50 protein-coding genes (2 of these 50 cut by a window edge) are annotated in these 57,671 nt (G+C 62.5%); 26 read left to right on the plus strand and 24 right to left on the minus strand.

The window, feature by feature from the left end:
- On the minus strand, window positions 1-481 hold the 5' portion of the coding sequence (locus RCO31_RS12185; RefSeq protein WP_374991466.1) for an IclR family transcriptional regulator. The gene continues 320 nt to the left of window position 1, outside the view; the window shows 481 of its 801 coding nt (coding positions 1-481); its start codon is at window positions 479-481; its stop codon lies beyond the left edge, outside the window.
- A gap of 198 nt (window positions 482-679) precedes the next feature.
- Between RCO31_RS12185 and RCO31_RS12190 the strand changes: the two genes are divergently transcribed.
- From RCO31_RS12190 to RCO31_RS12215, 6 genes are all read left to right on the plus strand, one after another.
- Window positions 680-1,642, plus strand: coding sequence for a tripartite tricarboxylate transporter substrate binding protein (locus RCO31_RS12190; RefSeq protein WP_308968613.1), 963 nt, complete (start codon window positions 680-682; stop codon window positions 1,640-1,642).
- A gap of 37 nt (window positions 1,643-1,679) precedes the next feature.
- Window positions 1,680-2,297 (plus strand): flavin reductase family protein, encoded by a 618-nt coding sequence (locus tag RCO31_RS12195; protein WP_308968614.1) that lies wholly within the window; start codon window positions 1,680-1,682, stop codon window positions 2,295-2,297.
- A 69-nt stretch (window positions 2,298-2,366) separates the two neighbouring features.
- Window positions 2,367-3,227 (plus strand): fumarylacetoacetate hydrolase family protein, encoded by an 861-nt coding sequence (locus RCO31_RS12200; RefSeq protein ID WP_308968615.1) that lies wholly within the window; start codon window positions 2,367-2,369, stop codon window positions 3,225-3,227.
- Window positions 3,228-3,231: 4 nt separating this feature from the next.
- A complete protein-coding gene (gene hpaH / locus RCO31_RS12205; RefSeq protein WP_308968616.1) occupies window positions 3,232-4,035 on the plus strand; it encodes a 2-oxo-hept-4-ene-1,7-dioate hydratase in 804 nt (267 codons plus the stop codon).
- 12 nt (window positions 4,036-4,047) lie between these two features.
- A complete protein-coding gene (locus RCO31_RS12210) occupies window positions 4,048-4,440 on the plus strand; it encodes a RidA family protein (protein ID WP_308968617.1) in 393 nt (130 codons plus the stop codon).
- A gap of 13 nt (window positions 4,441-4,453) precedes the next feature.
- Complete coding sequence (locus tag RCO31_RS12215) at window positions 4,454-5,329, plus strand: amidohydrolase family protein (RefSeq protein WP_308968618.1); 876 nt, start codon at window positions 4,454-4,456, stop codon at window positions 5,327-5,329.
- Window positions 5,330-5,414: 85 nt separating this feature from the next.
- On the opposite strand, the gene leuD is transcribed toward RCO31_RS12215, so the two are convergent.
- The 3 genes from leuD to RCO31_RS12230 all read right to left on the minus strand — a co-directional run bounded on the left by leuD (window position 5,415) and on the right by RCO31_RS12230 (window position 8,402).
- A complete protein-coding gene (leuD, locus tag RCO31_RS12220; RefSeq protein ID WP_308968619.1) occupies window positions 5,415-6,017 on the minus strand; it encodes a 3-isopropylmalate dehydratase small subunit in 603 nt (200 codons plus the stop codon).
- Window positions 6,018-6,029: 12 nt separating this feature from the next.
- The gene (gene leuC, locus RCO31_RS12225) at window positions 6,030-7,406 is read right to left on the minus strand and encodes a 3-isopropylmalate dehydratase large subunit (RefSeq protein ID WP_308968700.1); all 1,377 of its coding nucleotides are present in this window, start codon (window positions 7,404-7,406) and stop codon (window positions 6,030-6,032) included.
- 87 nt (window positions 7,407-7,493) lie between these two features.
- Window positions 7,494-8,402, minus strand: coding sequence for an isocitrate lyase/PEP mutase family protein (locus tag RCO31_RS12230; RefSeq protein WP_308968620.1), 909 nt, complete (start codon window positions 8,400-8,402; stop codon window positions 7,494-7,496).
- Between the two features lie 96 nt (window positions 8,403-8,498).
- On the opposite strand from RCO31_RS12230, the gene RCO31_RS12235 reads away from it, so the two are divergent.
- Genes RCO31_RS12235 through RCO31_RS12255 form a run of 5 tightly spaced genes read left to right on the plus strand, consistent with a single transcriptional unit; the run spans window position 8,499 to window position 12,724 of the window.
- Window positions 8,499-9,482: an ABC transporter substrate-binding protein gene (locus RCO31_RS12235; RefSeq protein WP_308968621.1), complete on the plus strand. Its 984-nt coding sequence runs from the start codon at window positions 8,499-8,501 to the stop codon at window positions 9,480-9,482.
- A gap of 16 nt (window positions 9,483-9,498) precedes the next feature.
- Entirely contained in the window at window positions 9,499-10,329 is an 831-nt protein-coding gene (locus tag RCO31_RS12240; protein ID WP_308968622.1) for an ABC transporter ATP-binding protein, read from the plus strand.
- Window positions 10,329-11,081, plus strand: a complete 753-nt coding sequence (locus RCO31_RS12245; RefSeq protein WP_308968623.1) for an ABC transporter permease — start codon at window positions 10,329-10,331, stop codon at window positions 11,079-11,081. The genes RCO31_RS12240 and RCO31_RS12245 overlap by 1 nt, the downstream gene beginning before the upstream one ends.
- Window positions 11,078-11,845 carry an ABC transporter permease subunit gene (locus tag RCO31_RS12250; RefSeq protein ID WP_308968624.1) on the plus strand — a complete coding sequence of 256 codons (768 nt, stop codon included), beginning with the start codon at window positions 11,078-11,080 and terminating at the stop codon, window positions 11,843-11,845. Before RCO31_RS12245 ends, RCO31_RS12250 begins: the two co-directional genes overlap by 4 nt.
- A gap of 39 nt (window positions 11,846-11,884) precedes the next feature.
- Window positions 11,885-12,724, plus strand: coding sequence for a GntR family transcriptional regulator (locus tag RCO31_RS12255; RefSeq protein WP_308968625.1), 840 nt, complete (start codon window positions 11,885-11,887; stop codon window positions 12,722-12,724).
- 95 nt (window positions 12,725-12,819) lie between these two features.
- Here RCO31_RS12255 and RCO31_RS12260 read toward each other — a convergent pair whose 3' ends face one another.
- Window positions 12,820-13,785: a LysR family transcriptional regulator gene (locus tag RCO31_RS12260; protein WP_308968626.1), complete on the minus strand. Its 966-nt coding sequence runs from the start codon at window positions 13,783-13,785 to the stop codon at window positions 12,820-12,822.
- Window positions 13,786-13,900: 115 nt separating this feature from the next.
- On the opposite strand from RCO31_RS12260, the gene RCO31_RS12265 reads away from it, so the two are divergent.
- The 4 genes from RCO31_RS12265 (at window position 13,901) to RCO31_RS12280 (ending at window position 18,561) form a co-directional block, all read left to right on the plus strand.
- Window positions 13,901-14,515 (plus strand): NAD(P)H-dependent oxidoreductase, encoded by a 615-nt coding sequence (locus RCO31_RS12265; protein ID WP_308968627.1) that lies wholly within the window; start codon window positions 13,901-13,903, stop codon window positions 14,513-14,515.
- 62 nt (window positions 14,516-14,577) lie between these two features.
- Window positions 14,578-15,729 carry a DJ-1/PfpI family protein gene (locus RCO31_RS12270; protein WP_308968628.1) on the plus strand — a complete coding sequence of 384 codons (1,152 nt, stop codon included), beginning with the start codon at window positions 14,578-14,580 and terminating at the stop codon, window positions 15,727-15,729.
- A gap of 221 nt (window positions 15,730-15,950) precedes the next feature.
- A complete protein-coding gene (locus RCO31_RS12275; RefSeq protein ID WP_308968629.1) occupies window positions 15,951-17,192 on the plus strand; it encodes an aminotransferase class III-fold pyridoxal phosphate-dependent enzyme in 1,242 nt (413 codons plus the stop codon).
- 46 nt (window positions 17,193-17,238) lie between these two features.
- Window positions 17,239-18,561, plus strand: a complete 1,323-nt coding sequence (locus tag RCO31_RS12280) for a Xaa-Pro peptidase family protein (protein WP_308968630.1) — start codon at window positions 17,239-17,241, stop codon at window positions 18,559-18,561.
- A gap of 69 nt (window positions 18,562-18,630) precedes the next feature.
- On the opposite strand, the gene RCO31_RS12285 is transcribed toward RCO31_RS12280, so the two are convergent.
- The 6 genes from RCO31_RS12285 to RCO31_RS12310 all read right to left on the minus strand — a co-directional run bounded on the left by RCO31_RS12285 (window position 18,631) and on the right by RCO31_RS12310 (window position 25,209).
- On the minus strand, window positions 18,631-20,886 hold the full coding sequence (locus tag RCO31_RS12285) for a N,N-dimethylformamidase beta subunit family domain-containing protein (protein ID WP_308968631.1): 2,256 nt from the start codon (window positions 20,884-20,886) through the stop codon (window positions 18,631-18,633).
- Window positions 20,883-21,224: a hypothetical protein gene (locus RCO31_RS12290; RefSeq protein WP_308968632.1), complete on the minus strand. Its 342-nt coding sequence runs from the start codon at window positions 21,222-21,224 to the stop codon at window positions 20,883-20,885. The genes RCO31_RS12285 and RCO31_RS12290 overlap by 4 nt, the downstream gene beginning before the upstream one ends.
- 66 nt (window positions 21,225-21,290) lie before the next feature.
- Entirely contained in the window at window positions 21,291-22,373 is a 1,083-nt protein-coding gene (locus RCO31_RS12295) for an extracellular solute-binding protein (RefSeq protein WP_308968633.1), read from the minus strand.
- A 39-nt stretch (window positions 22,374-22,412) separates the two neighbouring features.
- Window positions 22,413-23,246 carry an ABC transporter permease gene (locus tag RCO31_RS12300; RefSeq protein WP_308968634.1) on the minus strand — a complete coding sequence of 278 codons (834 nt, stop codon included), beginning with the start codon at window positions 23,244-23,246 and terminating at the stop codon, window positions 22,413-22,415.
- A complete protein-coding gene (locus tag RCO31_RS12305; protein WP_308968635.1) occupies window positions 23,243-24,109 on the minus strand; it encodes an ABC transporter permease in 867 nt (288 codons plus the stop codon). The genes RCO31_RS12300 and RCO31_RS12305 overlap by 4 nt, the downstream gene beginning before the upstream one ends.
- The gene (locus tag RCO31_RS12310) at window positions 24,106-25,209 is read right to left on the minus strand and encodes an ABC transporter ATP-binding protein (protein WP_308968636.1); all 1,104 of its coding nucleotides are present in this window, start codon (window positions 25,207-25,209) and stop codon (window positions 24,106-24,108) included. Before RCO31_RS12310 ends, RCO31_RS12305 begins: the two co-directional genes overlap by 4 nt.
- A gap of 234 nt (window positions 25,210-25,443) precedes the next feature.
- On the opposite strand from RCO31_RS12310, the gene RCO31_RS12315 reads away from it, so the two are divergent.
- The 3 genes from RCO31_RS12315 to RCO31_RS12325 all read left to right on the plus strand — a co-directional run bounded on the left by RCO31_RS12315 (window position 25,444) and on the right by RCO31_RS12325 (window position 32,446).
- The gene (locus tag RCO31_RS12315; RefSeq protein WP_308968702.1) at window positions 25,444-26,121 is read left to right on the plus strand and encodes a GntR family transcriptional regulator; all 678 of its coding nucleotides are present in this window, start codon (window positions 25,444-25,446) and stop codon (window positions 26,119-26,121) included.
- A 172-nt stretch (window positions 26,122-26,293) separates the two neighbouring features.
- The gene (locus RCO31_RS12320) at window positions 26,294-29,251 is read left to right on the plus strand and encodes a family 16 glycosylhydrolase (RefSeq protein WP_308968639.1); all 2,958 of its coding nucleotides are present in this window, start codon (window positions 26,294-26,296) and stop codon (window positions 29,249-29,251) included.
- A 201-nt stretch (window positions 29,252-29,452) separates the two neighbouring features.
- Complete coding sequence (locus tag RCO31_RS12325) at window positions 29,453-32,446, plus strand: family 16 glycosylhydrolase (protein WP_308968640.1); 2,994 nt, start codon at window positions 29,453-29,455, stop codon at window positions 32,444-32,446.
- 107 nt (window positions 32,447-32,553) lie between these two features.
- Here the strand turns inward: RCO31_RS12325 and upp are convergent, their stop codons facing one another.
- The 4 genes from upp to RCO31_RS12345 all read right to left on the minus strand — a co-directional run bounded on the left by upp (window position 32,554) and on the right by RCO31_RS12345 (window position 37,501).
- A complete protein-coding gene (gene upp, locus RCO31_RS12330; RefSeq protein WP_308968642.1) occupies window positions 32,554-33,183 on the minus strand; it encodes a uracil phosphoribosyltransferase in 630 nt (209 codons plus the stop codon).
- A gap of 265 nt (window positions 33,184-33,448) precedes the next feature.
- A complete protein-coding gene (purB, locus tag RCO31_RS12335; RefSeq protein ID WP_308968643.1) occupies window positions 33,449-34,843 on the minus strand; it encodes an adenylosuccinate lyase in 1,395 nt (464 codons plus the stop codon).
- 137 nt (window positions 34,844-34,980) lie between these two features.
- Entirely contained in the window at window positions 34,981-36,225 is a 1,245-nt protein-coding gene (locus tag RCO31_RS12340; RefSeq protein ID WP_308968644.1) for a URC4/urg3 family protein, read from the minus strand.
- Window positions 36,226-36,250: 25 nt separating this feature from the next.
- On the minus strand, window positions 36,251-37,501 hold the full coding sequence (locus tag RCO31_RS12345; RefSeq protein ID WP_308968646.1) for a GTP cyclohydrolase II: 1,251 nt from the start codon (window positions 37,499-37,501) through the stop codon (window positions 36,251-36,253).
- 314 nt (window positions 37,502-37,815) lie between these two features.
- Here RCO31_RS12345 and RCO31_RS12350 point away from each other — a divergent pair, with 314 nt between their 5' ends.
- The 4 genes from RCO31_RS12350 to modA all read left to right on the plus strand — a co-directional run bounded on the left by RCO31_RS12350 (window position 37,816) and on the right by modA (window position 41,052).
- Window positions 37,816-38,745 carry an N-carbamoyl-D-amino-acid hydrolase gene (locus tag RCO31_RS12350; protein ID WP_308968649.1) on the plus strand — a complete coding sequence of 310 codons (930 nt, stop codon included), beginning with the start codon at window positions 37,816-37,818 and terminating at the stop codon, window positions 38,743-38,745.
- A gap of 420 nt (window positions 38,746-39,165) precedes the next feature.
- Window positions 39,166-39,375 carry a TOBE domain-containing protein gene (locus tag RCO31_RS12355; protein ID WP_308968650.1) on the plus strand — a complete coding sequence of 70 codons (210 nt, stop codon included), beginning with the start codon at window positions 39,166-39,168 and terminating at the stop codon, window positions 39,373-39,375.
- A gap of 196 nt (window positions 39,376-39,571) precedes the next feature.
- Window positions 39,572-40,063 (plus strand): tRNA (N6-threonylcarbamoyladenosine(37)-N6)-methyltransferase TrmO, encoded by a 492-nt coding sequence (tsaA, locus tag RCO31_RS12360; protein ID WP_308968652.1) that lies wholly within the window; start codon window positions 39,572-39,574, stop codon window positions 40,061-40,063.
- A gap of 203 nt (window positions 40,064-40,266) precedes the next feature.
- Entirely contained in the window at window positions 40,267-41,052 is a 786-nt protein-coding gene (gene modA / locus RCO31_RS12365) for a molybdate ABC transporter substrate-binding protein (RefSeq protein ID WP_308968653.1), read from the plus strand.
- 29 nt (window positions 41,053-41,081) lie between these two features.
- Here the strand turns inward: modA and RCO31_RS12370 are convergent, their stop codons facing one another.
- A complete protein-coding gene (locus RCO31_RS12370; RefSeq protein WP_308968654.1) occupies window positions 41,082-41,693 on the minus strand; it encodes a DUF2478 domain-containing protein in 612 nt (203 codons plus the stop codon).
- A 104-nt stretch (window positions 41,694-41,797) separates the two neighbouring features.
- Between RCO31_RS12370 and RCO31_RS12375 the strand changes: the two genes are divergently transcribed.
- Window positions 41,798-42,205: a hypothetical protein gene (locus tag RCO31_RS12375; protein ID WP_308968656.1), complete on the plus strand. Its 408-nt coding sequence runs from the start codon at window positions 41,798-41,800 to the stop codon at window positions 42,203-42,205.
- Window positions 42,206-42,230: 25 nt separating this feature from the next.
- On the opposite strand, the gene RCO31_RS12380 is transcribed toward RCO31_RS12375, so the two are convergent.
- From RCO31_RS12380 to RCO31_RS12390, 3 genes are all read right to left on the minus strand, one after another.
- Complete coding sequence (locus RCO31_RS12380; RefSeq protein ID WP_308968658.1) at window positions 42,231-42,596, minus strand: winged helix-turn-helix domain-containing protein; 366 nt, start codon at window positions 42,594-42,596, stop codon at window positions 42,231-42,233.
- Window positions 42,597-42,663: 67 nt separating this feature from the next.
- A complete protein-coding gene (locus tag RCO31_RS12385; RefSeq protein WP_308968704.1) occupies window positions 42,664-44,091 on the minus strand; it encodes an NAD-dependent succinate-semialdehyde dehydrogenase in 1,428 nt (475 codons plus the stop codon).
- An 18-nt stretch (window positions 44,092-44,109) separates the two neighbouring features.
- Complete coding sequence (locus tag RCO31_RS12390) at window positions 44,110-44,322, minus strand: hypothetical protein (RefSeq protein ID WP_308968659.1); 213 nt, start codon at window positions 44,320-44,322, stop codon at window positions 44,110-44,112.
- A 162-nt stretch (window positions 44,323-44,484) separates the two neighbouring features.
- On the opposite strand from RCO31_RS12390, the gene RCO31_RS12395 reads away from it, so the two are divergent.
- Window positions 44,485-45,972, plus strand: a complete 1,488-nt coding sequence (locus RCO31_RS12395) for an aldehyde dehydrogenase (RefSeq protein WP_308968661.1) — start codon at window positions 44,485-44,487, stop codon at window positions 45,970-45,972.
- An 85-nt stretch (window positions 45,973-46,057) separates the two neighbouring features.
- Window positions 46,058-46,879 (plus strand): substrate-binding domain-containing protein, encoded by an 822-nt coding sequence (locus RCO31_RS12400; RefSeq protein WP_308968662.1) that lies wholly within the window; start codon window positions 46,058-46,060, stop codon window positions 46,877-46,879.
- Window positions 46,880-46,965: 86 nt separating this feature from the next.
- Here the strand turns inward: RCO31_RS12400 and RCO31_RS12405 are convergent, their stop codons facing one another.
- From RCO31_RS12405 to RCO31_RS12425, 5 genes are all read right to left on the minus strand, one after another.
- Window positions 46,966-47,712 carry an SDR family NAD(P)-dependent oxidoreductase gene (locus tag RCO31_RS12405; RefSeq protein ID WP_308968663.1) on the minus strand — a complete coding sequence of 249 codons (747 nt, stop codon included), beginning with the start codon at window positions 47,710-47,712 and terminating at the stop codon, window positions 46,966-46,968.
- Window positions 47,713-47,724: 12 nt separating this feature from the next.
- Window positions 47,725-48,627, minus strand: a complete 903-nt coding sequence (locus tag RCO31_RS12410) for a polysaccharide deacetylase (protein ID WP_308968664.1) — start codon at window positions 48,625-48,627, stop codon at window positions 47,725-47,727.
- A gap of 40 nt (window positions 48,628-48,667) precedes the next feature.
- Complete coding sequence (locus RCO31_RS12415; RefSeq protein WP_308968666.1) at window positions 48,668-49,426, minus strand: SDR family NAD(P)-dependent oxidoreductase; 759 nt, start codon at window positions 49,424-49,426, stop codon at window positions 48,668-48,670.
- Window positions 49,427-49,523: 97 nt separating this feature from the next.
- On the minus strand, window positions 49,524-50,819 hold the full coding sequence (locus RCO31_RS12420) for an MFS transporter (protein ID WP_308968667.1): 1,296 nt from the start codon (window positions 50,817-50,819) through the stop codon (window positions 49,524-49,526).
- A 479-nt stretch (window positions 50,820-51,298) separates the two neighbouring features.
- Complete coding sequence (locus tag RCO31_RS12425) at window positions 51,299-56,977, minus strand: hypothetical protein (RefSeq protein ID WP_308968668.1); 5,679 nt, start codon at window positions 56,975-56,977, stop codon at window positions 51,299-51,301.
- A 357-nt stretch (window positions 56,978-57,334) separates the two neighbouring features.
- Here RCO31_RS12425 and RCO31_RS12430 point away from each other — a divergent pair, with 357 nt between their 5' ends.
- On the plus strand, window positions 57,335-57,671 hold the 5' portion of the coding sequence (locus RCO31_RS12430; protein ID WP_308968670.1) for an Hpt domain-containing protein. Its footprint extends 41 nt past the window's final position; only the first 337 of its 378 coding nucleotides appear in the window; the start codon lies at window positions 57,335-57,337; the stop codon falls past the right edge of the window.

Raw genomic sequence — 57,671 nt, forward strand, 5'->3', positions numbered from 1 at the left:
CGACGCCAGCACTGCTGACGCCCAGCGGTCGTCGAGCGCCGACCTCGATGGACAACACCTGGATGGGATAGGAGCCGATCCGGCGGTCGACACAGAGCGTGTCGTTGCCGGTGCGCACCGTCAGGAACAGCGTGTCACCGACCGCCCGCGATGTCCGGCTGAGAACGTCATCTGCCGCCGCAGCCAACGGGAAGCGCGTCGAACGCGCGAGCGCCAACTCGGGCACTTGTCGGCCGACCGCATAGCGTCCGGTCTTTTCGTTCCGCTCCACGATGCCTTCTTCGATCAGCACATGGACGAGACGGTGCACCGTGGGGCGAGTTAGTCCGGTCGCCTGAACGACTTCGGCGAGCGGCAATCCCGCCTCGCGGCCCGCCGCAAGGATGCGCAAGACCGCGAGCGCGCGCCGGATCGTCTGCGCGCCTTTCCGTGGCGGCTGAACTTTGTCATCTGACTTCATGGCCTGACGCCTTTTGCTCATATGGCCCATGGCTTCTCACTTGTTGCAGACGGCTTTGCCGTCCACAATGTGGACAAAAACCGCACAATTCGATCGACAGGTAAAGCCCCGGAATCGAATGATCGCGCCGCAGGTCGATGCACCAGCGGCGCGCAAAGCCGCTCGGTCGAACAAAAATGATGGATCTGCACCCGTCAAAAAAGGGTTGTGGGAGACATGATGAGATTTCTCGCCGTTGCAATCGCTGCGTTCGCCGCATTCGCCAGCCCGGCGGTAGCAGAGCAGTGGCCCACGCGGATCGTCCGGCTGATCGTGCCATACCCGGCCGGCGGAAATGTCGATAGCGCCGCACGTATTGTCGCGGACAAACTGCAGCAGCAGTTCGGCCAGCCATTCATCGTCGAGAACAAGCCGGGCGCCGGCGGGCTCGTTGCCGGCGAAGCGTTCGCGAAGGCGCCGAAGGACGGCTACACGCTGTTCATTGGCGCGAACGGCCCGGTGCTGTTCGCTCCGGAAATCAACAAGCGCGACGCCTATCAGTGGAAACGGGATTTCCTGCCGATCACGACCATCTCGATGACCCCGCTGGTGCTCGAGGTTCACCCGTCTGTAAAGGCCGGATCGTTGAAAGAGCTTTTCGAACTGGCGCGCCGGGAGCCGGGCAAGCTGACGATGGCGTCGCCGGGGCCGGGCACGACCAATCACCTGCTCAGCGAGCTGGCGCAGGCTGAACTCGGCCTGCAGTGGCTCACCGTTCAATACCGCGGCAACGCGCCTGCAACCAACGATCTGATTGGCGGGCACGTACAGTTCGCCTTTGATCAGCTATCCGTCGCACTGCCGCAGATCAAGGCCGGCACTGTGCGCGCGCTCGCCGTCACCAGCACTGCAAGGTTGCCGTCGCTGCCGGACGTGCCGACCTTCGCCGAACTCGGCTTCAAGAATTTTGATGCGCAGACCTTCACGGGCGTGTTCGCGCCGGCAGGGACGTCACCTGAAATCGTGAAGAAGCTCTACGACAGCCTGGCCGCGATTCTGAAAGATCCGGAAGTGGTCGAGAAGTTTGACGCGCTCGGCGCGCAGGCCGTTGCGATGACGCCCACGGAATTCAGCGCCTATCTCGAACGAGAGGACGCCAAGTGGATCCCCGTGGTCCGCAGGGCCAACATCAAGGCCGAGTGATCCCTTAAAGCGAGGCACGCACGGGACGGGGACGGGTATGCGCATAGATCCCTCAGATATGGGCGCCGAACAGGTTTACAGGCTGATCACCGGCGTCGTGGTGCCGCGTCCGATTGCCTGGGTCACCAGTCTTTCAGCGACGGGCGTACTCAACCTTGCGCCGTTCAGCGCCTTTACGTTCGTCTCGCCGAAGCCGCCAATGCTCGCAATCAGCGTCGGCCGCAAGGCTGGCGTCTATAAGGATACGGCTCACAACATTCTCGATACGAAGGAGTACGTCATTCACATCGCCGATGCGCCGCTGATGAACGCGGTGCACGAGAGCTCGGTGGAGCATCCGGCCGAGGTCAGCGAGGTCGAGCAGCTCAACCTCGAAACCGCACCCAGCGAGTGCATCAAGGTCCCGCGGCTGGTCGCGCCGCCGGTCGCGATGGAATGCCGGTTTCAGCAATGTTTTGAGTTCGGCGAGGCTCGCAGCCGGCTCATCGTCGGCGAAGTCGTGATGTTTCACATACGCGAAGGGCTCTACGGAAACGGCAAGATCGAAACCGAGGCGCTTGATCCGATCGCCCGCATTGCAGGTCCTCGCTATGCCCGGCTCGGCGAAATCGTGACGTTGCGGACGGTGTTCCAGACCCCGAAGTCGATCGAGTAGCGACCCCTGTGGACACCGAACGCCATCGCCATCACGCGGCGGCCTGAACATTCTTGAGGACCAAAGACGATGCGACTTCTGAGCTATCTTGTGGACGGCGAACCCCGCTATGGGGCAGTCACGGACGGCGGCGTTGTCGACCTGACGGCGCGGATCGGACGCGACTTTCCGGATCTGCAGGCTCTGATCGCACGTGACGGGCTTGCGGCCGGCCGGAAGGCAATCGCGGATCAAAAGCCGGATCATGCGCTGGAGCGACTGACGTTGCTGCCGCCGATTCTTGCCCCGGAAAAGCTCTGGTGCATCGGTGTGAACTACAAGGACCGCAACGCCGAATACAAGGACAACTCTGACTTGCCGAAATATCCGAGCCTGTTTGTCCGCAACATCGGATCGGTTGTCGGATCCGGACAGCCGATCGAAAAGCCGAAGGTGTCGGAGCAGCTCGATTACGAAGGTGAGCTTGTCATCGTAATAGGTAAGGAGGGACGCCACATTGCGCGCGAGCAGGCATGGTCGCACATTTTCGGAATGACGCTCTGCAACGAGGGCAGCGTCCGCGACTGGCTGCACCACGGCAAGTTCAACGTGACGCAGGGCAAGAATTTCGACCGCTCGGGCAGCATCGGGCCGTGGGTCGTGACGGCGGATGAATGCGATCCGAAGGGGCCGCACGATATCATCACCCGTGTGAACGGCGAGGTGCGTCAGCAGGACAGCACCGAGCGTTTGATGTTCCCGTTCGATGTCCTGATTGCCTATCTTTCGACGTTCGCGACGCTGAAAGCCGGAGACATGATCGTGACCGGCACGCCGACCGGCGCTGGCGCGCGTTTTGATCCGCCGCGCTGGCTGAAGCCGGGAGACGTCGTCGAGGTGGAATCGTCGCAAATCGGCGTGCTTCGCAACACGGTCGTTGCGGAAGGCTGACGGCATGCTCGACCAATCCACCATCAACCGTCTGGCAGAGCGGCTCGACGAGGCAGAACGGAGCAAACGGCTGATCGGGATGTTCACGCGTGAGCATCCTGGGATGACGATCGAGGACGCCTACGCGATCCAGCGATCCTGGACGCGTCTGCAGCTTGACCGCGGTCGTGTCATCCGCGGCCACAAGATCGGCCTGACCTCCAGGGCCATGCAAAGTGCTGTCGGTATCGACGAGCCGGACTACGGCGTCCTGTTCGCGGACATGTTCTATCCCGACGCGAGCACGGTGCCGTTCGACCGCTTTCACGCACCGCGCATCGAGGTCGAACTTGCCTTCGTGCTGAAGGCGCCGCTGCGCGGGCCGGACTGCTCGATCTTCGACGTCCTCAATGCAACCGATTACGTCACGCCCGCGCTTGAAATCCTCGAAACCCGCATGCACCGCGTCGATCCTGAGACCGGGCAGGCCCGCAAGGTCATGGACACGATTTCGGACAACGCCGCGAACGCCGCCCTGGTGGTAGGTGGCAGACCGTTCCGACCGCTCGAAGCCGATATGCGCTGGATCGGCGCGCTATTGTTCCGCAATGGCCAGATCGAGGAGACAGGGCTCGCTGCGGCCGTGCTCAATCATCCGGCGACGGGCATCGCCTGGCTTGCCAATCGCCTGACGCCCCACGACGAGCATCTCGCAGCCGGCGAGATCGTGCTGGCCGGTTCGTTCACCCGCCCGGTCGACATTCGCCGTGGTGATACATTCCATGCAGATTACGGAGCATTCGGCTCCGTATCCTGCCAATTCATCTGATCGAGGAGCGTCATGACGACTGCGGCGAGACGCAAAAGCATTCATATCGGCGGCTTCAAGCACGCCAATCCCATTCCGAACGCCTGCCGCATCGGCAATCTCGTGATGTCCGCGGTCATTCTCGGTCGCGATGCTGCCAGCGGCGGCATGCCGGAGAGCCTCGAGGCGCAGTGTGCCAACATGTTTGCGCATATGAAGGCCACTGTGGAAGCCGCGGGGGGGACCACCGACGACATCATCAAGATGACGGTGTGGCTCAAAGACCGCTCGCAGCGCGGGCCAGTGAATGTCGAATGGCTGAAGATGTTTCCGGACGAGCATTCACGTCCTGCGCGCCATTCGCTGCAGATGGATATGGAAGGCGGCGCGCTGGTGCAGTGCGATTTCACCGCCGTGATCGACTGAAAAGGATCTTCCCGTGCCGACTTATCTTCCGTTCGATCCCAATCCGCGTCGCCCTTCGAAACTGCCGCCGGCGGGGACCGTCGACAGTCAGTTTCACGTGCTCGGGTCGCTCGAGAAGTATCCCGTTCGTCCGGGCGCCGCCTACCAGATGCCGAGCGCGACCTGGGAGGCGGCGCTGCGGATGCACAAGACGCTCGGCATCGAGCGCGGCGTAATCGTGCAGACCACGACCTATGGCGCCGATCATGCGGTCGTGCTCGACGCTCTTGCGGCCATGGGACCGAACTACCGGGGTTGCGCCAATGCATTGGTGTTTGCCGAGGCCGACGATGCCTATCTGGTGAAGCTGCACGAGGCCGGGGTGAGGGGAGCACGCTTCAGCTTTCGCCAGGAACTCGGCGCCGTGCTTTCGGACAAGGATTTTGCACGTGCAATCGCGCGCATTCGCGAGCTTGGCTGGTACGCGAAAATCCAGCCGGAGAAGGACGGAATTGTCTCGAGCGTCGAGAAGTACCAGTCGCTTGATGTCCCGGTGCTGATCGATCACATGGCACGGCCGGATCCCGCGCGAGGCAAAGACGATCCCAACCTCCGCAAGATGCTGGAGCTGCTGTCGAAGGGCAATTTCTGGGTGATGCTGTCGCTCGGTGAGAAGACGTCCAAGGCAGGCCCGCCCTGGGATGACGTCATCCCGATTGCTCGCATCTATATCGAGGCCGCTCCCGATCGCTGCGTGTGGGCGAGCGACTGGCCGCATCCGGTTTCGGTGGTCCAGCCGCCCAATGATGCCGATCTGCTCGAGCTGATGTATCGTTACGCGCCCGATCAGGCGACGCTGGAGAACATCCTTGTTCGCAACCCTGCGAAGCTGTTCGGCTTTCCAGCGTAGTTCATGTCCTTGAACAACATGTTCTCTACCGGGCACGCCACAGGAAAAACGTGGCGTGTGCAGGAGAGCAGAGCAGTAATGGTGATCAGAGCCAGGGCAGCTCCTGCCGTTGAGCGGCCTCGAAGCGTTCGATCTCATTCCGGTAGGTGAGGGTCAGGTCGACGTCGTCGACGCCCTTCAGCAGGCAGTCCTTGCGGAACGGATCGATGTCGAAACGATCGGTTTGGCCGTCCGGGCCGGTGACGCTCTGTGTTGCCAGGTCGATCGAGATGGTCCGGCTGGGTGATTGATGCAGCATCTGCCGAATGGCGGCAACCCGCGCTTCGTCGAGCTTCACGGGAAGGGCGCCGTTCTGCAGGCAGTTGTTGAAGAAGATATCGCCGAAGCTCGGGGCAATGAAGGCGCGAAAACCATTGTCGAGCATCACCGTCACCGCGTTCTCGCGCGATGAGCCGCAACCGAAATTTCTGGCGGCGACGACGATCTTTGCGCCGGCAAACGCCGGTTTGTTCAAGATGAATTCGCCCCTGCTGCTGCCGTCAGGATTGAAGCGCAGATCGTGAAACATGGCATCGACCTGCGCCGCGCGCGGGCGGCCCAGGTATCGCGCCGGAATGATCTGATCGGTGTCGATGTTCGGCTGATCGAGTGGAACGGCCACGGCACTTAAGGAGGTGAAAGGGACCATTGCTCGTTGCTCCTAGGCCGTCAGACGGCGCACATCACTAAAGTGGCCGCAGATTGCCGCTGCTGCCGCCATTGCCGGACTCATCAGGTGTGTTCTGACGCCGCGCCCCTGCCGTCCGACGAAGTTGCGATTGGAGGTCGAAGCGATGCGCTGCCCGGGCTGACCAATATCGCCGTTCATGCCGACACACATTGAGCACCCCGGTTCACGCCATTCGAAACCGGCGTCCTGGAAAATCTTGTTGATGCCCTCGGCTTCGGCCTGTTGCTTGATGAGCCCCGAGCCGGCCACGACCCAGGAGGAAACGCGGGCCTTGCGCCCTTTGACGACGGATGCGGCCGCTCGCAGATCTTCGATCCGGCTGTTGGTGCACGAGCCAATGAACACGTGGTCAACAGCAAGCTCCTGCAGCGGCGTGCCTGGAACGAGCCCCATATAGTCGAGGGCGCGTCGCATGGCCTCCTTGCGCAGCGTATCGCTTTCCGATGCCGGATCAGGAATCCGCCCGGTGATGGGAAGCGCGTCTTCCGGGCTCGTGCCCCAGGTCACCATCGGCGCGATGTCCTCGGCCTTGAGCGTGACCTCGCGGTCGAAGGTTGCTTCCTCGTCGCTCCTCAGGGAGCGCCAGAATGCGACCGCCTTGTCCCAGTTTTCGCCCGCTGGGGCGAATGGCCTGCCTTGCAGATACGCGATCGTCGTGTCGTCCGGCGCGATCATTCCGGCGCGGGCGCCAGCCTCGATCGACATGTTGCAGACCGTCAGCCGTCCTTCGATGGAGAGGCTTCGAATGGCGCTGCCCGCGTATTCGACGACGTGGCCAACCGCGCCGGCCGCGCCGATCTTTGCGATGATCGCCAGGATCACGTCCTTGGCCGTAACGCCGCTGGCGAGCGAGCCCTCGACCGAAATCCGCATGGCCTTCGGCTTGCGCTGCCACAGGCATTGCGTGGCCATCACGTGAAAGACTTCGGAGGATCCGATGCCGAAGGCCAGCGCGCCGAGGGCGCCGTGCGTGGAGGTGTGAGAGTCGCCGCAGACCAATGTCAGGCCGGGCTGGGTCAATCCTTGCTCGGGTCCGACGACGTGAGCGATACCTTGGCGGATATCCCCCAGGCCGAACATCGTGACGTGAGCAGCGGCTGTGTTCCTTCGCATCTGCTCGAGGGTTTGCGCAAAATGAGGGTCGGTCTGTGGACCGGCCCGGCTTGGCACGTAATGATCCGGTGTTGCTGCCGCGCGATCCGACCTTCGCAAAGGAAGGCCGCGTTCGCGCAGCCTGGCAAAACCCGCTCCCGAGCCGTCATGCATCAGATGACGATCGATATAGATCAGCGCGTAGCCGTCATCCCGATCGACCACCACGTGCCGCCGCCAGATCTTTTCGAACATGCTTTGAGCAAGCAATTGGGCCTCCCGTGCAGGCAGATTCAGTGCTGTTGCCGACCTGTGTTCACGTTCGGAAGAACGGCCGGCAGACTATTCGGCTGCCGTTTGTCGAACGTCCGGCATTTGCCAGCGCTTTTCAAACGCCCAGATGTCCGGGAATCCCATCAGCTCGTGCAGGCTTTGCCCGGACGTTCGCGGCTCGTACATCGGCACGTCGATGTCCTTGGACGTGCCGTGCTGCTTCAGAAACAGATAAGCCCTGCGAGCGGCCTCGGCGACGGCGCCTAGGGCGATCCCGGGATAGATGGCGACGGCGAAGCCCATGTCCCTGAGCTGCTTTTCCGTCAGCAGGGGCGTGCGGCCGAACTGAACCATGTTGGCGAGGACGGGCTTGCTGATTGAACGGGCGATTTTTGCGAGCTCATCTTCGCTCTCGGGCGATTCGACAAAAATGATATCCGCGCCGGCCTCGGCGTAAGCTTCGCCGCGGCGCAGCGCTTCGTCCAGGCCGAGCGTCGTGCGCGCATCGGTTCGCGCGATGATCAATGTGTCCTCGCTGCGACGGCTATCCACCGCCACCTTGACCTTCAACACCATTTCTTCGGCAGGAATGACGCGGCGTCCCGGAGTGTGCCCGCACTTCTTCGGCATCTCCTGGTCCTCGATCTGGATGCCTTGAGCGCCGGCGGCTTCGTAGCCGCGGACCGTGTGCCGAACATTGATCAAGCCGCCATAGCCGGTGTCTGCGTCGGCGATGAGCGGCGTGCTCGTCCCTTCGCAAATAGTCCGCACGCGGGAGAGCATGTCCGAATAGGTCGCCAGTCCGGCGTCGGGCAGGCCGAGCGAAGAGGCGGTGACGCCATATCCCGTCATGTACAGCGCGTGGAAACCCATCTTATCCGCCAGTCGCGCGGTGATCATGTCGATCACACCTGGCGCTATCACGAGCTCTTTTCGCGCGATCACGCTGCGCAAGGATGCCTTCTTGGGGTCTGCCACGTCGTCGCTCCCTATTATCTTTTGACTAAGTCATTATAACATGATAACAACATGATGTCTAACAAAGATAAAAATACTGATGCGGGGAGGATTTAAATGGCGCATCGTACCTTCGCAGCCACGGTGCTTGCCGGGCTTGTCAGCATTTGCCCGGCGGCCGCTTCGGAAATCGTTGTCACGCATTGGTCTGCCCTGCTTTACGGCGCCCCCTACGCCGTGGCGCAGGAGAAGGGCTATTTCCAGGAAGAGGGGGTCAAGCTCGACGGCATCCTCTCGTCGAAGGGCGGCGGCACCAGCGTGCGCAACCTCATGGCCGGCGAAACGCTGTTTGCGGAGGTGGCGCTGCCTGCAGCCCTTGCCGCCATCAAGGAAGGCTTCCCGATAAAGATCATTTCCGGAGGGACGGAAGGCTCCGCCAGCTTCTGGGTCTCGCGCGAGAATGACAAGTTCGAGAAGCCCGCGGATCTCAAGGGCAAGAGATTTGCCTTCAGCCGTCCGAAGTCAGTCTCCGAGAGCGGAGTCCTTGCGGCGCTGAAATCGCACAACATCCCGCCCGATCAGGTCAAGATGGTTGCGGCCGGTGACATCGGCGCGGGGATCACCGCGCTTGAGCACAATCAGGTCGATGTGGCGACGCTGCCGGAGCCCATCTACTCCACGAAAACGAAGCAGGGCATGCGGTATCACAAGATGAACTGGTTCAGCGAGAAAGTCCCGCCGTCGACGCAAACGGTCGGAGTTGCGACGCTTGAGAACATACAGAAGCGTGACGCCGAGCTCAGAGCCGTCATCAGGGCGCGGCAGCGTGGGGTGGATTTCATCTATGCCAATCCGGAAGAGGCCTCGAAGCTGATTGCCAAGGCCTACAACATGTCTCCCGAGCTGATGCTGAGCGCGATGAAAGGAACGATGGAGCTGGCGCCGAAGTGGTGGAGCAGGGGTGAGCTGAACTACAGCAACATGAACAATGCTGCGGAAGGGCTCGCGTCGGTCGATCTGCTGAAGCTGCCTGTCGACTGGAAGGCCGTCGCGACCGAGAGCCTGCTTCCCGCCGATCTCCGCAAAGAAGCTGGCCGCTAGCATCGGATTGCCGTCGATGACAAACGAGCACGTATCATTTCGTGATGTCGAACAGGTGTTTCCTGCACGCGGCAAGCAGGATCCGGTGCATGCGCTTGGCCCGATCAGCTTTGCGATTCGCCCGGGCGAATTCTTCAGCGTCGTCGGTCCCTCCGGATGCGGCAAGTCGACCATGCTCGACGTCATGTCCGGATTGACGCGCCCGACCCGCGGGCAGGTGATTTTCGAGGGATCGCCGCTCGATGGCACCGTGCCGGACGGCATCGGCGTCGTCTTTCAGGAGGACGCCTCGTTCCCGTGGCTGACGGTGTGGGACAACGTGGCATTCGGACTGCGGCGGCGAGGGGTCGATGCCGCAGAGATCCGGCGCCGCGTCGACTATGCGTTGAGCTTCATGGGACTTGCTGCGTTCACCAAGGCCTATCCAAGCCAGCTTTCAGGAGGCATGCGGCAGCGTGTCTGCATTGCCCGCACACTGGTGATGCAGCCGCGCTTGATCCTGCTGGATGAGCCGTTCGGCGCACTCGATCAGCAGACCCGCCTGCTCATGGGTGATGAGCTGCTGCGGCTGTGGCGGGAAACCGGAGCGACGATCATGCTGATTACGCATGCTCTCGACGAGGCGAACCTGTTGTCCGATCGCATCGGGGTCATGAGCGCGCGCCCCGGCACCTTCATCTCGATCGTCGAGACCGGCTGGGCGAAGGATCGCGACTCGACGCTCGCCGAGCTGCCGGAGTTCGGCGCGGTCAGCTCGCGGCTGTGGGCGCTGTTGCGCTCAGAGTCGATGCGCGCCATGGGGCAACACGCCGCTAGCCGGTCGTCCTTAGCCGGCAAGGCGGCCTGATGGGCAAGGCGGGCCTTATTCGCATCGCGGTGATTCTGGCGGCTGTGCTTGCGCTTGAAATCGCCTGCCGAACCGGAGCGGTGCCGCCCTCGGCGGTCGTTCCGCCGAGCGCGATGCTGGCCTCCGTCTATGAAATTCTCACCACAGGTGAGATCGCCCATGATCTGCGCCTGACGCTGACGGCAGTTGTCATCGCGACGATCATTGCCATCGTCGGCGGATTTTTCGCCGGGCTCATCATTCATGGCCTGCCGCGGCTGAGGCGCACGCTCGCGCCGCTATTGGCGGCCTATTATGCCATCCCCCATCTGGCATTCTATCCGTTGCTGATCGTCGTCTTCGGACTAGGCTTGGGCCCCTTGATCGTGCTTGCGAGCCTGCTCGGCATCATGGCCATGATCATCGCGACACTTGATGGTCTTGATCACGTTCCGCGGGTGTTGCTTCGCACCGCGGCTGTCCTCCGGCTGAACCGGTGGAGCGAGATGATGCTCGTGCGATTGCCGGCGGCGTTTCCGCATCTCCTGTCGGGTATCAAGCTGGCATTTTCCTACGCCTTCATCGGTGTGGTCGCGGGCGAGTTCATCCTGTCGACCGCGGGCCTCGGACATGCGATCTCGTTTGCCTATGATAACTTCCAGAACCGCCGGATGTACGGACTGATTCTGATTGCGATCGGGCTAGTCACGCTGGTGAACACCACGCTTCTCGTTGGAGAACGCCGTTTGCTGACCCGACGGGGGATGCGATGAGATCCAATGAGGCTATTCAGCCGTCGGTGCTGCTCCGGTGGGGCGATGGTCTGCTGGTCCTGCTCGCCATCATTGCCAGCTGGCAGGCGCTGGCGTTGTGGGGTGGCAGCGACGTGATGACCACGCCGATCGAAACGGTCAGGCACGCCGTGCAGCTCACTGGACAATCGCGCTTCTGGCCGCACTTCCGGGAGACGGCGACCGCTTACAGCGTTGCGGCCATCGTCGCAGTTCTTGGCGGACTTTTGATGGGGATTGCCCTCGGAGCTCACCGGCTGACCGGCGAGGTGTTCGAGCCGATTTTTGTCGCGCTCTATTCGATACCTAAGGTAACGCTCTATCCGGTCGTCCTGCTGCTCTTCGGTCTTGGCATCGAGGCGAAGATTGCGTTTGGCGCGATGCACGGGATCATTCCGGTCACGATCTTCACGCTGAACGCGGTGCGTCAGGTCAATCGAACGTGGCTTCGCGCCGGCCGCGCGATGGGCCTCTCGCCCGCTCAATCCATTCTTCATATCGTCGTGCCGGCGACGATTCCCGAGATCGTGTCGGGCATCAGGATCGGGCTCTCGCTCGCCTTGCTTGGAACGATGCTGGGCGAATTGTTCGCCTCGAAGAGGGGGCTTGGATTCCTGCTGATGTCCGCTATCGACGTGCATGACGTGCGAACGATCATGGCCATCGCCTTGCTGATCAGCATATTCGCCTGGGCCATGAATGCGGCGATGCTGGCCATCGACCGGCGATTGCATCAGCGAATCTGACTGGTATATGGTCCGTTCGCCTCCTCTCAGAACCAGACGATGAAATCCAACTCTCCGACGCTTGTGCGCGAGCAAGGTCTGCCCCTGCATCACCAGGTCTACCTTACGTTGCGCGAATTGTTGCGATCGGGACGATACAAGCAGGGTGATCTGTTCCCGACGGAGGAGATGCTGTCAGCCGATTTCGGCGTTTCGCGCATTACCATCCGTCGCGCTCTGGACGCGCTGGCGCGCGACAGCCTCATCGAGCGGAGGCAGGGTCGCGGCACGTTCGTGGGTGATATTTCGGCGACGGCAGCTCCGCTGGGGCTGACGTTGACGCAGATCAATCGGCAGTCGAGCATCGTCGGCCAGACGACCGAAGCTCGCGTGGTCGAGTTTGACCAGGTGTTTCCGCCGGCGGAGATCGCCGATCTGTTCGGCATCGAACCGGGCGGAAAGATTCAGCGGGCCGTCCGCGTGCGCCTCAGAGAGGGGGTGCCGATCTTTCATCTCACCACGTTCGTTGCCGATCGGGTCGCAAGGACCTTCACGCGCAAGGATATGGAGAAGGAAGCACTCTTCGAGCTCATCAAGGCGGCAGGCGTGCAGCTTGCCAGCGGACATCAGATCGTCACCGCAACCTTGGCCGACCCGCTAGTGGCCCAGCGCCTCAACGTCATGATCGGCGAGCCGTTGGTGCGGATGATACGCATTCTGCGCGACGAGCAGGGTCATCCGATCGAGCATCTGGACATGCTCGCGTCCCCCGAACGCTTTCAGCTCCACTTTTCGCTCGAGAAGGACTCGATCACTTCCCTTCACGAAAGCATCGGGGGAGGTTGGATCTCGGCGAAGCGAACGAAATCGGCTGACCAGGGCGCGAAGAAGCGACGGTGACGGGCTCATCGACCGCCCGCGATCGAAGTCCAGGAACCTTATAAAAGCCTCGTGTCGTGAGCCAGCAGGCTTGCAGTCGCGTTGCCGCAGCCGTTCTACAGAGCGGACGCCATCCGACATTGCTCTGCGATGTGAATTGGATCGTCATTCGCGCGTTGCGGCGCGAGCTTGCCGCACTGCTTCAGGCGTTCGATGAGCCAGCGGCCGGCGGGACCCGGCGGAGCGGATACCGGATAGATCGCTGACATCGGCAAAAACAGGCCGTCCGGTGGAATGTCCTCGACCTGCAGGGATACGAGCCTGCCGTCGGCGATGTCTTTCTCGACTGCGTGCAACGGCATGCCGCCCCAGCCCAGCCCGTTCAGGAGAAAGGCTTGCTTGGCGAACAAGTCGGCCAGCCGCCATGTGAGAGGCGAGAGCACGCCGAATTCCCGTCCGGCTGTCAGATCGGATCGGTCGGTCAACACGAGCTGCACGTGCCGCGCGAGTTCGGCCTTGGGGATCACGCCCGAGAATTCGGCAAGCGGATGCTCGCGCGATGCGACCAGCCGGAATTCCACACTCGCGATTTTCTCGCTGGCGAATGACGGCGGTATCAGCGGCAGCGTTCCGATGACGCCGAGACTGGCGCGGCCATCGAGAATGGGTTGGCATACGCCACCAAGCGCCTCGACATAAAGCCTGAGCGGCGTCTGCGGAAACAAGTGCCGAAATTCCTTGGCAGCTTCGGTGATCGCCTGAATCGGAAAGCACACGTCGATGACCGCGGACAGTTCCGGCTCCAATCCCGCAGCCATTCCTTTTGCGCGCGATTTCAGCGCATCGACGCCGGACACCACGTTGCGCGCGTCGGCGAGCAGGATGGCGCCGGCCTGGGTGAGCTTCGGGTATCGGCCCGACCGGTCGAACAGCGGGACACCAATCTGGCTCTCGAGATTACTGACCAGATCGCTGACCACCGATTGGGCCCGGCGCAGCTTGCGGGCCGCGGCGGAGAAACTCCCTTCTTCGACGGCCGCGATGAAGGTACGCAGTTGATCGAGGGAAACGCCGTCCAGCATCGTGGAACCGATCTATCTGATTATCCGATGGATATCATCGAAATATAACGGCTATCCAGAAGCCTCGCAAACATTAGATCTCCCGCGCCGGTTCACCTTCTGGAGATCAAACCCGATGAAGCTTCTGCATATCGATTCAAGCATTCTTGGCCCGCACTCGGTCAGCCGCACCCTGTCCTCGGAGATCGTCGCGCGTGAGACCGCGCTTCATCCCGGCATCCAGGTCATCTACCGCGATCTTGCGAACGACAAGGCGCTGCATCTTTCGGGCGCGCATATGGCGGCCTGGCAGGGCGGTGCGGTCGAGGACAAGGTGCTGGGAGCAGATCTCGCCACTGGCAGCGCCTATCTCGACGAACTGTTCGCCGCTGACGTCATCGTCATCGGTGCGCCGATGTACAATTTCACCATCCCCTCGCAGCTCAAGGCCTGGATCGACCGCATCGTCGTCGCAGGCAAGACCTTCAAGTATACCGACGCTGGCGAAGTCAAGAGCCTGCTTCCGCCGAACAAGAAGGTCATCATCGCCTCGTCGCGCGGCAATGTGTACACGCCGGGCACGCCGGTCGCCGCGCTCGAACATCACGAGTCCTATCTGAAGAGCGTGCTCTCGTTCATCGGCCTCAACGACGTCACCGTTGTCCGCGCTGAAGGCGTTGCTTTCGGCCAGGAAGCCAAGGAAGCGGCGCTCGCGAAAGCGCGCGCGGACATCTTGCAACTTGCGAGCTGAAGCGATCTGCTTAAGCTCGGCACGGGCGGCGGGTGACGACGCTTTGGAGAGCAGCAGCCTTTATGAAACTCCGACTTGTCGTTTGCGGCCTGTTGGGCGTCGCAGTTCTCTCGCTGGCCGGCTTCGGTGCCTGGATCGCCATGCTTCCGCCGAAGCCGGCGGCGGCCGTCGCGCCACCGATCCCGCGCGATGAGGCCGCCGCAACGCTTGCGGCGCTGAAACCAGGTAAGCGCGCACGCCCGGTCATCGCGATCATCGGCATCAACAATGCCACCGAGGTCACCGACTATCTCATGCCAACCGGCATCTTGCGACGCGCCGACGTTGCCGATGTCGTCGCGGTGGCGACGAAGAACGGACCAGTCAAGCTCTATCCCGCGCTGACGGTGCAGCCGGATGCGACCGCCGCAGAGTTCGACGCACGCCATCCGGACGGTGCAGACTACGTGGTTGTGCCGGCGATGGAGCCGGAGAATGATCCGGCGGCACTTGAATGGATCCGTGCGCAGGCGGCCAAGGGCGCGACGATCATCAGCGTGTGCGCGGGCGCCAAGGTGGTGAGCGAAACCGGGTTGCTCGACGGAAAGCGGGCGACCACGCACTGGTATTATCTCGATGGCATGCTCGAGGCGCATCCCACGATCCGTTACGTCGCAAATCGCCGAATGGTCGTCGACGACCGGGTCGCGACGACCACGGGCATCACCGCCTCCATGCCGGCCATGCTCACGCTTATCGAGGCGATCGCCGGCAGGGAGAAGGCCGAGACGGTCGCGCGTGAGCTTGGTGTTACACACTGGGACGCGCGTCACGCCAGTGAAGCGTTTCGGTTCAACCGCCCGTTTGCGGTGACGGTTCTTGGCAATGTGCTCGCGTTTTGGAAGCGCGAGGAGTTCGGCATTAAGCTTATGCCCGGCATGGACGAGGTTTCGCTGGCGCTGGTGGCGGATGCGTGGTCGCGAACCTATCGATCAGAGGCGCTGACGTTCGCCGCAGCCGCTGATCCCATCACGACGCGGAACGGCGTTCGCATCATCCCTGATCGGGTTGCCGCGCGGTGGCCAGCGGATCAATTGCTTCAGGGAAATGATGATCAGCCGCCGGCACAAGCGCTGCATCACGCGCTTCAGCAGATCATGACCCGTTATGGAGCCCGGACCGCTGATGCCGTGGCGATGCAGCTCGAATACCCGTGGAACGGCTCATCGCGGTAATGCCACCTCGGGCGCCGCGATCGGCTGAAGCGGTCGAGTGACGCATCGAAAACCATTGAGTAAGCGAGCTTGAATTGAGCGTCGAGGAAGAGTCGCGAACGCTCTCCAAGCGCTTGCGAGATCTGCCTGGCTTGCAGTCGCTGCCCGGGATGCCCACGAGGAGAAGGCCAAACTTGCCGGTGAATCAGTATATGATATATCAAACTGGGCAGGAGGCGGACATGACGACGCCCGCGAACTCGTTAGATGCCGACCTTCGGGCGCGGGCAAGCCGCGTCGTTCCCGGCGGGATGTGGGGCCACCTGCATGCCAACCGGCTGCCCGAGGGCTATCCGCAGTTTTTCGCGCGGGCAGAAAACTGCCGGCTGTGGGATGTCGATGGCCGCTCGTATCTCGACTTCATGTGCAGCTGGGGACCGAACCTGCTTGGTCACCATCATCCGGAGGTGGAGGCCGCCGTCGCGCGTCAGGCTCGACTTGGCGATTGCATGAATGGACCGGCAGAGGTGATGGTCGAGCTCGCTGAGGGGCTCGTCGACACCATTGCCCACGCCGACTGGGCGCAGTTTCAGAAGAATGGCACGGATGCGACGACGACCTGCGTGACGATCGCGCGTGCCGCAACCGCGCGCCGCAAGCTGCTCGCGGCGCGCGGCGCCTATCATGGCGCGGTGCCATGGTGCTCGCCCTCGCTCCTTGGCGTGACCGCCGAGGATCGTGCGCACATCGAGCTCTACGAGTACAATGATCTTCACAGCCTGTGCGCGGCAGCCGAAAGGGCAGGCGACGATCTCGCGGGCGTCATTGTCTCGGCCTTCCGCCACGACCTTGGGCGCGATCAGGAGCTTCCCACGCGCGCTTTCGCGGAGGCTGTGCGCGCCGTCTGCGACGCAAAGGGTGCCGCGCTCATTCTGGACGAGGTTCGGGCCGGCTTCCGGCTCGATCTCGCCGGAAGCTGGGAGCATCTCGGCGTTCGTCCCGATCTTGCCGCCTGGAGCAAGGCGATTGCCAACGGATATCCGCTTGCCGTTGTGACAGGCCGCGAGTGGTTGAAGCAGGCCGCGGCGCAAGTCTTCGTCACCGGCTCGTTCTGGTGTGGCGCGGTGCCGATGGCGGCGGCTGCAGCGACGCTGACCGTGCTGCGCCGTGATGGGATCGTCGAGCATTTGGCGGCGATGGGACAGAAGCTGCGCGTCGGCATCGACAACCTCGCCGGACGTCACGGCGTCGGCCTGCGACAGACCGGGCCGGTGCAGATGCCGATGATCCTGTTCGACGATGATGCCGACTTCCGCAAGGGCGAGCTGTTCTGCCGGACCGCACTCGCGCAAGGCGTTTATTTCCACCCGCGTCACAACATGTTTCTCTGTTCCGCGCATGGTGAAGCCGAGATCGAGGAAGCGCTTGCGGCCGCCGATGCCGGGCTTGCTGCCGTTGCCGAGCTCGCGCCAGCCGCCGCCTGAAAACTGTGTCGAATAGCGCCGCGAGAGAGCGATCTCGTCGATGTAGATGGACCTTGTCGCCAACCTCGTCGCCGACTATGCCATGGCCGAGCGTGCCGCCAGGCAAGGCGGTCCAGCGCCGGTTCCGGCGCGGCAATTGAAAGGAAATATCATGACGGTTGGTGTCGGCGGATCGACGGCGGAGGCCGAACTCGCTGCCATGAGGAACATGCGCGGGGACGTACCGCCCATCGGTGTCGATGAGCGGCTGCGACGCATTGCCCGCGCCCAGGCGATCATGCAGGAGAAGGGTATCGACGCGCTCTATCTCGACGTTTCGTCGAGCATGACCTATTTCACCGGTTTGAAGTTCCGCCGCACCGAGCGCATGCACAGCGCTGTCCTGCCGGCCAAGGGCGATATCGTCTACATCTCACCGGCATTCGAGGTCGAGAAGCTGAAGACCATGCTCTCGTTCGGCGACAAGATCGCCGTCTGGGAAGAGGATGAAGATCCCACCGCGACCGTAACCGAGGCCGTGCGCGCACTCGGCTATCGAAGCGGCACGATCGCCATTGATGAAGCGACCCCGTTCTTCACGTTTGACGGACTGCGCCGCGCGGGCAACGCCTACACCTTCATCAACGCGATCGACGTGACCGCCGGTTGTCGCATGATCAAGTCCGAGCACGAGCTGGCGTTGATGCAGACAGCCAAGAACATCACGCTCGAAGCACATAAGGCCGCTGCGCGTATCATGCGCGAAGGCATCACCACCACCGAGGTGCAGGCATTCCTCACCGCGGCGCACCGCAAACTCGGTTCTGAAGGCGATCCGCCTTTCAACGCGGTGCTGTTCGGCGAGGCGTCGGCCTATCCGCACGGTGTGCCCTATCCGCAGACGCTCAAGGACGGCGACATGATCCTGATCGATACAGGAGCGCCGATCGATGGCTATCTCTCCGACATCACGCGCTCCTACGTTTTCGGCGAGCCGACCCGACGTCAGCGCGAGGTCTGGAATCTGGAGAAGGCGGCCCAGGCCGCAGGCTTCGCCGCCGCCAAACCCGGCAACCGCTGTGAGGACATCGACGCGGCCGCGCGCGGAGTCATTGCCGGAGGAGGTTTCGGGCCAGGTTATGCGACGCCCGGCCTGCCGCACCGGACCGGTCACGGCGTCGGCCTGGATGTCCACGAGTGGCCTTATCTCGTGAAGGGCGACAAGACCGTGTTGAGGCCCGGCATGACGTTTTCAAACGAGCCGACCATCTGCATTTATGGCGAATTCGGCGTGCGTCTTGAAGATCACATGGTCATCACCGAAACCGGCGCCCGCTGGTTTACCGAGCCAGCCCATTCAGTCGACGATCCCTTCGGCCTCGAGAAATAATATCGCGGGCATGGACAGGTATCGCATCCTCCTTGATTCAGGCGTCCGCTGCGGCGCCTGGGTTTCTTCTCAGTTGTCGAAGCCTGAGAACGGCGCCGGGTCGAGGAAGCGGCGCAGGACATTGCCGGTCACGCGACTGACGGAATTCTCGTAAGCCTTGCAGGAGAGGGCGCAAGCCCAGGCGATCGAACCGGTCGCAAACACCGCTCCTCCCGCAGCTGTCGGAAAGAAGACGAGGTCAGCGCGCACCATCGCGTTCTGGTCGCCCATCGCGCCGCGATGCAGTGTCCGCAATTCCTCCACGGTCGGTACGCCGCCATAGTCCAGTTGATCCGCTGTGGCGAGGCGCAGCAGGTATGGCGGCGAGCCGAGCGTGGTTTCGACGCGGTCGACCTCGAGGCCGGCGGCGCCATCGCCGCGCAGTCCGAAATCGCCGAGTGGCTTCGCCAGATCGATCTCCTTGATCAGCCAGGCGACGCGCGGATCGTGAGCGTCCGCCAGCCATTGATAGGGATAGGAGCGTGTGAACACCTGCGCATCGAAGCCGACACCGACAAGCCGCTGCGGCGGGCGCCCGTTCGAGCGCCAGAGTCCGGAAGGTTCACCGGTGAACGACAGCCCGTTCTCGCCTGCCTCGCCTTCCCAGGTGCGCAAGCCGTTCATGCCGCGCCGGATCTCCATCTGGTGCGGCTTGGTCGGGTGGAACCCGATCCGCCAGTAGAAGCCATTGCCGCCGAGATAGATGTGTCGGCCCCCGCCACGCTGATAGGTATCGAAGGCCTCGAGCATGTTGCGGCTGAAATACTCCGGGTGTGAGCCGTTGATGACGCAGGCGTACGAGCTCAGAAGTTGCGCGCCGTGGCGGTCGATGTCGCAATCAGTGATCACGTCGTAGTCGAAGCCATTGTGCTCCAGCCAATCGATGATGTGGGTGTCGTTGACGTAATTGAAGGTGTTGCCGAGCGGACGCATGTTGAGGATCGGTCGCTTGGCGGTCGAGTAACACCAGCCGCTGCCGTCGCTGTGGGTGTCGTAGGTCGATAGTCCCAGTTCGCGATGTTCCTGCAGGTAGACGTCGTCGCGCGACAGCGCGATCACGCCCTCGAGCATCGCCTCGGCATGGACCTGGTCAAGCCTGAGCGCGCTATTGGCGTAGGCGAGAAAAGTCGCCGTGCTGGCGACAAGCGCCAGCCGGCACTTTGCCTGGCCGAGGGGCGCCCGAACGAAGAACGAGACATAGCTTTCGACCGGATCATCGCTGCCGTCACGGGCGGTCAGGCACAGCGCATAAAATCCGCTGCGCCAGTTTGTCGGTACGGTCATGGCGACGTCCGGCGACCAGTCGCAATCGGCCATGTCGTCGCTGTGGAAATGGATCGCGCCGTAGAACTCGGGCTTCTCGGTCCACTGCACTGCAGAGCCGTCCCAATTCGCACCGGTCATGGCCCGCATCGGCAACTGGCGCAGCCGGCCGTCGAGGCGATTGGTGGAAAGGTCGCGGACGACATCGCTGGATATCTCCGCCGAGAAGTCCCAGGCCCCGATCAGGGCGGGGTCGGCCGCTGACGGCCTGGTCGCCTCGCAGGCGAGCCGCAGCGCGGCCTCACCAAACGCGGCGCCGTACAACCTTGGTCGGTCGATCTTGCCGTCGAAATGTGCAGCGGTGAGCGGAGCGGGACCTGCCTCGCGCGCATGCGCTGCGAAGACGAGCGCGGTTTCGGTTGGCCAAGCGAGGCCGGCGGGTCCTGTCGTCTGGTAAGCGCCGCTGGTGTCGCGCCCCGCCTGAGCGTCGAGGCTGCGCTGAACGAGCGTCAACGCGCCGGTCGCGCCATCATAGCTCGCCGCGACGAAGATCCATTCGCGTTCGATCAGCGGACGCGCCGCGCGCAAGCTCGCGGCTCCTGCTGCCCCCGCAATTTCGAAGAGCAAATGACCTTCGGCATCGAGTCCCAGACGCCAGCCCCTGCCGAGATCCTCGCGCCACCGCGACAGGATCGTCTGTGGCCCGGCAAGTGGCGCGGTCGGCCAGAGGAAGCAGCCGGTCGAAAAACTCGGGCCCGACAGGATCGGCGCGTCTGGTATGATCGCCGCGGATCCTGGATGAATCGACTGATGGCGCAGCGCGACTCTGCCGTCGATCCGCGTTTGAAGTCTCGTCGTCTTCAAGCCGGGTCCGGCAGGATCCGGATCGCCGCAACGCACGCGGACGATCCGCGCCTCAGCCTCTGTCAGCGTCGCGCTGGAAAGATGAAAGGCGATCGTCTCACCGGGCGAGACCACGAGCGGCCAAGCGTAGCCGAGAACGGAAGTGGTGTCTTTCATCATGCAGGTATTCCATCGTCGAGCCGCTGTCCGGTCAGCGCTTCCCAGCGCATGGCGAACACGGCCCATTCTGCGGCGGCGAGGCTGGTGAAGATGCGGTTCGGAAAGGTTTCGACCGGCGCGCCGCGGCGGCCCGGCAATCGGCCCAGCATCCAGCGACGATTGGGCTCGAGCACGATCACGACATAGCGCTTGCCGACGCCCGTCCAGCGCATGCGGTGAAGCAGCTTGCGGAGATCGTCGCTATGCGGACCTCGGGGGTTCGCACGCATTTCCTCGACGAGATCCTGTCGGGTCGGATCGATCGGCCAGTGCGCCGCTTCCGGATAGTTCACGAGCATTCGAGACACCTCGGCGATGCGGCCGGCGCGATTGCATTGCAGGCCGGCGGGAAGGCGAAGACGCGCTCACTTCGTCAGCCAGCTGACCCAGCGCTCGCGCAGCGGATTGCGGTTCGCGGCGACCCATTCGTAATCGGCGATGACCAGCTTGGACCAGTTGTCGGGCCATGAGGGGCGGTAACGGCGTTCCTCGACCGGGACGAGGTCGGACGCCTCGCGATTGTTGGAATCGAACGAAACCTTCTCGCTGAAGGCGACATGCTCCTTGGCATTCTGCACGAAGAAGTCGAGAAACTTGACGCCGTTCTGTGTATTTGGACCGCCCTTGAGCACGGCCCAGTTGCCGACATCACGGATCGCCTGATTCCAGGTGAAGTCGAACTCGCTACTCTTGGCGAGCGGCACCGCGCGACTGGAATAGACCATGGTCATCACGGCGTCGCCGCCGCGCATGATCTGCATGGCGTTGTCGCCGCTCTTCCACCAGGCGGCCACATGCGGCTTGATCGTGTCGAGCTTCTTGTAGGCGCGATCCACGTCCATCGGAAACGCCTTGTCGGGTGGGACGCCGTCGGCGAGCAGCGCCGCGAGCGGCACCCACCATTCGCGATCGCCCGTGTCCGGCAGGGAGCGCGCGCCGGGAAACGCCTTCACGTCGAAAAAGTCGGCCCAGGATTGTGGCCCACCTTGCGGAAATGCCTTCTTGCTCCAGGTCAGGGCCATGCCGCCGGCAGTACGGATAATGCCGTGCGAAAAGCAGGACTTCGGCAGCGCGCTGGCAACGATGCCGGGCATGCCGGCGCAATCGAGCGGCTGCAGGAGGTCAGCGTGCTGTATCAGGTCCGGCGGTGTCGCGGTGACGACGTCGAAAAGGACATTGCCGCTGCGCTGGCCGGCGCGCGCCCGTGCCCACTGGTCAGGCAGTTCGATCGGCACCGCGCGCACCCTGACGCCGCTCTCCGCTTCAAAGCGCTTGTAGAAATGTTCCTGTAAACTGCGTTCCATCAGTCCGCCGGTGGTCGCGATGACGACTTCCTTGGACTGAGCTGCGGCGCGTCCGCCGATGGCGAGGGTCGCGGCGCCGAGCGCGCCGGCAACGAAACGTCGACGGGTTGTTTCAAGGCGCCGTCCGGTAGGGTCAAGGCTCATCGCGAGGGCTCCCTCTATGTTGTCCTCATAAAGACTGGATCATGCGCCGTCGGCGGTCGTGCGCCGTTCCATTCTGTTGCTGACGATATGGCTGGCGATGAGCGCGACGATGGTGACCAGCGTGAGCATGGTCGCGACGGCGGCCAGTGTCGGCGAAATGTTGTAGTCGATGTCTTCGAACATCTTGCGCGGCAGCGTCTTGCGATCGAGGTCGGAGATGAAGAACGATACCACGGCCTCGTCGAAGGAGATGATGAAGGCGAACAGAGCCGCAGAGATCACGCCAGGCGCGATGATGGGCAGCGTGACATGGCGGAAGGCCCTGAACGGACTTGCGCCGCATGAGAGCGCCGCGCGCTCCAGATCGGGATCGAAGCGGTACAAGGCCGCCAGCACGGTGAAGACGACGAAGGGCAGCGCCAGGATCGTATGCGCCATCGCAAAGCCGATGAGCGTGCCGGTCAGCCGCAGCTGTTCAAACACGAGGAACATGGCAACGGCGAGCGCAACATGCGGCACGATGACCGGCCCGATCACCAGGAGCTCGATCAGCCCCTTGCCCGGAAGCCGGCCCCGCGCCAGGGCCAGCGCGAGCATTGTGCCGATCGCGGTCGCGCTCATCGTTGCAATCACGCCGGCTTCGATGCTGAACAGGGTCGCGTTGATCCAATCCTGATCGCTGAAATACGCAGCGTACCAGCGCATCGAGAAACCGTTCGGCGGAAAGCGCAAGTAACGTTCCGGGCCAACCGACATCGGCGCAATGACCAATGTCGGCAGCAGCAGGAAGATGGTGACGCCGTAGGCGACTGCGGCCAGCGCCGCCCGGCTCGCCCGCCGGTTTGGCCGGCCCTTCTGCGCAGCCGCCTTCATGACGCCCCCACGAAGCGGTCGAGCCGCACGGCTCGCTTGAAGACGATGGCGAGCAACAGCACGAAGGCAAGCATCACGCCGACGAGTGCGCCGGCGAACGGCCAGTCCAGCATTTCACGCACCTGCTGCGACACCAGCGTGGCGATCATCATTTGCTGCGGGCCGCCGATCAGCGCGGGCGTAACGAAGAAGCCGAGCGCCAGCAGGAACACCATGAGACAGCCTGACGTCACGCCGGGCAGCGAAAGCGGAAAGATGACCTCCCGGAAGGTCGCCCATTCGGAGGCGCCGAGCATCTGGGCGGCGCGGCTGTAGTCATCCGGAATTCCACGCAACGCGGAATAGATCGGCAACACCATGAAGGGCAGCAGCACATGGCTCATGGCAATGACGACTGCCGCCTCGGTGTAGAGCAGGGTGAGTGGCTGGTCGATCGCCCCCAGCGACATCAGCATCTGGTTGATGACGCCGTTCTTCTGCAGCAGAACCATCCACGCATAGGTCCGCACTAGGACCGACGTCCAGAGTGGCAGGAGCACGGCGGCGACGAGGACCGCGAACTTGACGCCGCCGGCGCGCGACATCGCCCAAGCCAGCGGCCAGGCGAGCAGCAGGGTGAGCACTGTGACGGCGGCTGCGATGCGCAGCGTGCGCAGCATGACCCGCAGATAGACCGGCTCTGCGAGCGCGCGCTCGTAGTGGATGAGCGTCGGCGCCGGCAGGAACAGGCTCTCATGCAGCAGCGCGCCGAGCGGCAGAATGAAGGTGACGAGGAGGAGCAGCAGGAAGGGGCTCGCGAGCAACAGGCTTGTGGCGGGGCTGTACTGCCGTCCGCCGAGGAGCCAGCTGCTCGGCCGCCTCACGGCGCGTCACCGAAGACGCGCGCATCTTCGGCTTGCCAGCGCAGCCCGACGAGTTCGCCAAGGCGCGGGGCCACGCGCTCGCCGCCGACGGGAAGTCTCAGGCGCAGTTGCAGGCCACCCGGCGCCTCCAGAATCAGTCGTGTCGCATTGCCGGCGTAGATCGCGTCCGTCACGCGCGCCGTCAGCGTGGCGTTCTCCGCATTCGCCAATGCAATCCGCTCCGGCCGCACCGCCAGTCTGACGCGCGAACCGGCAGCGACCGCCTGCATCGCCGTCGCTTCGACGATCGGTCCGCTGTCGAGCGTGACAGTGACATGTTCACGCGCGCCCGCGGCGTCGCGGGCAAGACCGCGACAGAAGTTGGTTTCCCCGACGAAGCCGGCGACGAAGGCGGTTTGCGGCATTTCATAGAGATCGTGCGGCGAACCGATCTGCTGAAGGCGGCCGTGGTCGAGCACGGCGACCCGATCGGCCATTGTCAGAGCCTCGGTCTGATCATGGGTGACGAAGACGACGGTCACTCCGATTTCACGCTGCAGATGCTTGGTCTCGACCTGCATCTCCTCGCGCAGATTCTTGTCGAGCGCCGAGAGCGGCTCGTCCATCAGCAGCACCCGCGGCTTGTAGGCGATGGCGCGCGCGATGGCGACGCGCTGCTGCTGGCCGCCTGACAATTGCGCAGGTTTGCGGTCGCCGAACCCGTCGAGCCGCACCGTGCTGAGCGCCGCACGCGCCCGCTCTTCGCGTTCCGCGCGACCGACACCGCGCATCTTGAAGGGAAACGCGATGTTCTCCAGCACCGACATGTGCGGAAACAAGGTATATTTCTGGAAGACCATGCCGAGGTTGCGCTTGTTCGGCGGCTGCCAGGTTACATCCTCGCCGCCCACGATGATGCTGCCGGAATCCGGATATTCGAAACCGGCGATGGCCATCAGAATCGTGGTCTTGCCGGAGCCCGAGGGACCAAGCAGCGCCAGGAACTCGCCCGGTTGAACGTCCAGCGACACCCCGTCAACCGCGGTCACGGTGTCGAACCGCTTGACGATCGATCTCACGTCGATGCCGACGGAGCGGTGGGGCGTTTCAACCGACTGCAACATTATTTCCCCATTTATTTCGACATAATATTTGATATATCAACCTTGGCAAGCCGAAGTTGGCGGCGATGCACGGCATGGATTTAGGCGATGAGTGCCGCTGGTCGGCGCAGGAGCCGCGGACGCTTCTGGACAATCGAAAGACGTCATCCCGACACAAGAACTCGGTTCGATATCAGAGACAGGTGGCCAAGCGTGACAATCGCGGACAGTGCAACAGGTCAAACGGGCGCCATGGAGCCTGTCGCGCGCGATAGCTTGACGCGCATCGTCTACAACAATCTCCGTCACGCGCTGATGGAGGGACGTTTCTGGCCGGGCCACCGTTTCAAGATCCGCGAGCTGGCGGCCGCGATGCAGGTGTCCGAGACTCCGATCCGCGAGGCGCTGATGCAGCTGGTGCGCGCACGCGCGCTCGAGCTGCTCGATGGACGCTCGATCATCGTCGCCCATATGTCGCTGGCGCAGTATCTCGAGCTGCGCACAATTCGCCTTTTTCTCGAAGGGCTCGCAGCGGAGAACGCGACGCCCAGGATCACGAACGAGGGCATTGCCCAGATGGCCGCATTCCATCAGGAACTCGTCGCGGCCGAGAGCGAAGGGCGCTGGTCCGATGCCGTGCGCGCCAACTGGCACTTTCATCACCGTCTTTACGAGGCGGCGGAGATGCCGGAGCTGCTTGCGATCCTCGACGACATCTGGATGCGCAACGGCCCGCTCTTGAACTACCATTACCCGCACGCGCCGCCGACCTATCCCGGACCGCATGAACATCTGCGGGTCCTTGAGAATCTGCAGCGACGAGACGCCGCAGGGGTACGCACGTCGATTCAGACCGACATGCTGCAGGGTGGCGTCAAGCTGGTGAAGCTTCTCGAAACAGGTGGCGACACGCGCTATCTGCCTCGTTAGGCTGCAGACTGCGAACGCCTCTACGCTGACGCAGTCGTGTGCAGCGCCAATTGGGTTTAAAATTGCCAGGACGTTCGTATTAAATATTGAATGCTGTCATCGATAATTATTGAACCGCTGTCATCGATAGTCGTTCTGTAAAACGGGCGAACAATCGGGCGGACGAACCATCGTGACAACATATGAACGCACACTCGTTGGAACCCCTGGCAAAGACATTCTCTTTGGGGGCACGGGGAACGATCTGCTGACAGGATTGGCCGACAGCGACATCTTCGCGATCTCGAAGGGATATGGCTCCGACACCATCAGCGATTTTGCAGCAGGCGCCGGCGGCGATGTGTTACGCTTGCAGAACTACGGCTTCAGGACGTTCGCCAGCTTCCAGGCCGCCGCCGAGCAGGTCGGTTCCGACACTGTCGTCACGCTATCCGCCACCGAAACCCTCACGCTTCAGAACGTCGCGCTCTCGTCGTTGGTCGCCGAAAACGTCGCTCTCGATAATCCGCTGCCGCCAAGTGGCAAAATTAACTCTCCGTGGGTCGCCGTTCCGGCGGGGGAGACGTACACCGGCGGCACCACGAACGACTCTATGCAGGCGTCAGGCAATGGGGTGACCCTGATCGGCGGTGCAGGAGACGACACGTACTTTACGTACAATCACAATACGACCGTCGTCGAAGCAGCCGACGAAGGCAGAGATACAATTTTTGCTGCGATGGTCGACGGCTACAGCCTGGTCAACGCCCCAAACGTTGAGAATCTTACGCTGGGTGAAAGCTTCAGCTCGCCGGCAACCGGGAACGATCTCCACAACATTATTATCGGCAATGCCGGCCAAAACATGATCGACGGCGGCACGGGCAACGACGTCCTCGCCGGCAAAGGCGGCGCAGACACATTCCGTATCAGAGCCGGCAATGGAAATGATACCATCACCGACTTCAAGACGGGAGTCGGTGGGGATGTCCTGCAGCTCAACGAGACCGGCTTCACGAGCGTGAGCGATGTCACGGCCGCCATGACGCAGGTCGGCACCGATGTCGTGCTGACGATTGGAAGCGGCGAATCCATAACACTACAAGACACCAGCATTCAGGACTTCACAACCGCGAACCTGGACATCGTTGTCCCTTCGACCGGGTTGATCCAGACATTCGGCGATGAATTCAATTCAGTTTCCGCCGGCCAGGATCCAACTTTGACCTGGCGGACCAGCTATGCGTGGGGTGGAGAAGCGAGCTATACGCTGGTGGGCGAGCAGCAGGTCTACGTCGATCCTGGGTTCACTGGGCTACCCGGCAGCCGAGCGTCCGCGCCGCTGGGTCTCAATCCCTTCTCGATACAGGATGGCCACCTTGTCATCACCGCAGCGCCAATTCCGTCGAGCGCTGCGCCGTATGTCGGCGACCACGAGTTCTCGTCGGGGCTGATCACGACGCAGAACAGTTTCGCTCAGACCTACGGCCGTTTCGAGATGACAGCCACGCTCTCCAGCACGAGAGGAGCGTGGCCAGCCTTCTGGATGCTTCCGCTCGACCCGCGAGGCAAGGCGACCGAGCTCGATATCGTTGAATCCTTGGGCCGCAATTCGGATCAGGCGCACTGGGCCTTTGTTTCCTCGACGACAGCGCGCGCGGGATACTGGGCGAATACCGCCGACCTTGCGGCCGGCGAGCACACATTTGCGGTCGAATGGACGCCATACACTCTGACCTATTTCGTGGACAACGTGGAGATCGGACAGGTTGCCACTCCCTCCGACATGAACACGGCTATGTACATGCTCGCCAATCTGGCCATGGGCGGGAGCTGGGCAGGCGACGCTGCCCCCACGACGACGACCTCGATCTCCATCGACTCGATCAGGGCCTATCAATTGCCACAGTACACGCTCGCGAATTACACGCTCTTGGCAAGCGGCGCGGCGGCAAATGCCATCGCGGGCACCTCGAGCGCAGATACGCTGGACGGCACTTCAGGCAACGACCTGCTCGGCGGTGCTGGCGGCGCCGATACGATGACCGGCGGCACTGGCGATGACACCTATCTCGTAACCGAAACGAATGCGAAGGTCGTCGAGAAGTACGCCGGCGGTGTGGACACCGTGTCCTCGTCCGCGACCTACAAGCTTTCCGACTATGTCGAGAATCTGACGCTCACCGGCACCGCCGCAATCGATGGGACCGGCAACGCTCAGGCCAATATCATCACCGGCAACGCAGCGGCCAATGTCCTCACGGGTGGGCTCGGCAATGACATCCTCACCGGCGGGACCGGCGCGGATACGTTTGCGTTCAATTCGGGCCACGGTTCGGACATCATCACCGATTTCTCTCCGGGATCAGCCGCGGATCACGATATCGTACAATTGACCGGCTTTGCATTCACGTCCTTCGGCGACATCCAGGCGGCGATGCGCCAGGTCGACAATGACGTTTACCTCGCGCTGACCAACAACGATACGCTGGTTTTTCGCAACACCACGGTTTCAGCTTTCACCAGCGAGGATTTCCAGCTGCCCTCTGCGCCGCCCAAGGGAGGTGCAATTACTTCCTGGGTCGACGGAACGGCCGGCGACCACGTTGTCTACGGCACTGCCGCGAACGATAGGATCACGTCGGTAAACCGGGACGATACGCTTGTTGGATGGATGGGTGACGATACTTACGTCACCGGCAGCCCGAACAAGGTTATCACTGAGAATGCGGGCGGTGGCATCGACAGCGTTGAGGCCTGGGCATCTTATGCGTTACCGGCAAACGTCGAAAATCTCACCCTGATGATGGGGGGGCTCAGCGGCACCGGTAACGCATTGGCAAACCGGATGGTTGGATCGAGCGACAACGATGTCCTTAATGGCGGTGGCGGCGACGATTGGCTCGTTGGGGGAGCGGGCAACGATACCTTCATTTTCGGCGTGGGGAGCGGTCACGACCAAATCGTCGACTTTCATGCGTCCACAAGCTCCTCTGCTGAGCAAGACAAGCTGACTCTGCAAGGATACGCTCCTGGCGCCTACCTCACAAATGTGGGGGACGAGTGGACTATTCACCATGCGGCGGGCACAGATATGCTGCGCATCGCTGGCGTGACGCATCTTACGGCATCAGATTACGTATTTGTTTAGGCGTCCGACATTGCGATGACGATGGCGCCGCTGACGCAGGCGGCTCGAAGCTGCTCATCTTCTACGCAAGTATCTAAGCGCCGATTGGGTTAAATTGCCGGGAAGTTCAAACCAAATATTGAATGCTGTCATCGAGTATTATTGAACGGCTGTCATCGATAATCGTTCAGGACAGGCGAACAATCCGGCGGACAATCCATCGTGACGACAGATGCGCGCAGACTCACTGGAACCCCCGACAGTGACATTCTGTTTGGAGGCCCGGGGGACGATCTGCTGACGGGATTGGCCGGCAGCGACATCTTCGCGATCTCGAAGGGATTTGGCTCGGACACCATCAGCGATTTTGCCGCCGGCGACGGCGGTGATGTGCTGCGCCTGCAGAACTACGGTTTCAGGACGTTCGCCAGCTTCCAGGCCGCCGCCAAACAAGTCGGTTCCGACACCGTTGTAACGCTATCCGCCACCGAAACCCTTACGCTTCAGAACGTCACGCTCGCCTCGCTGGTCCCCGCAAACGTCGCTCTCGATAACCCGCTGCCGCCAAGTGGCAGAACTAATTCTGACTTGGTCACCGTTCCGGCGGGGGAAACGGCGACCGGCGGCGCGACGAACGATCCGCTGCAGGCGTTAGGTGACAACGTGACCCTGATCGGCGGCGCAGGGGACGACACTTACTTCCTGATGTACGATCAGGATACGAAGGCCGTCCACGATACGAAGGTGGTCGAACTTGCTGATGAAGGCATAGATACGATTGTTGACGCGATGATCGACGGCTACAGCCTGGTCAGCGCGCCGAATGTCGAGAATCTGACGCTGAGGGACAGCGTCAGCTCATTCAGTTCGCCTGCCACCGGAAACGATCTCGACAATATTATCATCGGCAATACCGGCCGGAACATGATCGACGGCGGCAAGGGCAACGACGTCCTCGCCGGCGGCGGCGGTGCCGACACGTTCCGCATCCGAGCTGGCAACGGCAATGAAATCGTTACCGACTTCAAGACTGGTGCCGGCGCCGGTGGAGATGTCCTCCAACTCAACGAAACCGGCTTCGCGACCGCGGCCGATGTCATGGCCGCCATGACGCAGGTGGGTACCGATGTCGTGCTGACGATCGGCAGCGGTGAATCCATAACGCTCCAGGACACCAGCATTCAGGATTTCACGGCAGCGAATCTGAACATAGTCGCGCCTTCGGCCGGGCTGATTCAGACGTTTGGCGATGAGTTCAATTCACTGTCCGCTGGCCAGGATCCAACTTTGACTTGGCGGACGAGCTATGCGTGGAGCGGAGTACCGAGCTATACGCTGTCAGGCGAACAGCAAGTCTACGTCGACCCCAGCTTTGTCGGGCTGCCCGGCAGCCGAGCTTCGGCGCCGCTGGGTCTCAATCCCTTCTCGATACAAGATGGCATCCTGACCGTCACCGCAGCGCCGGTTCCGTCGAGCGCAGCGCCGTATGTCGGCGACCACGAGTTCACGTCGGGGCTGATCACGACTCAGAACAGCTTCGTGCAGACCTACGGCCGTTTCGAAATGACGGCCACGCTCTCCAGCACGCGAGGAACCTGGCCGGCCTTCTGGATGCTTCCGCTCGACCCGCGCGGCAAGGCGACCGAGCTCGATATCGTTGAAGCCCTGGGTCGCAATCCCGATCAGGCCCATTGGGCCTTCGTTTCTTCCGACACAACGCGCCAGGGATATTGGGCAAACACTGCCGACCTCGCCGCCGGCAAGCATACATTTGCCGTCGAATGGACGCCCTACACGTTGACCTATTTCGTGGACAATGTGCAGGTTGGGCAGGTCGCCACCCCCTCCGACATGAACACGGCGATGTACATGCTCGCCAATCTCGCAATGGGCGGGTACTGGGCCGGCGACGCTGACCCGACGACGACGGCGTCGATCTCCATCGATTCGATCAAGGCCTATCAACTGCCACAGTACACGCTTGCGAACTATGCGCTTTTGGCAAGCGGCGAGGCGGACAATGCCATCCGTGGAAGCTCGGGCGACGACGCGTTGGCCGGCACGGCAGGCAACGATCTGCTCGGCGGCGCCGGTGGTGCCGATAAGATGACCGGTGGTGCGGGCGACGACACCTATCTCGTGACTGAAAGGGATGCGAAGGTCGTCGAGAAATACGCTGGCGGCGTGGACACCGTGTCCTCATCCGCGACCTACAGGCTTTCCGGTGATGTCGAGAACCTGACGCTCACCGGCACGTCCGCAATTAATGCTACCGGCAACGCTCAGGCCAATATCATCACCGGCAACGCCGCAGCCAATGTCATCACGGGTGGCCTCGGCAATGACATCCTCACCGGCGGAAACGGTGCGGATATATTCGTGTTCAAGACGGGCAACGGGTCGGACATCATCACCGACTTCTCTCCGGGATCGGCCGGGGATCACGATATCGTACAATTGACCGGCTTTGCATTCACGTCCTTCGACGACATCCAGGCGGCGATGCGCCAGGTCGACAACGACGTTTACCTCGCGCTGACGAGCAACGATACGCTGGTCTTTCGCCACACCGCGATATCGGATTTCACTGGCGATAATTTTCTGTTGCCCTCTTCACTCCCCGTCGGGCGCCCCGTCACATCCTGGATCAACGGGTCGGCCAGCGAGCGCGTTGTCTACGGCACCGCCGCGAACGATAGGCTCACGGCGGTACAAAGGGACGATAAGCTCGTTGGATGGACAGGCGACGATACCTACGCCATCGGCAGCTCGAACAAGAATATCATCGAGAATGCGGGCGGCGGCATCGACCGTGTCGAGGCCTCGGTCTCGTATACGCTGCCGGAAAACGTTGAAAATCTCACGCTGATGGAGGGTGGGTTCATCGGCACCGGCAATGTATTGGCAAACCGGATGGTCGGGTCGCGCGGTAACGACACCCTCAATGGCGGCGCCGGCAACGACTTGCTTTACGGAGGTTCGGGCAACGACACTTTCATCTTCGGCGCCGGAAATGGTCACGACCGGATCGCCGACTTTCATGTGCGCGCGAGCTCGACTGCTGAGCACGACAAATTGGTCTTGAGCGGATACGACCCTGGCGCTTATCTCACGAATGACGGAGACCAGTGGACCGTTCACCATGCGGCGGGGATAGACACGTTGACAATCGCTGGCGTCAACCATCTTTCGTCATCGGACTACGTGTTCGTTTAGAGCATGATGAGTTTGGGGCTGGATTCTGTCGTCACGCCGCAAAGGCGGGCATTCGGATGTGCCGTAAATCGCTGGTTGGCGCATGCGCCAAGGTGCCGAATGTTCGCCTACTTGGTACCGTAGGCGCGGTCCCCTGCGTCGCCGAGGCCTGGCAGAATGAAGGCGTTTTCGTCCAGTCCCTTGTCGATCGCTGCGAGCCATACCGGAACGTCCGGGTGGATGCCACGGACCCGCTCGAGGCCCTCCGGCGCGCCGATCAGGGACACGAGGCGTATGTCGTTCGCTCCGCGCTCTTTCAGTCGGTCGATCGCGGCCACGGCAACATTCGCCGTCGCCAGCACCGGGCAGATCAGGATCACCAGTCGTTCGTCCAGGTCGCTCGGCGCCTTGAAGAAGTATTCCACGGCAACGAAGGTTTCCGGCTCGCGGTAGAGGCCGATATGGGCGATCCGGGCGGTCGGCACGAGATCGAGCATGCCGTCCGCAAAGGTCGTGCCGGCGCGAAGGACTGGCGCGAAGACCAGCTTCTTGCCGGCGATTTGCGGTGACTTCATCTGCGCAAGCGGCGTCTCGATATCGGTCTCGACCAGCGGGAGATCGCGGGTGACTTCGTAACAGAGCAACATCCCGATCTCCTTGAGGAGCTCGCGAAAGGACTTGGTCGAAATATCCTTCTTCCGCAGAAGGGTCAGCTTGTGCTGCACCAGCGGATGGTCAACGATCGTGACGCCGTCCATGTTGTTGTTCCTGATCTAAAGCGTGATGGGTTGAAGTTGAATCGAGCGATTGGTCATTGCGAGGAGCCAAAGGCGACGAAGCAATCCAGCCGCGCGCGAAGCGCGCCACTCAAAAGGCTCTTCTTTGAGGCGCGCCTGCCGGCGCGCGCTGGATTGCTTCGCTTCGCTCGCAATGACGCTGAACGCATTTCATCTCATCGTGATCTAGGCCGTGTACCCATAAATCCCTTGTCGTGGCGACGAAGGCTTCGTCCGCTTCGCCGCCTCAACCTGCACGCACGAGAAACGGCGCGAGGCCGAAATATGTATCCGGCATGATTTCTTTCATGCGCTGCTTCGTCTCGGCGTCGACGAATTCAGGGTCCAGCCCGTCGACGAAGGCGTGCAGATCAGAGAGCGTGATCTTCGCGCCGCGCGAGAACGATTTGAGCGCATCGTAGGCGTTCGGGTAGCCCCTGCTGCGCAGGATCGTCTGGTACGCCTCGGCGAGCACTTCTGGATGCTCGACGAGCGCCATGCGTATCTTCTCGGCGTTCGGCGATACCTTCTTCATCCCCGCGAGCAGATTCTCATATCCGACGATGCAGTGCCCGAAGATTGTGCCGAACACGCGCTCGACGCTCGAATCCGAGAGATCGCGCTGCATGCGGGAAACCGGAAGCTTCCGGCAGCAACCCTCCATGAGCCAGTTGGCGACCTGAAGATTGCCCTCCGCGTTCTCGAAGTTGATCGGATTGACCTTGTGCGGCATCGCGGACGAACCGATTTCGCCAGCCACCGGCTTCTGCACGATCCAGTCGTCGCTGATGTAGCGCCACATGTCCTGTGTGAAATTCACGAGGATGGTGTTGATGCGCATGATGATCGCGAAGAGCTCGGCGTAGGTATCGTGCGGCTCGATCTGTGTGGTGAGCGGATTGAACGAGAACGAGACGTGCGCGCCCTTGCGCAGATACGTGCCGTTTTCGATGAACGCCTGCGCGAACTGTGGCCACTCGATATTCGGAAACGCCGCGTACATCGCTGCGTAATTGCCAGAGGCGCCATTGAGTTTGAGCGACACCTTCAATGCGTCGATCTGCTGCATCTGCCGGCGCAGGCGCTCCTCGAATACCGCGAACTCCTTGCCGAGCGTGGTCGGTGTGGCGGGCTGACCGTGCGTCCGCGAGAGCATCGGCATGCGGGCGCAGTGCTTCGCGGAACCCTGGATCCACGCCACGGCGAGCTCGAGCGGCTCCATCAGCGCATCGACGGCGTCTCGGAGCATCAACCCGTAGGCGATGTTGTTGACGTCCTCCGATGTGCATCCGAAATGGATCCATTCCACGAGCCTACCGAGGCCTATCTGCCCAAATTTCCATCGCAGCCACAGCTCGCAAGACTTCACATCATGGTTGGTGGCGAGGATGCCGTTCCAGCCCTTGGTCTCGAGCTGTTTGATGGAGAAGGCATCTTCCGGCACGAATGCATGGATGATGCCTTCGAGCGCCCTAGCCTCGGCTTGGTCGAGTTGCAGCGGAATGTCTGCGTGCGCGCCGAGCGCCAGGACGTAGCGCACCATGACCTCGACGCGGTATTTAATGAGGCCGAATTCGCTCATGATCTGGCGCAGCGGCCTCGTGTAGCGCTCGTACCGGCCGTCGACCGGCGAGATATTCATGAGGGCATCCGACATCGTTTTTGGTCCCGTTGGTTGAATCCAATTCACCCAAAGCGTTTTGTACAATGCCGGTTATCATGCCGCGTAACTTGCATCCATCCGACTATGGCTGGCTGCGCACTAAATGAGTCCGCGCCCTAAAATACCGTACCGTCGCTGATGACCTTCACTGGAGGCGAAAGGTCAGCGCGGCGTTCGCGGGCAAGCAGACGGCCCGCAGCCCAGGTCCCGCCCTCGAGTACCTTCGCCAATGGCAACGACTCGGCATCGAGTTTGAGTCGCCGTCGTAGGCCATCAGCGACACGATCGAGCAGCGCCACCGTCAGGGCGCGCCACTCAAGGACCAGCGTTGACCCGACATCGTGTTCTCGCTGCGCATCCGCTGGATCGCGGAACGTGAGCACTCCGATATCGATGAACAGGCCGCCGTTGCGATATTCTGCAAGGCCTGTGAGGCCGTCGATGTCGGTCACCGTGATGCCGGCGGTTTGCAGCGGTTCAATGAGCGAATAGGCCAGCCATTGCGAAAGCTTGTGCAGCGGCATCAGGCCGCTGGTCGCGTCCTCGGTCGTCAGCGCCGGATGCCGCCAGCAGTCACCAAGGGCTATGCCGCCGAGGGTCAGTCGCGATGGCCAGATCGGTCCGAGATGTCGCAGCAGTTCGGTTAGAATCGTCGGTGCGGGAAGCCGTCGGTCCTGTGCCAGCATCGCCAGTCGGTCGAACAGGCCGCCGGGCCGCGGGGTATCGTGGCTGCCGAATACGTCCGGTTTCGAGGCCACGAGCCGGCCGAGGCGGCGCAAAAGGTCAACGCGCCCGGGAAGACCGAGCAACGGATTGGCGTCGGTGACCTGCATCCCGTGCTCAAGCGCGGCAACCGAGAAGTTCGCAAGGACGCTGGCATCTATACGCAACGGTTCGCGCGGATCGGCTGAGAACACGCCGCCGGTGAACATTGCAAGGCTGGCCAGTGCCAGTCCCTCTGAACGGCCGACGGCCGATCCGGTTCTGGGATCGCGATAATGCCACGATGGACCGGCACCCGCGTCGAGCAATACGCTGACCAGTGCTAGGTCGAATTCGGTGCGAGCCCGGGCGGAGCGATCGGGCCATCCGGTCTGCTCTGCGATTGTGGTCCAGCAATTATCGCCATTGGCGACGAAGTGCCGCCAGCGCGAATGGAAGGGTATATCGAAGGAGGGGTGCGCGTTGCGCGTCGTGTCCAGCACCAGCTCAACGGCCCGATCCATCCGGTCGAGATCGACACGGAAGCTTGGAAGCCTGTCTTCGATCCCGCTCGCGAGCATGCGATGCGCGCGCTCGCGTACCGCTCGGGCGTTCAGCAAGGAGAGAGCGGCTGCTGTTTCCGGATTGTCCGGGGGCACTGTCGTCCCTCCCAAGTCGCCCCTCTCAGTATTTTTCGAGCGAACGTCCGACCGGGTTGGTCGGGTCTTGCTCTGGATCGATCGTGTAATAGCCGGCGGCCTTCTTCGCCGCGATCTCAACATGTGCGTCGGCCGGCACAAGATCGTCGGGGATTGGCACGCGTTCGACGATCTCGATGCCCTGGCCCGTCAATGCATCGTGCTTCATGTCGCTCATGGACACGAAGCGATCGATGCGTTTGAGGCCGAGCCAATGCACCACATCCGGCATCAGTTGCTGAAATCGGGCATCCTGCACGCCGGCGACACATTCGGTGCGCTCGAAATACTGGGTCGCGGCATCGCCGCCTTCCTGACGTTTGCGCGCATTGTAGACTAGAAACTTTGTGACTTCGCCAAGTGCGCGGCCTTCCTTGCGGTTGTAGATGACAATTCCGAGTCCGCCAGTTTGTCCGGCGCGCGCGCATTCCTCGATGCCGTGGATGAGATATGGACGGCAGGTGCAGATATCCGAGCCGAACACGTCGGACCCGTTGCATTCGTCATGCACGCGGCAGGTGATCTTGACGCTGTGGTCCGGCAGTTTGCTGACGTCGCCGAACAGGTAGGCCGTCGTGCCGCCTATCGGCGGCAGAAAAACGTGCAGGTCAGGCCGCGTCACCAGTTCGGGAAACATGCCGGCGGTCTGCTCGAACAGCTGGCGACGCAGGTTGTTCTCAGTCGTCGCAAAGCGCGCGGCCATGCCTGGTAGATACCACACCGGGTCGATCGCGATCTTGACGACGGCGATGCCTCCGTTCTTGTGCACGACCTCGCCATCATGCTGGAGCCGACCGGCCTCAACCGCTGCCTGCAGCTCAGGCAGATCAAGACGCGCGCGGGTAATGGCAATGCTTGGACGAATATCGACGCCTTCAGCGATTTCCGTTGCAAAACTTTCCGCGGCGAGATGTCCCCACGGATCCAGCGAAATGATCCGCTGCGGATCGAACCATTGCGAAAATGGACCGATTGTTGCAGCGGGATGGGTGTTGGTAAGATCCGGGCGCCTGATCGGATCAAGCGCTCCTGAAGACACGGCAAGCGCGCGATAGATTGAATATGAGCCGCCATGTGTTCCAATGACATTGCGATCTTGCGGGCGCGAGACGGTGCCGATCACAGGTCCGCGCTCGCGCGCGCTTGCTGCTCCCCAGCGGATCGGGAAGGGGTGCTTCGCACCGGGAGCTGGATGCGAGGTGATGCGGATATGGTCAATCCGATTGGAGCGACTCATTGCCAAGGCCCCTGAAACGGCGACGGCCCGCCTAAGCAGACGGGCCTGGTCACAACGATAAATTTAGTAGCGCTTGCAGCAGAGCTGAATAGCATAGTCAAAATTATAGGCGAACACAATGACGTTTGGTTGATCGTCAATGACGGCCAGCCGAATGGCAGGGCGGTCGTGCGGCGCTTCGGCCTCCGAATTGACGTGAAATGGGCCAAAAATCTAACGGCTCACTTCGGCTGAGCGTAAAAGTATGCCGAGATCCGCCACCACTTGTTCAATGCAAATGCAGCGTCTTCTGGCAGGCACCGAGGAAGCTATCCATGCGCGTCATCAATGTTGCAGCGGCCCAGCTTGGTCCGATTCAGAAGGCCGACCGCCGCGAAGCGGTCGTCAAGCGCATGATCGCGCTCATGGATGAGGCGAAGTCCAAGGGCGTCGATCTGATCGTCTATCCGGAGCTGGCGTTAACGACGTTCTTTCCGCGCTGGTACATGCAGGATCAAGCCGACGTCGACGCATGGTTCGAGCGCGAAATGCCCAACGCGGCGACGAAGCCGCTGTTCGAGCGGGCCGCTCGACATCAGATGGCGATGAGCTTTGGCTACGCAGAGCTTTCGGACGGACATCACTTCAACACGTGCATCCTCACCGATAAGTCGGCAAGAATTGTCGGGAAATACCGCAAGGTTCATCTGCCGGGCCATTCCGAGTTTGATACCGAGCGTGCCTTCCAGCACCTGGAGAAACGCTACTTCGAGCCGGGCGATCTCGGCTTCAATGTGTGGCGCACGCTCGATGGCATCGTCGGCATGGCAATCTGCAACGACCGCCGCTGGCCGGAGACCTATCGGGTGATGGGGTTGCAAGGCGTTGAGATGGTACTCATCGGCTACAACACACCTTCGTTCAATGCGCAAAAGAGCGAGGAGGGGCCCGAGAAGCGCCTGTTCCACAATAGGTTGTCGGCGCAAGCCGGCGCCTACCAGAATTCGACCTGGGTCGTATCCGTCGCGAAAGCCGGTATCGAAGATGGCTTCCCCTTGATCGGCGGGAGCCTGATCGTCGATCCTCAGGGGGAAATCGTCGTCGAGGCTCGAACGGAAGAAGACGAACTACTGGTCTATCCCTGCGATCTCGACGCCACGCTGTTCGGCAAGAGGACGATCTTCGATTTCGCTCGCCACCGCCGGATCGAGCACTACGGTCTGATCACCAGCCGCACCGGCGTGGTGGTGCCACCGGAAGCGTAGATGCGACGTCACTCTCAATCGGTCCCAAGTTGGATGGCTCTAGCAGGTCTCCTATCAAGGCCTACCTGGCGATGCGACGCCGCCCGCAGGTTCTGGACAACGCTCCCCGATTCGATATATTTTGTTAGATATAGCGCATAAGTGGAGACATGCTTGATCGATATCCGCATTGAATCGCTCACCGGATGCGAAGCGTCCGCAATCCTTTTAGCCACCATTTCGTATGCTTCCGGAAGACAGCACACTAGCACGAATGAGAAACGATAGGTTCTCCTATGCGGGGTCGGGCACGATAAGAAGCCGGTTTGCTGCCAAATGACGACAGTGAGTTGGGCAATTGAGATGGCCACGATCCTCCGGCGACGATACGATCTCAAACGCGTCTTGTTTTGCGACACGCGATAACTGAGGAGATTGAGTATGCGGATTAGCGCTAGAAATCAGATCGTCGGAACGATCGTCGACGTCACAAAGGGCGCAACGACATCGCATGTGCGCGTCGACATTGGCGGCGGCAAGATCATAACCTCCTCGATCACAAACGCCGCGGTTGACGAGCTCGGCCTGAAGGCCGGTGGCAAGGCAACCGTCGTGATCAAGGCCTCCGACGTGATGATCGCGGTAGATTGATGATGGCCCGGGCGGTGGTGTTGGTGGCAGCGCTGTGCGCCGGCTCCGCGGCCGTGGCACAGGAACCGAGCGGCTGCGACAAGTTCAAATAGGGATCGAGCGTGAGCGCGCGCTGCTGACCTCTGCAACGGCGAGGGGCGCCGTTCGGCTCGGAGCTGCCGCAAATGCCGGTTATCCCGAGCAAGTGAGGCGTCCGATGGTTCGCTTGAACGAGATCCGGCAGAACGAGGTTGCGATCGAACTGCCGACCACCAGTGATGCCGGATTGATTTTCATCGGTCGCATCCGCACGCCATGGACAAACCGACTCGATTGCCCGAGGCAGGGCCGCGCCGATGGCCCGATCTGTCAGATCGAAGTCGATCCGCGTTGGTTACAGGCGCTCGATCGCATCGACGAGTTCGCGCGGATCGAAGTGCTCTACTGGCTGCATGAATCGCGTCGCGATCTGGTGCAGCAAAGTCCCGCCAACGACGGCACCACGCGCGGCACGTTCGCCCTGCGCTCGCCGGTGCGGCCGAACCCGATAGGCACCAGCGTTGCGCATCTCATCTCGAGGGACGGCAACGTGCTGCTCGTGCGCGGTATGGATTGCCTCGACGGCACGCCGCTGCTCGATCTCAAGCCCGACCGCACCCTGTTCACACCGATCGCGCCGCCGCAACCCGGTGATTTTCAGACGGGTTGAGGTCACGCCAGAACCGCGCATGACGGCTCACGCAGCGGCCTGCCCTTTGATCTCGCTGATCATTCTGCTAGTTTCCGCCCCACGATACGAAGCCACGTCGTAAGCGTCGGCTTTGCTCGCGGAACGGCGCTTCCGCCCCCATCGCATCCCCGCCTGTTTGCCGCTGTGGTGAGCCGCAGCGTGATCCTTGATGGAGCATCGCCATGCCCTTGTTGTCTCGCCTGTCATTTATCCTCGCATTGACGCTGACTGTGCTCGGTCAGCCGGCCTTTGCGCAGGAGAAAAACCTCACGATCTTCGCAGCGGCTTCGATGAAGAACGCGCTAGATGACATCAACACGGCGTTCACGACGAAGACCGGCGTGAAAGTCGCTGCCAGCTATGCTGCGAGCTCCGCACTGGCGCGTCAACTCGAACAGGGCGCACCAGCCGACTTCTTCGCCTCCGCGGACCTTGAATGGATGGATTACGCGACGCAGAAAGGCACCATTAATCCATCGACGCGGGTCAATCTGCTTGGCAACAAGCTCGTGCTGATCGCGCCGAAGGATTCCACGGTCACCAATGTGACGATCGCGCAAGGGTTTGATCTCGCAAAGCTTGCCGGCGACGGTCGTATCGCCACTGGCGACGTGCAGTCCGTGCCGGTCGGCAAATACGCCAAGGCAGCACTGGAGAAGCTCGGATCGTGGAATGCGGCAGCATCGAAGTTCGCGATGGCGGAAAATGTGCGCGCCGCGTTGACACTGGTTGCCCGCAACGAGGCGCCGCTTGGCATCGTCTACGAAACCGACGCAAAGGTCGATCCCGGCGTGAAGATCGTTGCAGCGTTCCCGGCCGACTCGCATCCCGCAATCATCTATCCGGTGGCGGCCACCAAGAGCGCGAAGCCGGAAGCCGCGGACTATCTCGCCTTCCTGAAGTCGTCGGCAGCGAAGGCCATCTTCGAGAAGTACGGCTTCACCTACCTTATTCGACCGGTGTCGTAGCCGGAGAGTGGCTGCGCCTTAGACAAGAATTAGGTGATGAGGTCGTGGCAGAAGTCTCCCAATTCAAGGGAGTTCGCTCGGGCGTTAGAGGACCAGCATCGAGCGCTCGCGCGCCCGATGACGCTTGATCCGCGCAGCATGGACTCCCACCAGCGGTGAAGCGATGCTGCATCGCAAGCCAGCTTTACGCTCATTCCCTGTGAAAATTTAATCCATTCCTTGAAGCGATTGGCCGGCACGGCGACGACCGTGGGAATGCCTAGGCCGATCGCCATTTCGATCAGGAACGAGAGACCTTTGCCCTCACGCTCGAGCCGGCCGAAGCGATTTACAACGACAAGATCGGCGCCGTGATCGATGGCGGTGGCGACGCGCGCACCAGCCGTCAACAGCTGGCCGACGTCGAGCCGGCAGCCCTCCGCGCAGGAGCCGAGATTCTGGAATAGGCGGATTTGCTCGTTTGTGTGGATCAAGAGGGTCGACACATCCGCCGGTTGGCCGCGGCAATGGCCGTGCTGGACGAGACCAACGGGCCGAAAGCCGCTGCGCCTCAAATCGTCGCAAAACGTCAGCAGCACCTCGTCCGGATTCTGGTCTTCGGCGTAGGCGAGGGCAGCGAGATCGCATTGGGCGTCGAACATGCGAGTTTCCTCACATAAGGTCGCTATATTCAAGCGTATATCAGGATCCGCCGCCCGGCAACGGGCAGAGGCCTGGACAATGGTTAGCACATCGATATATTTAAATGTATATAACGAAGCTGGAGGCGCCGTTGGCTGATATCCGTATTGAAGAGCTCACGGGATGTGAAGTGTCGGCAGACGGCTCCATCGTGCTGGGCTTCGCCGATGGCGACGGCAAGCAGGCAGCCGTTACCCTCGCGGTCGGACAGGCGGGAGCGTTGGCCATGACCCTGCCCAAGCTGATTGAGGAGGCGCTGCGCCGGCAATATCGCGACCACAGCCTGCGCTACACCTATCCACTGGCATCCTGGTCGCTCGAGCGGTCCACTGACCGCACCTCCGGCATCGTGACGCTCGCAACCCCGGACGGCTTTCGCGTGCGCTTTGCGATCGAACCGCGTCAGCAGAGCGAGCTTGGCGAAGCGCTGGCAAGCGGAGTCGAAGGCGAGCCCGCCGAGCTTGCCAACTAGCTCGTATTGGGAAGCCGGCTACGGCTCAGCCCTTGCGAGACGACTTCATGCCTGACTGCAACGACACCAGATGCTTCTTCGCCGCGTCCGCCGCGGCCCGCTCGATATCGCGATAGCTTTGCACGAGCGAGAGGCCGAACGGCGTCAGCATCGCGCCGCCGCCGTGCTTGCCGCCCGTCTGGCGCTCCACGGCGGCCTGACCGCAGATGCGATTGATCTCGTCGACGAGATCCCAGGCGCGCTTGTAGGACATGTCCATGGCGCGGCTGGCGGCCGAGATCGAGCCCTGCTCCTTGATCTGCTCCAGCAGCTGGATCTTGCCGGGACCGATGCGCCGCTCCGCATCGAGATCAATGCGCAAGCTGAGAGACGGAAGTTTGGTCTTGGTCATCGTCGGGTTTCGATCGGCAAGGGTTCGTTGGACAGTAACCGCTTGCTGTGCGAAACAACAGCGCTGATCAGGCGGTGCGGTGCGAAACGTTCTTCACCACCGTGTAGCACGCGAGGCCTTCGGTTCCGCCTTCGCGCCCGTAACCGCTTTCCTTGACGCCGCCGAACGGTGTTTCGGCGCTGGACGCCACGAAGTGGTTGATCGACAGGTTGCCAACCTCCACGTCGGCCGCGATCCGCTCGGCGTTCGCGGCAGAACGCGTGAACGCATAGGCGGCGAGCCCGTAAGGCAGTGCGTTCGCCTTGTCGATGGCTTCATCGAGCGTTCGAACGGGGTTGATCAGGGCCAGCGGCCCAAACGGCTCCTGCTGCATGGCGCGCGCATCGTCGGGGACGTCCGCCAGCACCGTCAGCGGAAAGAAGTAGCCGCGGTTGCCGAGCCGGCTTCCGCCGGCCAGGACGCGCGCACCTTTGTTCTTCGCATTTGCAACCAGCGTTTCCATAGCTTCGAGCCGCCGCACGTTGGCGAGCGGTCCCATCTGGGTGGACGGGTCAAGCCCGTCGCCGACTTTGATCGCTTTGGCCTTCTCGGCAAACGCCTCGGTGAAGCGCTTGTAGATATCTTGCTGCACGAAGAAACGCGTCGGCGAGACGCACACCTGCCCGGCATTGCGCGATTTGCCGACCACCGAGGTGGCGGCGGTTGCGACCGGGTCGACGTCGTCACACACGATCACGGGCCCGTGCCCGCCGAGCTCCATGATCGAAGGCTTCATGTGGCGTCCGGTCATCTCCGCAAGCTGCTTGCCGACGGGGATTGAGCCGGTGAACGTCACGAGACGCACCACAGGCTTCGGGATCAGATAGCTCGAGATCTCGGCCGGTTGCCCGAACACGAGGTTGAGCACGCCGGCCGGCAGTCCCGCATCGTGGAAGGCGCGAACGAGCTGAACGGCGCCCGCGGGAGTCTCCTCGGAGGCCTTCAGGATGATCGCACAGCCCGACGACAATGCGCCTGCCACCTTGCGCGCCGGCGAGCTCATCGGGAAATTCCAAGGCGAGAAGGCGGCAACCACGCCGATCGGCTGACGCAGGACCGTATGGCGCATGCCGTCCTCGGCCGGAATGACGCGACCGTAGACGCGACGGCCTTCGTTGGCGTCCCACTCGATGATTTCGCAGCCGCGGATGATTTCGAGACGAGCCTGGTCCAGCGGCTTGCCCTGCTCAAGTGTCATGGTCCTTGCCATGTCGTCGACCCGCTCGCGGATGATCTGCGAGGCCTTCAGGATGACGCGCGTGCGCTCGGCAGGCGATGTATGGCGCCAGACGCGCAGGCCCTTTTCCGCGGCCTGCAGGGCGGCGTCGAGGTCCTGGGTCGTCGCGTGCGGAACGACACCGATCTCGGTCTCGTCGGCCGGATTGATCACCGGCTGCCCCGGCGCGCTCTTCCAGCGGCCGTCGATGTAGAGCTGAATTTCGGGATAGTGCGTCATCTGCATTTCTTGTCTCCGTCAGGCTCTGCGCCGGAATGCACCCTGCGCCGACATAATCCTTTCGTGCTCGCTTGCGAGCCGCGCCCAGCATTCGTCGCACACGAATTCGCGAGCTTCGGTTTCGACGCCTCGCGAATCGATCGACGGGGCGAGTACGTCGTCGTCCGGCGTGCGGGCGAGCGCGCCGTTGCAACTCGTACAGCGGTAAACCCTTGTGATGTCATCGCTCATGGTCGTCTCCCGGTGTTTGCGGCGTTTCGCGCAGAGAAACGGCAGCGGCTAGCCTAGCGATATATTTTGGTGTATATAACGATAGTGCGCAACAAGACGCAACAAGCTTTGACGCATGCCTAATGCGGCCTGCCGATGTGCTAACCCCGGAGAGACGCGACCATGAACGCCCACGCTCCCATCAAGAATCCCGATAAGTTTTTCATCGACGGCAAATGGACCAAGCCGTCGAGCACGAAGAAGATCGACGTGATCAACTCCGCCACCGAGGAGTTGTATGCGAGCGTCGCGGAGGCGCAGGAGGCCGACATCAACCGCGCGGTGGAGGCCGCGCGAAAAGCCTTCGATCGCGGCCCGTGGCCGCGTATGTCGCACACCGAACGGGCAAAATACATTCGCGCCATCGGCGCCGAGCTCGCCGAGAAGGCCGAAGACGCCGCCGACATCTGGACGACCGAGTCCGGCCTGTTGCACAGCGTGGCGAAGTCGCGAACGACCACGATCAGCAGCGTCTACGATTACTACGCGGATCTCGCCGACACCTATCCATTCCAGGAGCGCCATACGCCGAAGGCCGGCGGCAACGTCGGGCTTCTGGTGCGCGAGCCGGTCGGCGTCGTCGCTGCCATCATTCCGTGGAACGGCCCTCCCGGCCTGATCGCGCACAAGTGCGCGCCGGCGTTGCTCGCCGGCTGCACGATCATCGTCAAAGCATCGCCGGAGGCGCCCGGCGCGGCCTACCTGATCGCGGAGGCTTGCGAAAAAGTCGGCCTGCCACCCGGCGTGTTGAACATCCTCACCGCCGAGCGTGAGGTGTCAGAGATGCTGGTGCGGCACCCCGGCGTCGACAAGGTGACGTTCACGGGTTCGACCGCTGCGGGTCGCAAGATCGCTTCGATCTGCGGCGATCGCATCGCCCGCTGCACGCTGGAGCTCGGCGGCAAGTCGGCGGCGGTGATCCTCGACGACTACGACATCGGCACGGCGGCCAAGACAATCGCCGGGCGCGCAACATACCTTACGGGCCAGGTCTGCTCGTCGCTCACGCGCATCATCGTGACACGCAGCCGGCATGACGAGCTTGTCGACGCGCTCAGTGCCAACTTCGAAAAGGTCAAGGTCGGCGATCCGTTCGATCCGGCCTGCGAGATGGGTCCGCTGGCGATGCGGCGGCAGCGCGACCGCGTCGAAGGCTATATCGAGAAGGGCAAGTCGGAAGGCGCCAAGCTTGCGACCGGCGGCGGGCGTCCGGCGCATCTCAATCGCGGCTTCTTCGTTGAGCCGACCGTGTTCGGCAACGTCGACAACCACTCGACCATCGCGCGCGAGGAGATCTTCGGCCCGGTGTTGTCGGTGATTCCGGCGGCGAACGAGGCGAAAGCGGTGGAGATTGCCAACGACACGATCTACGGTCTGAATGCCTCGGTGTTCACCAACGACGTCGAGCGCGCCTACGCAACCGCGCGCGAGCTGCGATCGGGCACAGTCGGACACAACTCGTTCCGCACCGACTTCAGCATCGCCTTCGGTGGCTTCAAGCAATCCGGCATCGGCCGCGAGGGCGGCACGGAAGGGCTGCTGCCGTTCCTGGAGACCAAGACACTGATCCTCGACGAGATGCCAAAGTCGGCCGGTAGGGTCGTCGGCTAGAGCGATGGCGAGGCGAAGGTGTCCTGCTGGCGCGCCTTCGCCTTCCCGATACAAACTCGTGATGGAATACCGGAAGGTCTTCAGAATGAAGGTGATGTGCTTTGCACTTGCCGCGGCGGCGTCGGTGCTTCTCGGCAGTACACAGGCCCGCTGTGAAGAATTGATCGTATATGGCGCGGGCAGTTTGCGCGCAGCGATGACGGCGATCATCACCGACTTCAGCAAGCAAAGCGGGGTCTCGATCCGAACGAATTTTGGTCCATCCGGCTTGATGCGCGAAAAGATCGAAGGCGGTGACAACGTCGATGTCTTCACCTCTGCGGATATGGGACATCCGACGAAGCTTCAGAAGGACGGTCGTGCCGGGAACGTCATCATGTTCACACGCAATCGCCTTTGCGCTTTCGCCACACCCGACGCGGGACTCACGACGTCCAACTTCGCGACACGTCTTGCCGACCCGGCCGTCAGACTCGGGACATCGACCCCGGCGGCCGATCCGTCAGGCGATTATACGTGGGAGATGTTTCGGCTGATCGACAAGGTGCAACCAGGTGCCTTTGCCGTGCTGGATGCAAAAGCAAAGAAGGTGGTAGGCGGATCAGCAGAGGCCAATCCATCTGATCCCGACCCGATTGGATCGGCATTCAAGCGCGGCGATATCAACGTCATGATCGCCTACTGCAGCGGCACAGCGGAGCGGCGGCGCGTGTTGCCGGACGTGCAGGTCATCCAGGTGCCGGCCGCCATTGCGGTTGGACCGGAGTATGGACTTGCGATACTGAACCCCGCCAAACTTGCTGCGGCGCGGCTCGTCTTCGCGATTCTCTCGCCAGAGGGGCAAGCTACGCTGGCGCGCTTCGGCTTCGATCCGGTGGCATTGCCCAAGGGAGCGCCGGCCAGGTGACCGAAACCGATGGCGAACTCGCGGCCGTTGACGCATCGCGTCGGGCAAGAAAGGCCGAAACGGATCCGGAAACGCCGCTGTCAAGGTCAACACTTCCATTGGAAGCCGTCGACGACGAAATGCTGGCCGGTGATGAACATGTGTGCGTCGGTGGCGAGATAACTGACGATGCTTGCCACGTCCTCCGGCGTACCCACCCGCCCCAGGGCGATGCCGGAGACGAGATCCTCCTCGCGCCGGCTGATCATGTCGCGCAGCAACTCGGTCGCGATGATTCCCGGGCAGACGGCATTGACCGCCACCTTGGGACCGAGCTCCTTGGCGAGTGAGCGCGTCAGGCCGAGAATGCCGGCCTTGGCCGCCGCATAGGCGTGCTTGCTCACCGCGCTGGTGACGCCGCCCGACAGCGCGTTCAGCGACGAGATCGAGACGATGCGCCCGCCCTCTGCCTGGTTCAGGAAGACAGGCGCGGCAGCGTGGATGTAGTTGAAGCAGCTCTTCAGGTTGACGGCGATGGCACGGTCGAACTCCTCCTCGCTGATCTCGATGATCGGCTTCGGACTAGGCGCGCCGGCATTGTTGACCAGGACGTCGAGCCGCCCGCGGTCGGAGACGACCGCGTCGACGATCTCGTGTGCGCGCGTGAAGCTGCTCACGTCCGCCTGGAACGTCAGCGCCCGGACGCCGAGCCTGCGGATGTCGTCGGCCGTCTTTGTCATTTCCGGCGCGAGAAGGTCGACGAGCGCGATGTCGAATCCCTTCCCGGCTAGCGTGAGAGCGCAGGCGCGACCGATACCGCGTCCCGCGCCTGTTACCAGGGCAACCTTGGTCACCGCCCCGGCCACTCAGTCGGCTGCGTTGTCGCGGGCGAAGCGCGCGACGTCGGCATGTGTGGCGAACCAGACGTCGCCCTTGGCCTTGGCGAGGCGGATCAACTCTTCGATGATCCAGATGCGCGAGCGGTAGCCAATGATGTGCGGATGGCAGGTAAGCTGGAAGATGCCACCCTCCTCATAGGCTGCCTCGAACTCGCGGCGGAAAATGTCGAAGACGCTCTCCGGCGGCGTGTAAGGCCGCAGGTTCTGGAAGCGCATCATCATGAAATAGGGCGCGTCGTCGCGGATCCACTCGACCGGCAGCTCGATGACCCCAGTCGATTCACCGTCGAGCAACAGCTCGTAGCAGTCGACATCGGCCATGAGCGAGGAATCGTAGAGAAGGCCTATCTCCTTGGTAATGCGCAGCGTGTGCGGCGAGAAGTCCCACGAGGCCGTGCGCGCGCCGACGGGCCTGACGCCGGTGGTTTTCTCGAGCACGTCGGACGCGCGCACCATCAGGTCTTTCTCAGCGTCGTAGGGGAGTACGGAGTTGAGCTCGTGGATCCAGGAATGGATGCCGATCTCATGGCCTTCCGCGATCACCCGGCGCTGCTCGTCGGGATAGATCAGCGCCACCACAGCGGGGACATAGAAGGTCGCCGGCACGCTGTGCCTTGCGAGCAGCTTGAGGATGCTCGGCACGCCGACGCGGTTGCCGTATTGACCCCAGGCCATGCGGCCGATGGACTTGCCGCCGTCGCGCAGTTCGTTGGTCTCGTGATCGGAATCGAAGGAGAGCGCGAAGGCGCAACGTGTCCCGTCCTTCCACGTCTTGGGCTTGTATGTGCGGCCGGCGCGGACCTGTTTGACGAGGCCGCGCCAGTGCTCCTCCGGCCACTGCCAGGGTTCCATCTTGGAGATATCGGTCATGGTCTGTCTCCTGTCTTGGCTGGAGGATGGGCGGGCCGTCTCACACGAGCGGGCTGCCGGTAACGGCAAGCGTCTGGCCGGTGATCCACGAGGCCCGGTCGGAGGCGAGGAAAGTCACCGCGTCGGCGATGTCCTTCGGCTCGCCCATGCGGCGCATGGCGATGTTCCGGACGAACGTCTCCCGGAATTCCGGCGTCCAGCTCTGCCACTGCCGCTCATAGTCCGGGCTCGTGGCCATGAAGCCGGGGGCGACCGAGTTCACCGTGATGCCGAAGGGGCCGAGCTCCTGAGCGAGCTGCTTCACCAGGCCGATCTGCCCGTGCTTGGAGGCAGCATAGCTCTGGATGCCGGTGAGGCTGGTTGCAAGACCCGCGCGGCTGGAAATCGTGATGATGCGGCCGCTGCCTTTCGCCTTCATGGCGGGGGCGACGGCCTTGGCGAAGAGGAAGGCCCCCTTCAGGTTGGCCTCGACGATGGCGTCGAAGTCCTCGGCACTGATTTCCTCCAGAGGCCGGGGCTTCTGGCCGCGCACGCCGCCCGCCACGTAGACGAGGATGTCCGGCGTCCCGGCGGCCCTGACGATCTCGGCGATGGCGGTTTCGTCGCTCACATCGACCTTCGCAGCGGCGATCTTGCCGCCGCCCTCGACGGGGCCGGCAATCGCCTCCAACTCCTCGATGAGAAGATCGCAGGCGACGACGCTCGCGCCGTCCGAAGCCAGCGAACGGGCGATGGCTCGGCCGATCCCCCGCGCTGCGCCGGCAACGATGGCGGTCCGTCCGTCAAACCGGATCAGCATGGTCGAACTCCTGTGTTCGCGACGCTCCGGAGATCAGCGCATCCCCGCGACGCCGCGGGTCTTCGTGGCTCCGCTGGCGAGACCGCACGCCTTGCAGTCAATGCAGCTTGCTGCCGGCAGTTTCCTTCAGCCTCAGGATGACAAGCAGTGAGACAATCGCCGCCGGAACCAGGTAGAGATAGGTCGGAGACACTGGCGATCCGGTCTCGCGAATGAGCCAGGTGGCGATGAAGGGGGCGAAGCCGCCGAACACGGCGACCGCCAGCGTGTAGCCCACCGACATCCATGTCGAGCGCAGGTGCGTGGGGAAGATTTCCGAGATCGCAGCCGGGCCGGGACCCGAATAGAGTGCCAGCAGGACGCCAAAGAGGATCTGGATCGGTAGGACCAGGGCAAAGCCGCCGCCCTGCGCCATCAACGAGAAGAGCGGCCAGGCCAGGATGCCGATGCCGAGCGCGCTGGCCATGAGCAGCGGGCGGCGGCCGACACGGTCGGACAGCGCGCCCCAGACCGGAATGGCGATGACCATCGCGACGAGGCCGATCGTGTTCGACCACAGCGCCTCGGACGGAGTCAGCCCGGCGAAGCGTTGGGTGAAACTCGGCATCCAGGCAAGAAGCGTGTAGTAGGCGACGGTCCAGAAGATGGTGAAGCCGAAGGCGAGGGCGCCGAGTGGAAAGCCCGACACGACGGGAGCATCAGCGGCCGCCTCGCGGCTCGCTTCGTAGGAGGGGGTCTCATCGACATTCCAGCGCATGTAGACGCCGACGATGAGAAGGACGGCGCCGAGCAGGAACGGGACGCGCCAGCCCCACTCCAGCATGGCGGCATCGCTGAACAACGAGGTCAGGACCGCGGCCGTCGCCGAGCCGAGCAGCGAGCCGCCGGCGGTCGAGACCTGCTGGAAGGAGCCGAACAGGCCGCGGCGCGCGGGCGGCGCCCATTCGACGATGAAGGCGGTGGAGGTGCCCCATTCGCCGCCGGCGGCGATGCCCTGAATGATGCGCAGGAGGACCAGCAGGATTGGCGCCCAGATGCCGATGGAATCGTAGGACGGCAGAACGCCGATGCCGACGGTGCCGAAAGCCATCATGAAGATGGTGAGGACGAGGGCGGCTTTGCGGCCGCGCGTGTCGCCGAGGCGGCCGATGACGATGCCTCCAAGGGGGCGGGCGAGGAAGCCGACGCCGTAGGCGGCGAAAGCGGCAAGCAGCGAGGCGGTCGCATCGGTGTTGGGGAAGAACTTCGCGGCGATCAGGGTCGCAAGATAAGCGTAGACGCCGAAGTCGTACCACTCCAGCAGGTTGCCGATCGACGCGGCCCAGATCGCCTTGCGCGATTTGTCCGAGAACGCGGCATCAGCCTGTGGGAGCACCGTGCTTGCAGAGCTCATTGCTATCCTCCCCCAAACATCACTATGCGATATTCTACAGCGTTTCGTAATTTTCCTTAACCCATCGAGACGTCGATGCAGCTGACTTCCCGATCTCGGGAGGATCCTGTCACGCTTCGATAGTTGGGCGTCTTCGATAGTTGCCGTTTCGATCAGTGTTTCGCTGACCAGTCGAGCAGCTACTAGAGCATGATGAAACTAGGTTTGTAACGTCGCCACACACATTCGGCGTTGTCCCCGCGAAGGCGCCTTTTTTTGGTGCAGCGGCGTTGGCGCAAATCGATTGAGACGCAAGATCGCTGCGAGCGAAATGATCGCCAGAGCGCGCCGCTGTGCCTACAAATATCCGTTAAGCGACGAACGAGAGCGTAGCGCTGGCTCCCGCAGTGAACTCGGGTCGGCATTGACGGCTGCAACTCGCGACTGACTGCACGCGGCGAGGGTCGGGCGAGCAGCCCGCCCCTCGCGTGAGCACCAGCTTAGCCCAGCCGGCCCGACGCGTGGGCGAGCAGGGTGTAGACAAGGCCGGTCTCGGATTCGAGATAGCTAGCGAGCGCCGTGGAGCCGCGCGGATCGCGCGCGACGTCGTCGAGCAGCCGCTCGAATTCCGTGATGTAGCGGTCGACGGTCTGCTTGAAGTTGCGGTCACTGCGGTACTTGCGGCTGATCTCGTCGAAAGTCTTCTGGCCCGCCGGCGTGTAGAGTCGCTTGGAGAAGGCCTTCCGCTCGCCCCGTTGATAGCGCTGCCACATGTCGGCCGCGATCTCGCGGTCGAGCAGACGACTGATGTCGAGCGACAGTGATTCGAGCGAATTGTCCGCCGCCTGCCTGCTTGGTGGCGGCGGACGCCGCTGATCGTCGTCATTGTCCACGCGGTTCAGCAGATCCGACAACCAGCCGTCGCGGCCAGCCTCCGTTCCGCCCGGGCTCACCGGCGGCGCTTCGGTGCGGCGCGTGACCGGCCCACCGAGGTCCGGCGGCGGAAGAGCGGAGGCGCTGCTGCCGTTGTCGCGGCCGCGCGGTGCCGCGCCGACCGCTGCCAGCACCGGCTCTTCCTCGCGATGGGTTGCGCGCGGGGTCGAGGCCACGTCGAGGCCGCGGCCGTGCCGGGCGACGATGCGGTTGAGCTCCGCCAGCGCCTCGATCTGGTCGACGATGACCTTGCGCATCTGCGCGGTGCTCTCGGCTGCTTCCTGAGGCATCTCCAGTACACCGCGGCGGAGCTCGACGCGGGTTGCTTCGAGCTCGAGCTGCATCTGCTCACGCGCGGTGCCGAGCTCGTTTTGCATCTCGGAGGCCATCTGGCGCATGTTCTGCACGATCGAAGCAAAGCGCTCGCCGGCCTGGCTGAACATGGCGTCAGCCTCCTGCATGCCCTGCTGATAGACCTGCTGCATGGCGTCGGACGTGATCCGGCGCTCTTCCTCGGCGATGTTGCGGACGTTTTCGAACTGCTGACTGATCGCGTTCGAACCGGTGCTGGCGGTTTCGGCCACCACGCGCGCGATTTCGCGTGCGCGGGTTTCGGCCGCCTGCATCGATTCCTCCAGCAGGGTATTGAAGCGCGTCAGCCGCTGGTCGAGATCGTCGGTGCGCTGTTCGATCATCGTTGCCAGGCCCTCCAGCATCGACTTGCGCGCCTCGACCGTCTCGCTGGTGCGGCCATTGCTCGCTTCGATGGCCATTGCCGCTTCGGCAAGGGTTCTTCCATGCAGTTCGAATTGTCCGGACAGCGCCTGCAGCCCTTCGAGGGCGTCGGACGTCTTGTTGTTGAACATTCGGATCTGCTCGTCCAACGACTTGGTCGTGGTGCCGGTGCGGGACGAGACGTCGTTCATGGTGGAGACGAATTCCGCCACCCGCGACACCAGCGCCTGCTCGAGCGAGTTCAAGTTCGCATGTGCTCCCGTCAGCACTTCCTGAAGCAGGATGTTGCCTTCGCGCAGCCGCTCGAACAGGGCGACCGTATCGGTGCGGAGCATCTTGCTCGTTTCCTGCATCTCGGTCACCGCGGCGACCGACACCTGCCGCGATTGATCGATGGCGTTGCGGGTCGTCAGCTCGATGTCCTTCAGCGACTTGTTGATCGCACCGGTCGCAACTTCGGTCGCGGTGTTGATCATTCGGGCGATGTCGGCCGAGTTCGTGGTCATCGACTGCGCGAAGATGAAGCCCTTGCCTTCGATCGCCTTAAGCGCGTCGTCGGTGGTGCGGCCAATATCCGCAGTGAGCTGGCTGCCCTTGCTGCTGATCGCCTCGACCAGAGGACCACGCTTGTCGTCGAGCATATGCGACAGTGTCTCGGTGTGGCCCTGCATGACGCCGACGATCTCTTCGGCCTTGCCGGAAAGCGTCATACCGAGCACCTGCGCCGAGGCGGACACGCTGCGCTCGGCTTCCGCCGTCACCGCCTTGATCTGGGCGCTGACTTCGTTCGAGGTTGTAACCAGGGTGCCCCGTGAGGAGTTGGCGCCGGCCTGCAGCGTCTCCACCGCCGTCACGGCCACGAGCGCAAGCGCGCTTTCGAGCTCTGACGCGGCCGAGCGCAATTGGTCGCCCGCGGTCGCCGCATTGGCGACCATGGCGGCGTTGGCGTCGACGATGCTGTTGCGCAACCGATCGGAGGTGCTGGTTGCCAGCAGTGAGAGCGACTGCTCGATCTCGCCCGATGCCGAGCGAAGCTGCGTGGCGAGGCCGTCCGACGAGGACGTAAAGGCGATCGTCGCATCCGTCGTGCTCGCGCGGATGGTATCGGTGGTGGTGACAGCGACCGTTGCGATCGCGCGCTCGGCATCGGCGGCGGCGGTCTTCAGCCGCTCGGCGATGTCGTCTGTGGAGGAGAGGAGGGTGACCTTCGCATCCGTCGTGCTCGCGCGGATGGTATCGGTGGTGGTGACAGCGACCGTCGTGATCGCGCGTTCGGCATCGGCGGCGGCGGTCTTCAGCCGCTCGGCGATGTCGTCCGTGGAGGAGAGGAGGCTGACTTTAGCATCCGTCGCGCTCGCGCGGATCGAGTCGGTGGTGGTGACGGCGACCGTCGCGATCATGCGTTCGGCCTCGGCGCTCGCCGCCTTGAGCCGCTCGGCGACGTCGTCGGAGGAGGTGACAAGGGCGACCTTGGCATCCGTCGCGCTGATGCGGATCTGGTCGCTGGTCGTGACGGCGGCGGTCGTGATCGCCCGTTCCGCGTCCGCAGCCGTGGTCTTCAGCTGGGTCGCGATGCCGTCCGACGTCTTGAACAGCAAGGTCTGAACCTCGCCGGCACTCGTCTTGAGCTGGTCGTTCGTCGTTTGTGCAACGGCCGCAACCGCGTGCTGGATGTCGTAAGAAGCTGATTTCAGCTGTGCGACGACATTATCCGACGTGCTGACGAGCGCCGTTTGTGTGTCGTGGGCGCTGACCTTGATCGCCTCGCTGGTGTTGGCCGAAAGGGCCGTCAGCACGCGCTCGACCTCCGTTGAGTTGGTCTTCAGCTGGTTGGTCACGTTGTCGGATGCTGTGATCAGCGCCACTTGCGCGTCGCGCGCATGGGTTTCGATCTTCTCGGCGGTGGAAGAGGCAAGTCCGATCAGCACGCGTTCGACCTCGCCTGTGGTCGAACGGATGCTTTGCGTGGCTCCGTCCGAAGCGTTGACGATCGTGAGCTGGGCGTCGCGTGCGTTCGTCTGCAGCGATTCTCCGGTGGTCGCGGCAAGCGAAGTCAGTGCACGCTCGATATCGGCGGCGGTGGTCATCAACTGAGTGCCGACGTCGGCCGAGACCGAGCCGAGGGTTGCCTGGGTCGCACGTGCCGTCGCCTGAATCTGCTCGCTGGTATTCGTCATCAGCGCGCTGAGCGACCGCTCCGCATCGTCGGTGCGAGCCCTGATCGCGTGCGACAGCTCGTCGGCGCGCGAGACCAGCACGTCGCTCGCGTGCCGTCCCGAGGACTCGATACGGTTGGTCATGATCTCGACGCGGGTGCCGAGCAGTTCCTCGAGCTGGTCGACACGGATTTCGATGTCCTTGGCGACCGAGCCGGCGCGGCTTTCGATGCCCTCGTGGATATTCTGGAAGCGTGCAGCGACGGTCTCGGCGAGATAGTGGCTGCGGCCGTCGATATTGTCGGTAACCTGGGCGAGGCGGTTGTCTATCGTCTCGGTGACGCCGGCGATACGGGTGTCCAGCGCTGCGATGACTTCGGCGCTGCCCTGGTTCATTGACGCGGTAAAGCTGGAGAGACGCGTGGCAATCGCGTCGTTGATCGACTGCGTGCGGGAGTCGAACGCATTCTGGAACAGACTCAGATGTGAGCTGACGGTATCGTCCATCGACCTGATACGAGTGTCGAGCGTGGCGTCGAGCGTCGCCACCCGGTTGTCGAGCGAGGCGTCGATCCTGGCTATCCGATCATCGACCTGCTCCCCGAAGAGGGACAGATGCCTGTCGAAAGACGCATTCAACTCAGCCGTGTTCGACGTCACGCGCGTATCGAACGTATCGACATAGTTCTTCAGGCTGTCGGTAATGTCCTGCGTGCGTTGTCCGAGCCGGTCGACGATTTCTCCGCCAAACGTCTTCACGGTGCGATCGAACTCGGCGATGTGACGGGTGATCAGTGCGCCGAGTGTGCCGCTGTCGCGGGAAAACTTCTCGGCGAGCTCCGCGCCATGGTTCTTCATCAGGTCGTCGAATGCGCCGATCCGGTTCGCCAGGCTGTCGTTGACGTGATCGGCCTCGTTGACGACTTTCGCGACCAGCGAGTTGATGCTCACGTCGAGCGCTTCGCTTGCCTTGTCGCCGCACGCCAGCATCTGCTCGGCGAGCCTGTTGCCGGCATCGTCGATGCGGCCGGCGAGGTCGGTCGAGCGCAGATCGAGCTCGAGGAGCAGCGATTCGCCTGTGGTCTTCAGCGCGTCGTGCACTTGCTCGGTGCGCTCGGTGATGCCGTCGACGATCGCGTCGGCTTTCTTCTGGAACTCTGCGGTGATGCGGTCGAGCCGCTCGTCCATCATGTCGTGGATACGATCGGACAGGTCGACGAAGTCGTCGTGCACGTGACCGGTCTTGAAGTTCAGGCTTGCCGTCAGCCGTTCGCTCGCCTCCAGCACGGCGCGCGTGGTCTCGGCGCTCGCTTCCTCCAGGCGGTCGAGCAGGTCGCCGCCGCGCTCGCCGAGCGCGAGGATCATGCTATCGCCAGCGTTGCCGAGTGCACGGGTGATGTGCTCGCCGCGATCTTGCAGGCCGGTGGTGATGCTCTTGGCTACCTCGTCGACGCGTGAGGCGATCTGGTCGCTGATCACTGCCACGTCCTGGCGGAGATCGATCTGCACGCCCGAAATCGCATTGCGAACCTGCTCGGCCTGGCCGACGAGATTGTCGCGCTGGTGGGCGATGTCCTGCAACAGCGCGCGGATGCGCACTTCATTGTCGCTGTAGGCGCGCTCGAGCGCTGCGACTTCGTTGGAGACGAGCGCTTCAAGTTCGCCGGCGCGCGCAATCGCGCGCTCGACCCCGTCGCCCATCGCGGCGACTTCGCGGCGGATGGCTTGGCCGACCGTAACCATCGATTCGCGTGCGGAGCCTTCCGGTTCGGAATAGCGAATAGCCATTTGCGCCATCGACTGCGCAATCATGCTCAGTTCCTGGCTGCGCCAGGCCAGGCTGGCGAGGAAGTAGAACAACAGGATCGGCGCGAACAACAGTGCCGCAAGACCGGCGATCATCAGCACGCCGCCGCCTTGTCCGATCAGCGATTGCAGCGAGGGCAGGAATGCGAGAATCAACGCGCCGATGCCGGCAAGCCAGAGGCCGGCGAAGATCGTCGCGACCGTATAGGCATTGCGTCGCGGGCGTCCCTTCTGAATCGCCTGCAGCAGTTGGCCAATGGTCTCGCGATCATCATTGGCAGGGCGGCGCGACGTCTGTGCCGCGTCGAAGTTGGTCAGGTCGAGGTCATCGGTTGCGCTATGCTCGAACGGCGGCACGAGACGCTCGCCGGCGAGGGGGCCGACAGGTTCAGTGCGGGGCAGGGCGGCACGCTCGTCGCGGTCATGTTCCTTATTGTCGCGGTTAAGACCAAGACGGGATTCCGGTGCGTCAGCGATGTTCAGTGCTTCCTGGATAGCCGACAGCGCGACTTCGGTGGGATCTTTGACCTTTTTGGGATTGTTCGCCATGTCCCTACGCCCTCATTTACTATGGGGAAGGCAATTGCGACGCCGCGGCGGCGATATTGCGCGCAAGTTGCACGTCCGTGACGGCCAGCCGGCCGCCGGGCCGCTCCCCCGGTTGCGCGACTTGTCCCCTTTTTCCGCAAACATCCTATTGGCTAGTCAGTGCGAATGAAACCGTCACTATTAAGAACATTTTAATCATCGTTAATTCAACACGGGACAACTCGGTCATTATTGTTCACGATTGGCACAACCTGTGGAGAAACGCGGCACAGCCCCTGTCCAATTGTGGCTCGTTTGTGGCGCAAGCCCTCAGCTGCGCCAACGTTCCGTTAACCAAAGCCGTGCTTGCTTGGCGGCATGAGTTCACTCCGAAAACCCGCAAACTGGGTGGTTTCCCCACCGCTGGCTCCGGACGCGCCGGCGATCGATTTCGATCATCTGGCGCGCATGACGCTTGGAGAGCGCGAACTGGAACGTGAGGTCCTGACGCTGTTCGCGCAGCAGGCGGCCGATCTCCTGGCCAGGCTCGAGAAACTCCCGCGCGAGGGGGCCTCGCTTGCCCACACAATGAAGGGATCCGCGCGCGGTATCGGTGCGTTCGCGGTGGCGAAGGCTGCGGACGATCTGGAGCATGGGCTCCGGCATGGGCTACCGGTGGCGACCGAAGTTGCAGAGCTTCAGCGCTCGGTCGGTT

This window comes from Bradyrhizobium sp. LHD-71 (assembly GCF_031157255.1).
In the GTDB taxonomy this organism is placed as follows: Bacteria; Pseudomonadota; Alphaproteobacteria; order Rhizobiales; family Xanthobacteraceae; genus P52-10.

Excerpts from the sequence above, each read along its gene's own strand:
- leuC (WP_308968700.1), bottom strand. The coding sequence starts at position 7,406 with ATGTTCGAAAAGATCTGGCGGCGGCACGTGGTGGTCGATCGGGATGAC.
- leuD (WP_308968619.1), bottom strand. The coding sequence starts at position 6,017 with ATGGTCCCTTTCACCTCCTTAAGTGCCGTGGCCGTTCCACTCGATCAG.
- RCO31_RS12380 (WP_308968658.1), bottom strand. The coding sequence starts at position 42,596 with ATGACCAAGACCAAACTTCCGTCTCTCAGCTTGCGCATTGATCTCGAT.
- RCO31_RS12195 (WP_308968614.1), top strand. The coding sequence starts at position 1,680 with ATGCGCATAGATCCCTCAGATATGGGCGCCGAACAGGTTTACAGGCTG.
- RCO31_RS12410 (WP_308968664.1), bottom strand. The coding sequence starts at position 48,627 with ATGACCGATATCTCCAAGATGGAACCCTGGCAGTGGCCGGAGGAGCAC.
- RCO31_RS12395 (WP_308968661.1), top strand. The coding sequence starts at position 44,485 with ATGAACGCCCACGCTCCCATCAAGAATCCCGATAAGTTTTTCATCGAC.
- RCO31_RS12385 (WP_308968704.1), bottom strand. The coding sequence starts at position 44,091 with ATGACGCACTATCCCGAAATTCAGCTCTACATCGACGGCCGCTGGAAG.
- RCO31_RS12300 (WP_308968634.1), bottom strand. The coding sequence starts at position 23,246 with ATGAAGGCGGCTGCGCAGAAGGGCCGGCCAAACCGGCGGGCGAGCCGG.
- RCO31_RS12345 (WP_308968646.1), bottom strand. The coding sequence starts at position 37,501 with ATGAGTCGCTCCAATCGGATTGACCATATCCGCATCACCTCGCATCCA.
- RCO31_RS12355 (WP_308968650.1), top strand. The coding sequence starts at position 39,166 with ATGCGGATTAGCGCTAGAAATCAGATCGTCGGAACGATCGTCGACGTC.
- RCO31_RS12240 (WP_308968622.1), top strand. The coding sequence starts at position 9,499 with ATGACAAACGAGCACGTATCATTTCGTGATGTCGAACAGGTGTTTCCT.
- RCO31_RS12190 (WP_308968613.1), top strand. The coding sequence starts at position 680 with ATGAGATTTCTCGCCGTTGCAATCGCTGCGTTCGCCGCATTCGCCAGC.
- RCO31_RS12425 (WP_308968668.1), bottom strand. The coding sequence starts at position 56,977 with ATGGCGAACAATCCCAAAAAGGTCAAAGATCCCACCGAAGTCGCGCTG.
- upp (WP_308968642.1), bottom strand. The coding sequence starts at position 33,183 with ATGGACGGCGTCACGATCGTTGACCATCCGCTGGTGCAGCACAAGCTG.
- RCO31_RS12390 (WP_308968659.1), bottom strand. The coding sequence starts at position 44,322 with ATGAGCGATGACATCACAAGGGTTTACCGCTGTACGAGTTGCAACGGC.
- RCO31_RS12200 (WP_308968615.1), top strand. The coding sequence starts at position 2,367 with ATGCGACTTCTGAGCTATCTTGTGGACGGCGAACCCCGCTATGGGGCA.
- RCO31_RS12280 (WP_308968630.1), top strand. The coding sequence starts at position 17,239 with ATGGACCTTGTCGCCAACCTCGTCGCCGACTATGCCATGGCCGAGCGT.
- hpaH (WP_308968616.1), top strand. The coding sequence starts at position 3,232 with ATGCTCGACCAATCCACCATCAACCGTCTGGCAGAGCGGCTCGACGAG.
- RCO31_RS12260 (WP_308968626.1), bottom strand. The coding sequence starts at position 13,785 with ATGCTGGACGGCGTTTCCCTCGATCAACTGCGTACCTTCATCGCGGCC.
- RCO31_RS12250 (WP_308968624.1), top strand. The coding sequence starts at position 11,078 with ATGAGATCCAATGAGGCTATTCAGCCGTCGGTGCTGCTCCGGTGGGGC.
- tsaA (WP_308968652.1), top strand. The coding sequence starts at position 39,572 with ATGGTTCGCTTGAACGAGATCCGGCAGAACGAGGTTGCGATCGAACTG.
- RCO31_RS12370 (WP_308968654.1), bottom strand. The coding sequence starts at position 41,693 with ATGTTCGACGCCCAATGCGATCTCGCTGCCCTCGCCTACGCCGAAGAC.
- RCO31_RS12420 (WP_308968667.1), bottom strand. The coding sequence starts at position 50,819 with ATGAGCTCTGCAAGCACGGTGCTCCCACAGGCTGATGCCGCGTTCTCG.
- RCO31_RS12255 (WP_308968625.1), top strand. The coding sequence starts at position 11,885 with ATGAAATCCAACTCTCCGACGCTTGTGCGCGAGCAAGGTCTGCCCCTG.
- modA (WP_308968653.1), top strand. The coding sequence starts at position 40,267 with ATGCCCTTGTTGTCTCGCCTGTCATTTATCCTCGCATTGACGCTGACT.
- RCO31_RS12350 (WP_308968649.1), top strand. The coding sequence starts at position 37,816 with ATGCGCGTCATCAATGTTGCAGCGGCCCAGCTTGGTCCGATTCAGAAG.
- RCO31_RS12315 (WP_308968702.1), top strand. The coding sequence starts at position 25,444 with ATGGAGCCTGTCGCGCGCGATAGCTTGACGCGCATCGTCTACAACAAT.
- RCO31_RS12375 (WP_308968656.1), top strand. The coding sequence starts at position 41,798 with ATGTATATAACGAAGCTGGAGGCGCCGTTGGCTGATATCCGTATTGAA.
- RCO31_RS12210 (WP_308968617.1), top strand. The coding sequence starts at position 4,048 with ATGACGACTGCGGCGAGACGCAAAAGCATTCATATCGGCGGCTTCAAG.
- RCO31_RS12235 (WP_308968621.1), top strand. The coding sequence starts at position 8,499 with ATGGCGCATCGTACCTTCGCAGCCACGGTGCTTGCCGGGCTTGTCAGC.
- purB (WP_308968643.1), bottom strand. The coding sequence starts at position 34,843 with ATGAATATCTCGCCGGTCGACGGCCGGTACGAGCGCTACACGAGGCCG.
- RCO31_RS12275 (WP_308968629.1), top strand. The coding sequence starts at position 15,951 with ATGACGACGCCCGCGAACTCGTTAGATGCCGACCTTCGGGCGCGGGCA.
- RCO31_RS12295 (WP_308968633.1), bottom strand. The coding sequence starts at position 22,373 with ATGAGCCTTGACCCTACCGGACGGCGCCTTGAAACAACCCGTCGACGT.
- RCO31_RS12415 (WP_308968666.1), bottom strand. The coding sequence starts at position 49,426 with ATGCTGATCCGGTTTGACGGACGGACCGCCATCGTTGCCGGCGCAGCG.
- RCO31_RS12270 (WP_308968628.1), top strand. The coding sequence starts at position 14,578 with ATGAAACTCCGACTTGTCGTTTGCGGCCTGTTGGGCGTCGCAGTTCTC.
- RCO31_RS12245 (WP_308968623.1), top strand. The coding sequence starts at position 10,329 with ATGGGCAAGGCGGGCCTTATTCGCATCGCGGTGATTCTGGCGGCTGTG.
- RCO31_RS12290 (WP_308968632.1), bottom strand. The coding sequence starts at position 21,224 with ATGCTCGTGAACTATCCGGAAGCGGCGCACTGGCCGATCGATCCGACC.
- RCO31_RS12285 (WP_308968631.1), bottom strand. The coding sequence starts at position 20,886 with ATGATGAAAGACACCACTTCCGTTCTCGGCTACGCTTGGCCGCTCGTG.
- RCO31_RS12400 (WP_308968662.1), top strand. The coding sequence starts at position 46,058 with ATGAAGGTGATGTGCTTTGCACTTGCCGCGGCGGCGTCGGTGCTTCTC.
- RCO31_RS12265 (WP_308968627.1), top strand. The coding sequence starts at position 13,901 with ATGAAGCTTCTGCATATCGATTCAAGCATTCTTGGCCCGCACTCGGTC.